Origin of the sequence: Mesorhizobium sp. ISC11, from assembly GCF_037162595.1 — a bacterium.
Taxonomy (GTDB): Bacteria; Pseudomonadota; Alphaproteobacteria; order Rhizobiales; family Rhizobiaceae; genus Mesorhizobium; species Mesorhizobium ciceri.
Window position 1 is genome coordinate 5,649,223 of record NZ_JAVSPW010000001.1, and the last position, 55,550, is coordinate 5,704,772.

56 protein-coding genes (2 of these 56 only partly in view) are annotated in these 55,550 nt (G+C 62.8%); 34 read left to right on the forward strand and 22 right to left on the reverse strand.

What is annotated here, in order from left to right; translation table 11 throughout:
- Nucleotides 1-277: the 3' end of a phosphate regulon transcriptional regulator PhoB gene (gene phoB / locus RPF88_RS27305; RefSeq protein ID WP_010911896.1), read on the forward strand. Its footprint begins 413 nt before the window's first position; 277 of the gene's 690 nt are visible here — the last part of the coding sequence; its start codon lies off the left edge, out of view; its stop codon occupies nt 275-277.
- 16 nt (nt 278-293) lie between these two features.
- Here phoB and RPF88_RS27310 read toward each other — a convergent pair whose 3' ends face one another.
- Nucleotides 294-1,541 carry an ROK family protein gene (locus RPF88_RS27310; RefSeq protein ID WP_024503006.1) on the reverse strand — a complete coding sequence of 416 codons (1,248 nt, stop codon included), beginning with the start codon at nt 1,539-1,541 and terminating at the stop codon, nt 294-296.
- Between the two features lie 270 nt (nt 1,542-1,811).
- Between RPF88_RS27310 and xylF the strand changes: the two genes are divergently transcribed.
- The 4 genes from xylF to RPF88_RS27330 all read left to right on the forward strand — a co-directional run bounded on the left by xylF (nt 1,812) and on the right by RPF88_RS27330 (nt 6,915).
- Entirely contained in the window at nt 1,812-2,852 is a 1,041-nt protein-coding gene (gene xylF / locus RPF88_RS27315) for a D-xylose ABC transporter substrate-binding protein (RefSeq protein WP_013529274.1), read from the forward strand.
- Between the two features lie 142 nt (nt 2,853-2,994).
- A complete protein-coding gene (locus RPF88_RS27320) occupies nt 2,995-4,347 on the forward strand; it encodes a sugar ABC transporter permease (RefSeq protein WP_013529275.1) in 1,353 nt (450 codons plus the stop codon).
- 11 nt (nt 4,348-4,358) lie between these two features.
- The gene (locus tag RPF88_RS27325; protein WP_337123516.1) at nt 4,359-5,159 is read left to right on the forward strand and encodes an ATP-binding cassette domain-containing protein; all 801 of its coding nucleotides are present in this window, start codon (nt 4,359-4,361) and stop codon (nt 5,157-5,159) included.
- Nucleotides 5,160-5,286: 127 nt separating this feature from the next.
- Nucleotides 5,287-6,915, forward strand: a complete 1,629-nt coding sequence (locus RPF88_RS27330; protein WP_337123517.1) for a CHASE domain-containing protein — start codon at nt 5,287-5,289, stop codon at nt 6,913-6,915.
- Nucleotides 6,916-7,010: 95 nt separating this feature from the next.
- Here the strand turns inward: RPF88_RS27330 and RPF88_RS27335 are convergent, their stop codons facing one another.
- The 6 genes from RPF88_RS27335 to RPF88_RS27360 form a co-directional block, all read right to left on the reverse strand.
- A complete protein-coding gene (locus RPF88_RS27335) occupies nt 7,011-7,256 on the reverse strand; it encodes a YMGG-like glycine zipper-containing protein (RefSeq protein ID WP_013529278.1) in 246 nt (81 codons plus the stop codon).
- 83 nt (nt 7,257-7,339) lie between these two features.
- Nucleotides 7,340-7,666, reverse strand: coding sequence for a hypothetical protein (locus RPF88_RS27340; RefSeq protein ID WP_013529279.1), 327 nt, complete (start codon nt 7,664-7,666; stop codon nt 7,340-7,342).
- A 121-nt stretch (nt 7,667-7,787) separates the two neighbouring features.
- Nucleotides 7,788-7,967 (reverse strand): hypothetical protein, encoded by a 180-nt coding sequence (locus RPF88_RS27345; protein ID WP_013529280.1) that lies wholly within the window; start codon nt 7,965-7,967, stop codon nt 7,788-7,790.
- A gap of 123 nt (nt 7,968-8,090) precedes the next feature.
- Nucleotides 8,091-9,122 carry a sensor histidine kinase gene (locus RPF88_RS27350; protein WP_063169141.1) on the reverse strand — a complete coding sequence of 344 codons (1,032 nt, stop codon included), beginning with the start codon at nt 9,120-9,122 and terminating at the stop codon, nt 8,091-8,093.
- 178 nt (nt 9,123-9,300) lie between these two features.
- Entirely contained in the window at nt 9,301-9,468 is a 168-nt protein-coding gene (locus RPF88_RS27355) for a DUF1328 domain-containing protein (protein WP_013529282.1), read from the reverse strand.
- 226 nt (nt 9,469-9,694) lie between these two features.
- Nucleotides 9,695-10,489, reverse strand: coding sequence for a response regulator (locus tag RPF88_RS27360; RefSeq protein WP_337123518.1), 795 nt, complete (start codon nt 10,487-10,489; stop codon nt 9,695-9,697).
- A gap of 213 nt (nt 10,490-10,702) precedes the next feature.
- Between RPF88_RS27360 and RPF88_RS27365 the strand changes: the two genes are divergently transcribed.
- Nucleotides 10,703-10,906: a NepR family anti-sigma factor gene (locus tag RPF88_RS27365; protein WP_032809255.1), complete on the forward strand. Its 204-nt coding sequence runs from the start codon at nt 10,703-10,705 to the stop codon at nt 10,904-10,906.
- A 3-nt stretch (nt 10,907-10,909) separates the two neighbouring features.
- Complete coding sequence (locus RPF88_RS27370; RefSeq protein ID WP_013529285.1) at nt 10,910-11,461, forward strand: RNA polymerase sigma factor; 552 nt, start codon at nt 10,910-10,912, stop codon at nt 11,459-11,461.
- Nucleotides 11,462-11,474: 13 nt separating this feature from the next.
- Here the strand turns inward: RPF88_RS27370 and RPF88_RS27375 are convergent, their stop codons facing one another.
- Nucleotides 11,475-11,786, reverse strand: coding sequence for a response regulator (locus RPF88_RS27375; RefSeq protein WP_050580453.1), 312 nt, complete (start codon nt 11,784-11,786; stop codon nt 11,475-11,477).
- 228 nt (nt 11,787-12,014) lie between these two features.
- Here RPF88_RS27375 and RPF88_RS27380 point away from each other — a divergent pair, with 228 nt between their 5' ends.
- The 3 genes from RPF88_RS27380 to RPF88_RS27390 all read left to right on the forward strand — a co-directional run bounded on the left by RPF88_RS27380 (nt 12,015) and on the right by RPF88_RS27390 (nt 13,701).
- Complete coding sequence (locus RPF88_RS27380; RefSeq protein WP_337123519.1) at nt 12,015-12,776, forward strand: Crp/Fnr family transcriptional regulator; 762 nt, start codon at nt 12,015-12,017, stop codon at nt 12,774-12,776.
- A gap of 128 nt (nt 12,777-12,904) precedes the next feature.
- Nucleotides 12,905-13,231, forward strand: coding sequence for a DUF883 family protein (locus RPF88_RS27385; protein ID WP_013529287.1), 327 nt, complete (start codon nt 12,905-12,907; stop codon nt 13,229-13,231).
- Between the two features lie 11 nt (nt 13,232-13,242).
- On the forward strand, nt 13,243-13,701 hold the full coding sequence (locus RPF88_RS27390; protein WP_337123520.1) for a hypothetical protein: 459 nt from the start codon (nt 13,243-13,245) through the stop codon (nt 13,699-13,701).
- A gap of 13 nt (nt 13,702-13,714) precedes the next feature.
- On the opposite strand, the gene RPF88_RS27395 is transcribed toward RPF88_RS27390, so the two are convergent.
- The gene (locus tag RPF88_RS27395) at nt 13,715-15,190 is read right to left on the reverse strand and encodes a sensor histidine kinase (protein ID WP_337123917.1); all 1,476 of its coding nucleotides are present in this window, start codon (nt 15,188-15,190) and stop codon (nt 13,715-13,717) included.
- 206 nt (nt 15,191-15,396) lie between these two features.
- On the opposite strand from RPF88_RS27395, the gene RPF88_RS27400 reads away from it, so the two are divergent.
- On the forward strand, nt 15,397-15,600 hold the full coding sequence (locus RPF88_RS27400; protein WP_013529290.1) for a hypothetical protein: 204 nt from the start codon (nt 15,397-15,399) through the stop codon (nt 15,598-15,600).
- 29 nt (nt 15,601-15,629) lie between these two features.
- On the opposite strand, the gene RPF88_RS27405 is transcribed toward RPF88_RS27400, so the two are convergent.
- Nucleotides 15,630-16,550 (reverse strand): diacylglycerol/lipid kinase family protein, encoded by a 921-nt coding sequence (locus RPF88_RS27405; RefSeq protein ID WP_013529291.1) that lies wholly within the window; start codon nt 16,548-16,550, stop codon nt 15,630-15,632.
- 251 nt (nt 16,551-16,801) lie between these two features.
- Here RPF88_RS27405 and RPF88_RS27410 point away from each other — a divergent pair, with 251 nt between their 5' ends.
- Nucleotides 16,802-18,121 (forward strand): PRC-barrel domain-containing protein, encoded by a 1,320-nt coding sequence (locus RPF88_RS27410; protein ID WP_063169140.1) that lies wholly within the window; start codon nt 16,802-16,804, stop codon nt 18,119-18,121.
- Nucleotides 18,122-18,172: 51 nt separating this feature from the next.
- Here the strand turns inward: RPF88_RS27410 and RPF88_RS27415 are convergent, their stop codons facing one another.
- A complete protein-coding gene (locus tag RPF88_RS27415; RefSeq protein WP_337123521.1) occupies nt 18,173-19,744 on the reverse strand; it encodes an alkaline phosphatase family protein in 1,572 nt (523 codons plus the stop codon).
- 226 nt (nt 19,745-19,970) lie between these two features.
- Here RPF88_RS27415 and RPF88_RS27420 point away from each other — a divergent pair, with 226 nt between their 5' ends.
- From RPF88_RS27420 to RPF88_RS27445, 6 genes are all read left to right on the forward strand, one after another.
- Entirely contained in the window at nt 19,971-20,903 is a 933-nt protein-coding gene (locus RPF88_RS27420; RefSeq protein ID WP_337123522.1) for a VOC family protein, read from the forward strand.
- Nucleotides 20,904-20,907: 4 nt separating this feature from the next.
- Nucleotides 20,908-21,528, forward strand: coding sequence for an alpha/beta hydrolase (locus tag RPF88_RS27425; protein ID WP_027163149.1), 621 nt, complete (start codon nt 20,908-20,910; stop codon nt 21,526-21,528).
- Between the two features lie 2 nt (nt 21,529-21,530).
- The gene (locus RPF88_RS27430) at nt 21,531-21,830 is read left to right on the forward strand and encodes a GNAT family N-acetyltransferase (RefSeq protein WP_013529296.1); all 300 of its coding nucleotides are present in this window, start codon (nt 21,531-21,533) and stop codon (nt 21,828-21,830) included.
- A gap of 140 nt (nt 21,831-21,970) precedes the next feature.
- Nucleotides 21,971-23,029, forward strand: a complete 1,059-nt coding sequence (locus RPF88_RS27435) for a dipeptidase (RefSeq protein ID WP_224620132.1) — start codon at nt 21,971-21,973, stop codon at nt 23,027-23,029.
- A gap of 98 nt (nt 23,030-23,127) precedes the next feature.
- The gene (locus RPF88_RS27440; RefSeq protein ID WP_337123523.1) at nt 23,128-24,438 is read left to right on the forward strand and encodes a flavin monoamine oxidase family protein; all 1,311 of its coding nucleotides are present in this window, start codon (nt 23,128-23,130) and stop codon (nt 24,436-24,438) included.
- Nucleotides 24,439-24,649: 211 nt separating this feature from the next.
- On the forward strand, nt 24,650-25,060 hold the full coding sequence (locus RPF88_RS27445; protein WP_337123524.1) for a hypothetical protein: 411 nt from the start codon (nt 24,650-24,652) through the stop codon (nt 25,058-25,060).
- Nucleotides 25,061-25,173: 113 nt separating this feature from the next.
- Here RPF88_RS27445 and RPF88_RS27450 read toward each other — a convergent pair whose 3' ends face one another.
- Together RPF88_RS27450 and RPF88_RS27455 are read right to left on the reverse strand one after the other, a co-directional pair.
- Nucleotides 25,174-27,261: a sensor histidine kinase gene (locus RPF88_RS27450; protein ID WP_063173187.1), complete on the reverse strand. Its 2,088-nt coding sequence runs from the start codon at nt 27,259-27,261 to the stop codon at nt 25,174-25,176.
- A gap of 67 nt (nt 27,262-27,328) precedes the next feature.
- Nucleotides 27,329-28,102, reverse strand: coding sequence for a response regulator (locus RPF88_RS27455; protein ID WP_174299078.1), 774 nt, complete (start codon nt 28,100-28,102; stop codon nt 27,329-27,331).
- A 46-nt stretch (nt 28,103-28,148) separates the two neighbouring features.
- On the opposite strand from RPF88_RS27455, the gene RPF88_RS27460 reads away from it, so the two are divergent.
- Nucleotides 28,149-28,850, forward strand: coding sequence for a response regulator transcription factor (locus RPF88_RS27460; protein ID WP_337123918.1), 702 nt, complete (start codon nt 28,149-28,151; stop codon nt 28,848-28,850).
- A 72-nt stretch (nt 28,851-28,922) separates the two neighbouring features.
- Here the strand turns inward: RPF88_RS27460 and RPF88_RS27465 are convergent, their stop codons facing one another.
- Nucleotides 28,923-29,090: a hypothetical protein gene (locus tag RPF88_RS27465; protein WP_013529303.1), complete on the reverse strand. Its 168-nt coding sequence runs from the start codon at nt 29,088-29,090 to the stop codon at nt 28,923-28,925.
- Nucleotides 29,087-29,461: a hypothetical protein gene (locus RPF88_RS27470; RefSeq protein WP_337123525.1), complete on the reverse strand. Its 375-nt coding sequence runs from the start codon at nt 29,459-29,461 to the stop codon at nt 29,087-29,089. Before RPF88_RS27470 ends, RPF88_RS27465 begins: the two co-directional genes overlap by 4 nt.
- A gap of 352 nt (nt 29,462-29,813) precedes the next feature.
- Between RPF88_RS27470 and RPF88_RS27475 the strand changes: the two genes are divergently transcribed.
- Nucleotides 29,814-30,269 (forward strand): L,D-transpeptidase, encoded by a 456-nt coding sequence (locus RPF88_RS27475; protein WP_013529305.1) that lies wholly within the window; start codon nt 29,814-29,816, stop codon nt 30,267-30,269.
- A 199-nt stretch (nt 30,270-30,468) separates the two neighbouring features.
- On the opposite strand, the gene RPF88_RS27480 is transcribed toward RPF88_RS27475, so the two are convergent.
- Both RPF88_RS27480 and RPF88_RS27485 read right to left on the reverse strand, forming a co-directional pair.
- The gene (locus RPF88_RS27480; protein ID WP_013529306.1) at nt 30,469-33,552 is read right to left on the reverse strand and encodes an efflux RND transporter permease subunit; all 3,084 of its coding nucleotides are present in this window, start codon (nt 33,550-33,552) and stop codon (nt 30,469-30,471) included.
- Entirely contained in the window at nt 33,549-34,880 is a 1,332-nt protein-coding gene (locus RPF88_RS27485) for an efflux RND transporter periplasmic adaptor subunit (RefSeq protein WP_013529307.1), read from the reverse strand. Before RPF88_RS27485 ends, RPF88_RS27480 begins: the two co-directional genes overlap by 4 nt.
- A gap of 145 nt (nt 34,881-35,025) precedes the next feature.
- Here RPF88_RS27485 and RPF88_RS27490 point away from each other — a divergent pair, with 145 nt between their 5' ends.
- Complete coding sequence (locus RPF88_RS27490) at nt 35,026-35,559, forward strand: TetR/AcrR family transcriptional regulator (RefSeq protein ID WP_013529308.1); 534 nt, start codon at nt 35,026-35,028, stop codon at nt 35,557-35,559.
- A gap of 124 nt (nt 35,560-35,683) precedes the next feature.
- Nucleotides 35,684-37,285, forward strand: coding sequence for an inorganic phosphate transporter (locus tag RPF88_RS27495; RefSeq protein ID WP_013529309.1), 1,602 nt, complete (start codon nt 35,684-35,686; stop codon nt 37,283-37,285).
- Between the two features lie 429 nt (nt 37,286-37,714).
- On the opposite strand, the gene RPF88_RS27500 is transcribed toward RPF88_RS27495, so the two are convergent.
- Both RPF88_RS27500 and RPF88_RS27505 read right to left on the reverse strand, forming a co-directional pair.
- The gene (locus RPF88_RS27500; RefSeq protein ID WP_024503027.1) at nt 37,715-38,875 is read right to left on the reverse strand and encodes a patatin-like phospholipase family protein; all 1,161 of its coding nucleotides are present in this window, start codon (nt 38,873-38,875) and stop codon (nt 37,715-37,717) included.
- 47 nt (nt 38,876-38,922) lie between these two features.
- Nucleotides 38,923-39,669, reverse strand: coding sequence for an acetoacetate decarboxylase (locus RPF88_RS27505; RefSeq protein WP_337123526.1), 747 nt, complete (start codon nt 39,667-39,669; stop codon nt 38,923-38,925).
- A 223-nt stretch (nt 39,670-39,892) separates the two neighbouring features.
- On the opposite strand from RPF88_RS27505, the gene RPF88_RS27510 reads away from it, so the two are divergent.
- The 6 genes from RPF88_RS27510 (at nt 39,893) to RPF88_RS27535 (ending at nt 46,377) form a co-directional block, all read left to right on the forward strand.
- Nucleotides 39,893-40,681 carry a 3-hydroxybutyrate dehydrogenase gene (locus tag RPF88_RS27510; protein WP_224674453.1) on the forward strand — a complete coding sequence of 263 codons (789 nt, stop codon included), beginning with the start codon at nt 39,893-39,895 and terminating at the stop codon, nt 40,679-40,681.
- Nucleotides 40,682-41,141: 460 nt separating this feature from the next.
- The gene (locus RPF88_RS27515; protein ID WP_024503031.1) at nt 41,142-42,470 is read left to right on the forward strand and encodes an NAD(P)H-dependent oxidoreductase; all 1,329 of its coding nucleotides are present in this window, start codon (nt 41,142-41,144) and stop codon (nt 42,468-42,470) included.
- 2 nt (nt 42,471-42,472) lie between these two features.
- On the forward strand, nt 42,473-43,501 hold the full coding sequence (locus RPF88_RS27520; protein ID WP_063169131.1) for a thiamine pyrophosphate-dependent dehydrogenase E1 component subunit alpha: 1,029 nt from the start codon (nt 42,473-42,475) through the stop codon (nt 43,499-43,501).
- Complete coding sequence (locus RPF88_RS27525) at nt 43,501-44,499, forward strand: alpha-ketoacid dehydrogenase subunit beta (protein ID WP_027163140.1); 999 nt, start codon at nt 43,501-43,503, stop codon at nt 44,497-44,499. Before RPF88_RS27520 ends, RPF88_RS27525 begins: the two co-directional genes overlap by 1 nt.
- Before the next feature lie 3 nt (nt 44,500-44,502).
- Nucleotides 44,503-45,894 (forward strand): pyruvate dehydrogenase complex dihydrolipoamide acetyltransferase, encoded by a 1,392-nt coding sequence (locus tag RPF88_RS27530; protein ID WP_337123527.1) that lies wholly within the window; start codon nt 44,503-44,505, stop codon nt 45,892-45,894.
- Between the two features lie 114 nt (nt 45,895-46,008).
- Nucleotides 46,009-46,377 (forward strand): hypothetical protein, encoded by a 369-nt coding sequence (locus RPF88_RS27535; RefSeq protein WP_013529317.1) that lies wholly within the window; start codon nt 46,009-46,011, stop codon nt 46,375-46,377.
- Here the strand turns inward: RPF88_RS27535 and RPF88_RS27540 are convergent.
- Nucleotides 46,374-47,345 carry a sugar-binding transcriptional regulator gene (locus RPF88_RS27540; protein ID WP_027162947.1) on the reverse strand — a complete coding sequence of 324 codons (972 nt, stop codon included), beginning with the start codon at nt 47,343-47,345 and terminating at the stop codon, nt 46,374-46,376. The two genes, RPF88_RS27535 and RPF88_RS27540, sit on opposite strands and share 4 nt — an antisense overlap.
- 258 nt (nt 47,346-47,603) lie before the next feature.
- Between RPF88_RS27540 and RPF88_RS27545 the strand changes: the two genes are divergently transcribed.
- The 6 genes from RPF88_RS27545 to RPF88_RS27570 all read left to right on the forward strand — a co-directional run bounded on the left by RPF88_RS27545 (nt 47,604) and on the right by RPF88_RS27570 (nt 54,646).
- Nucleotides 47,604-48,590: an ABC transporter substrate-binding protein gene (locus tag RPF88_RS27545; protein ID WP_024503709.1), complete on the forward strand. Its 987-nt coding sequence runs from the start codon at nt 47,604-47,606 to the stop codon at nt 48,588-48,590.
- Between the two features lie 92 nt (nt 48,591-48,682).
- Complete coding sequence (locus RPF88_RS27550; RefSeq protein ID WP_337123528.1) at nt 48,683-50,386, forward strand: ABC transporter permease; 1,704 nt, start codon at nt 48,683-48,685, stop codon at nt 50,384-50,386.
- Nucleotides 50,374-51,453, forward strand: a complete 1,080-nt coding sequence (locus RPF88_RS27555; RefSeq protein WP_337123529.1) for an ABC transporter ATP-binding protein — start codon at nt 50,374-50,376, stop codon at nt 51,451-51,453. The genes RPF88_RS27550 and RPF88_RS27555 overlap by 13 nt, the downstream gene beginning before the upstream one ends.
- Nucleotides 51,453-52,619 (forward strand): MBL fold metallo-hydrolase, encoded by a 1,167-nt coding sequence (locus RPF88_RS27560; RefSeq protein ID WP_337123919.1) that lies wholly within the window; start codon nt 51,453-51,455, stop codon nt 52,617-52,619. The genes RPF88_RS27555 and RPF88_RS27560 overlap by 1 nt, the downstream gene beginning before the upstream one ends.
- The gene (locus tag RPF88_RS27565) at nt 52,616-53,374 is read left to right on the forward strand and encodes a 5'/3'-nucleotidase SurE (protein ID WP_337123530.1); all 759 of its coding nucleotides are present in this window, start codon (nt 52,616-52,618) and stop codon (nt 53,372-53,374) included. Before RPF88_RS27560 ends, RPF88_RS27565 begins: the two co-directional genes overlap by 4 nt.
- A gap of 108 nt (nt 53,375-53,482) precedes the next feature.
- A complete protein-coding gene (locus tag RPF88_RS27570; protein WP_337123531.1) occupies nt 53,483-54,646 on the forward strand; it encodes a DUF930 domain-containing protein in 1,164 nt (387 codons plus the stop codon).
- Here the strand turns inward: RPF88_RS27570 and RPF88_RS27575 are convergent.
- Nucleotides 54,643-55,317, reverse strand: a complete 675-nt coding sequence (locus RPF88_RS27575) for an HAD family hydrolase (RefSeq protein WP_013529325.1) — start codon at nt 55,315-55,317, stop codon at nt 54,643-54,645. The two genes, RPF88_RS27570 and RPF88_RS27575, sit on opposite strands and share 4 nt — an antisense overlap.
- A 94-nt stretch (nt 55,318-55,411) precedes the next feature.
- On the reverse strand, nt 55,412-55,550 hold the end of the coding sequence (locus tag RPF88_RS27580) for a hypothetical protein (RefSeq protein ID WP_127369600.1). Its footprint extends 503 nt past the window's final position; the window shows 139 of its 642 coding nt (coding positions 504-642); the start codon falls outside the window, past its right edge — the gene reads right to left on this strand; it ends in the stop codon at nt 55,412-55,414.

Below are 55,550 nucleotides of genomic sequence, written 5' to 3' on the forward strand. Positions count from 1 at the left end.
CGTGCTCGATCGCGAGTCGCACCGCGTCTATCGCAAGAAGAGCGAAATCCGGCTCGGGCCGACGGAATTCCGCCTGCTTGAATTCATGATGCGCCATCCAGGCCGCGTGTTCTCGCGCAGCCAACTGCTCGACAATGTCTGGGGCGAGACGATCTACATCGACGAACGCACGGTCGATGTGCATGTCGGCCGGCTGCGCAAGGCGGTCAACAACGGCCGCATGCCCGATGTCATTCGCACCATCCGTGGGGCGGGTTACGCCATTCGCGAGGACTGAACTCCCTCGTTTGAACTCACGCCACGTTCTTGCCGCCGAGACCGGATCTCGCCTGCACGCCCGGCGCAAAAATCTCCTGATCGACGAAGATCAGCGCCCGCATGGCGCAGCCTTCGCGGATCAGCGGCAGTTCGTTCGGCTCGGTGTCGAAGGAAATCGACTTGGAATGCTGACCGCCGGCGGTCTGGGCAATCGCTTGCCGCAATGCCGGCTCGATCAGGTCGAAGGCGGCGGCGCTGACGCCGACCATGGCGACCGGCGCCGGATCGATCAGCGCAAACAGGCTGCCGAGGCCGTAGCCGAGCGCTTCGCCGGCCTTGCGATAGGCTTCCCGTTCGGGCCCGTCCCTTTCGCGGGCGGCGGCAGCCAGGGCGCGCATGTCGGCGTCGCTGACATCGGCGACGGGCTCTGCATCCTCGCCCATCTGCCGCGCGTTGCGCCAGATGGCATAATTGCCGGCATAGGCTTCGACGCAGCCGCGCCGTCCGCAGCGACACAGCGCGCCGTTCGGCCGATGGATCATGTGGCCGAATTCGCCGCCCGAGGAATGGGTGCCGGTGAACAATTCGCCCTTCAGCACCAGCCCCATGCCGATGCCGTGCGACAGGAGGATGGCGATGAAATCGTCGCGGTAACGATCGGGGTCGCGCCAGCGCAGCGCCACCGCCATCATGTTGCAGTCGTTCTCCATAATGGCGGGGATGCCGAACTCCTCTTCGAATATGTCGGCGAAGGCGATGTCGGTGTGCGGCGTGATCGGCGACCACAGCATGGCGCGGGCACGGGTGTCGGTGATGCCCTGGACGGCCAGCGCGATACGAGCGATGCTGCGCACGTCCAGGTCGGGATCTTCCAGGCGGCGCCGCACGATTGCCGTGCACTCACCGATCAGCGAGTCGCGCGACATCGTCAGCGTGTCGAGCCGACGCTGTTCCTCGGATATTACCTGGCCGGCATAGTCGATGACGGCGACCGAGAGGAAGTTCAGCGACAGCACCACGGTCATTACCGCGGCCGCTTCCGGATTGAGGCTGAGGCCGACCTGCGGACGGCCGCGTTTGAGCGAGCCGGCCTCGCTCGGCTTGCTTTCGGTCAGGATGCCTTCGACGATCAGGTCGGATGAGATCGCCGAGATCGTCGAATGGCTGAGGCTTGTGGTTGCGGCGATCTCGGTGCGCGACGGCTGTCCGGCGCGGCGCACCGCGGCGATCACCATCGCGCGGTTGCGGCGGCGCAAATCGTCGTGGCGGATTCCGACCGACATGCTCTTTCATATCCTCCCGGTCGCCGCGGTTCTTCCTGCCCTGGAACGCTGTCGGTGACGCGGTCAAATACTGGCAGAAGCCGCGCGCCGTGTCATTTATTTATTCCGAGGCCCGAAAAAAAATTCGAGACGACATCAAAATCCATCAGAATCGATGTTGACAGCGTTCGGGCGTTGGCCCAGTATTTTTTCGAGGCTCGAAAAAATAGGGCCTCTGTGCCGGCCCTCGGGCCAGTTTGGTCGCGCCATACGCGGCGCAGGGAGGATAATATGAAAAGATTCACAGCCGCCATCCTGGCGGGTGCCGCCATGTCGCTGACGCTCGCGTCTGTCGCGCAGGCGAAGGACAAGGTCGTCGGCGTTTCGTGGTCCAACTTCCAGGAGGAACGCTGGAAGACCGACGAGGCCGCCATGAAGACGGCGATCGAGGCCGCCGGCGACAAGTACATCTCCGCCGATGCGCAGTCCAATCCCGGCAAGCAGCTTACCGACGTCGAAAGCCTGATCTCGCAGGGCGCCAATTCCCTGATCATCCTGGCGCAGGATGCTTCGGCCATCGGCCCGGCCGTGCAGAAGGCGCTGGACGAAGGCATTCCGGTCGTCGGCTATGACCGGTTGATCGAGAACAAGGACGTTTTCTACCTCACCTTCGACAACAAGGAAGTCGGCCGTATGCAGGCCCGCGAAGTGTTCAAGGTCAAGCCGGAAGGCAACTACGTCTTCATCAAGGGCTCCGGTGCCGATCCCAATGCCGACTTCCTGTTCTCGGGCTCGATGGAAGTGCTCAAGGAAGCCATCGACAGCGGCAAGATCAAGAATGTCGGCGAAGCCTACACGGATGGCTGGCTGCCCGCCAATGCCCAGAAGAACATGGAACAGTTCCTGACCGCCAACGACAACAAGGTCGACGCGGTGGTCGCGGCCAATGACGGCACTGCCGGTGGCGTCGTCGCGGCGCTGACGGCTCAAGGCTTGGCCGGCACCGTGCCGGTCTCGGGGCAGGACGGCGACCACGCCGCGCTGAACCGCATCGCCCTCGGCACGCAAACCGTGTCGGTGTGGAAGGACGCGCGCGAGCTCGGCAAGAATGCCGCCGAGATCGCCTCGCAACTGGCCGACGGCAAGAAGACAAGCGACATCGCCGGCGCCAAGGACTTCACGACGCCGGGCGGCAACACCGTCAAGTCGCTGTTCCTGACCCCGGTTGCCATCACCAAGGACAATCTCAACGTCGTCATCGACGCTGGCTGGATCAAGAAGGACGAAGTCTGCGCGGGTGTCGCTGCCGGCACCGTCGCGGCCTGTAACTGATCCGGACCACTTCGAAATATCTGAACGCCGCGGCCCAAAAGCCGCGGCGTTTTCTCAAAGAATTGTGTTTCCGCATCATGCGGATAGCTTCTAGGCTGGGCTCCGGCATGCGCGTCAGACGGTCAGCCGGTGGGAGGAAATCATGACCGACACGACGTCCAACCCGCAGGCCGATACGGCGCGCGCGTCGGAACTCGGCGCCGTCGCCCGGTTCCTGAAGGCGACCGAGATCGACACCCGGATGCTCGGCATGATCGGCGCGCTGCTGGTCATCTGGATTGGGCTGCATGTCATTTCCAGCCTGCGCCTCGGCGTCAACCCGCTCGATTTCGACAGCCGCACCTTTCTCACGCCGCGCAATCTGTGGAACCTGTCGGTGCAGACATCCGCGGTCGCCATCATGGCCTGCGGCATGGTGCTGGTCATCGTCATGCGCAACATCGACCTGTCGGTCGGTTCCGCCGAGGGCCTGATCGGCATGGTGATGGGATTTGCCCAGGTGCATTTCCTGGTGCGTTTTGTCGGGCTCGAACTCGGCAATCCGTGGATCTGGGTCCTGGCGCTGGTCATCGGCCTGGCGCTCGGCCTGTTGATCGGCGCCTTTCAAGGCTTCGTCATCGCCTATCTCGAAGTGCCCGCCTTTATCGTGACGCTGGGCGGCCTGCTGGTCTGGCGCGGTGCTGCCTGGTGGGTCACATCAGGCCAGACCGTGGCGCCGCTTAACGCCACCTTTCAGCTGATGGGCGGCGGGCCGGCGGGATCGATCGGCGCAACCTGGAGCTGGGTTGTCGGGATCGTCGCCTGCCTCGCCGTGGTGTTTGGGCTCTTCAACGGGCGGGTGCAGCGCAAGCGTTTCCGTTTTCCGCTACGTCCGATCTGGGCCGAGGCGCTGCTCGGTGTCGTCACCTGCGGCGCCATCATGGGTGCGGTCTGGCTCGCCAACTCCTACCCCTGGCCGATCGGCATCGTGAACAGATATGCGGCCGCCAACAACATCACCGTTCCCGAAGGCGGCCTGTTCATCGCCCACGGTATCGCCATACCGGTGCTGATGGCGGTCGCCGTCGGGCTGGTCATGACCTTCATCACCAACCGCACCCGTTTCGGCCGCTATGTCTTCGCCATCGGCGGCAATCCCGAGGCGGCCAATCTCGCCGGCATCAACACGCGCTGGATCACCATGAAGGTGTTCATGATCATGGGCGTGCTGGCCACGATTGCCGCGGCGATCTCCTCGGCCCGGCAGAATTCGGCCACCAACGTGCTTGGAACGCTCGACGAGCTGCTCGTCATTGCAGCCGCCGTGATCGGTGGCACGTCGCTAGCCGGCGGGTCGGGAACGATCATCGGCGCCATGCTCGGCGCCCTGCTGATGCAATCGCTGCAGTCCGGCATGGTGCTGCTTGGTGTCGACTCGCCGCTGCAGAGCATCGTCGTCGGCGCCGTACTGGTGATCGCCGTGTGGCTCGACACCGTCTATCGCAAGCGCGTCTAGGAGGGCATGCCATGACTGACAAGACTGCTCCTGCAGCCACCGCGCTGATCGACATGAGGAACATCTCGATCGCGTTTGGCGGCATCCGCGCCGTCGACGACACCTCGATCGATCTTTTCCCCGGCGAGGTCGTGGCGCTGCTCGGCCATAATGGCGCCGGCAAGTCGACATTGATCAAGATCCTGTCCGGCGCCTACAAGCGCGATTCGGGCCAGATCTTCGTCAACGGCGAGGAGGCATCGATCTCCAACCCGCGCGACGCCAAGAAATACGGCATCGAGACGATCTACCAGACGCTGGCGTTGGCCGACAATGTCGACGCCGCCGCCAATCTGTTCCTCGGCCGCGAGTTGATGACCGCCTGGGGCACGCTCGACGACGTTGCCATGGAGGCCGAGGCGCGCAAGGTGATGGGTCGGCTCAATCCCCGGTTCCAGCGTTTCAAGGAGCCGGTGATCAAGCTGTCGGGCGGCCAGCGGCAATCGGTGGCGATCGCGCGTGCGATCCTGTTCAACGCCCGCATCCTGATCATGGACGAGCCGACGGCCGCACTTGGTCCGCAGGAAACGACGCAGGTCGGCGAACTGGTCAAGCAGCTGAAGTCCGACGGCATCGGCATCTTCCTGATCAGCCACGACATCCACGATGTGTTCGAGCTTGCCGACCGGGTCTGCGTCATGAAGAACGGCCAGGTGGTCGGCACCGCCCGCACCACTGATGTCACCCAGGACGAGGTGCTGGGCATGATCATTCTGGGCAAATGCCCGCCAGGCGCCATTCCCGGACCGGGCGCGCTGAAGATCGCGGCCTGAGATCAAGCCAGATCGCGGTTGCCGGACACGTGATATGCCAGCCGTAGGGATGGCTTGGCCTTGGCATTGTGTTGGCAGGGCGACTTGCGCATAAAGGTCCGACATTGCTCAGGGACCGCACGATCCGTTGAAGAAGCTTTTCCCGATCATCGCCTTTATCGCCGTCGCGCTGATCAGCATGGTGATGGCAGGTTTTGCCTACTTCGCCACGCAGGAAGCCGCGCGCATCAAGTTCGAGGCGACTGCCGACGATGCGCTCAACCGGATCGAGAGCCGCATCGACCTGCATCTGTCGCTGCTGCGCTCGACGCAGGCCCTGTTCGACGCCCGCAATGGCGATATTTCTCGCAATGAGTTCAAGGCCTTCTTCACCGCGCTCGATGTCGACAAGAATTTCGCCGGCTTGCGCGGTATCGGCTTCCTCAGGCTGGCAAAGACGGGCGACGAGGCGACGGTCGAACGCGACATGCTGCACGATTATGGCGTCAGTCATCCAATCTACCCGGACACCACGCAACCCTGGCGCACCCCTATCGTGCTGTTCGAACCGCTGGATCCATCCAATCAAGCCGGCATCGGCTACGACATGTTCAGCGAACCGGTGCGGCGTGCGGCGATCGAAAAGGCGATGTCCGACGACCAGCAGCATGCCAGCGGGCTGGTGCAGCTGGGCCAGGACACGGGCGCCGCGCAGACGTTCACCGGCTTCTTCGTTTTCGTGCGGCTCAATGTCGAAACCGCTCCCGACGTCATCAATGCTTCGAGATCCTCGACATCAGGTTTTCTCTATGCGGCCTTTCGGGCTCGCGATCTGTTCCAGACCGCGCTCAGCCGGTCGCCGCTTTTGCCGGTCAACACCGAAATCTATGATGGCGATGGTGCCGTGAACGGCGACAATCTGTTGTTCCGGTCGGAGACGCCGCCGGCTTCCACTTTCGGGAACAGGTTGCTGGTCACGCGAAAGATCATCGTCGCCGGACAGCCATGGACTGTCCTGTTCCGGCCGACAAGCGCCTTCTTGCAGCCGTCGTCGCGCGCCATTCCGGTGATGCTGGGGCTGTTCGGCCTGCTGTTGGCGGGCGCAATCGCGCTTGTGGCGCGCTATCAGGAGCGGGCCTATGAGGCAGCGTCGCGATTGCACGAAACGACGGAAAAGAGCCTGATCGAAAAAGACCTGATGCTGCAGGAGATGAAGCATCGCATCAAGAATTCGATCACCAGGGTGCTGGCGATCGCGCGTCAGACGGCATCGCGGGCGACCGACGTCAACGAGTTTTCAGCGTCCTTCTCGGCTAGGCTGCAGGCGATGGCGGCCTCCCAGGACATGCTGACGCGCTCACGCTGGCAGAAGGCCGATCTTGGCGATCTCCTGCGCATCGAGCTGGGTCAGGTGTTCGGCAAGGAGCTGCCCGATGAGCTGTTGTCGGGACCACAGGTGCTGCTCGACGAAACCACGACGCAAGCGCTCGGCCTGACCTTCCACGAACTGGCGACGAATGCGCTGAAATACGGCGAGGCCGGCAATTCCGTTGGGGCGCTGAAGGTGGACTGGTCGCTCGAAGGCCGAGGGCGCGACAGGGTGCTGGCTCTCAACTGGCGCGAAAACGGGCAGAAGAAACTTGAAGCGCCCGCCGAGACCGGATTCGGCACCAAGCTGATCGACCTCAACGTGACGCGCGAATTGCGCGGTACGATCAAACGGGATTACCAAGCCAATGGGCTGAACGTGGAAATCAAAATTCCACTCGCCAATTGAGCGCGACCCTTGCCGACAAGGGGGAAGCATCCAGACATCAAAAACCCGGAAGCCGGCGGACCGGCCTCCGGATCGACGTTTCGATTATCGCCGAATTAGTTGCAGCGAGCCGTGTAGATCCGGCCGCGATGATCGCGATATTGGCAATAGCCGTTGCGCAGGTTGCGCACCAGCAGGCCGGAACCGGCACCCACGGCCGCGCCGATCAGCGCGCCCTTACCGCCGCCGACCAAGCCGCCGACACCGGCGCCGATCAAGCCGCCGCCAACCACGTCCTTCTCAGTCGAGGTGCAGCCGCTGACCGCGACCACCGCAACCAGGGCAATAATCATCTTCCGCATAGAGTCACTCCTCACTTTGTGTCCTCACTTTAGTAAGCTCCAGCCGCCATTTAGCATGAAATGACGGCCTTTGCTGCTGCAATCTATTGTTGGTGAAGATAGTCTTTTTCTGGGCGTATCGTGTTCGATGCCATTACCAGGCTGGAAATTGCCAAAGACGCGTCAAGCGTACCATCGGCGCGCACATTCCAGACGATCTGATCATAGTCGTCCTCAAGCGCCGGATCGACCGCAAGGCATTTGGCGACGATGTGGTCAGCCTGCCCTTGCACGTCGCCCAAGACGAATGGGCGTTCGGCCACGCATTGCTCGGCCGTTGCGAAAACGCTTACGGGCACCTGGAGTTCACGGCAGTCGGCCATCGTGTTCGAGCAACCGATGACCAGCAACAATGCAGCGATATGTTCCATGGCGAGAAGTCCTCTCGCCATAGTAACGGTCTACATTCGCCAAAGTTCCTGGCTGGCTTGATCGGCCGGGGAAATAAGATGGCGCTACAGCCGATTCGGCCACCGGCCGAAACGACGTGGCCTAGTAGACCAGTTGGTGCAGGGCGACCGCCATGATCACCGCCACCAAGGCCAGCGCAACAAGGCGCAAAGCTCCGTTGGGAACAGGAGCCAGCGGTGGCGCGGAAGCCTCGGAGTCCTCAAACTCGCCCATGGAAATCCGGGCGGCCTGCTCCAGTCTGTTCATGTCGGCAACCGTCAAGGCATTCCTCCCACCACGCTGCAAATCCTGCTGCGGAAATGTTCGGTGATGCAACAAGTTCCAGCGGTATCTGGGAAAAACAGCATCTGCTTTTATGGTGAACGGCGGGTTAAGGAAGGTCGCTCAATCCGTCTCGAAATTGCCGTGCGGAACGACAAGGCGGTATTCAAGGCGGCCAGCCGCGATTTCGAGCGTCGCCGTTCCGTTCAGTGACGCCGGCACGACCCGTTCGAGTGCGACGCTGCCGAAGCGCTTCTCGCTACGCCTGACATCACTGGCGCCGATTGCCTCCGCCCATGTTAGGGACAGGGAGGTTCCCGTGTCGTCGGCGGTCAGGTTGGCTGTAACATTGACGTACCCGCCGGGCCGCGACAGGGCGCCGTAGCTCACCGAATTGACGGCGAGTTCATGCATCGCAAGGCCGATATGCAAGGCAGCGTTGGGATTGAGATAGGGGTTTGCCCCCTGAAACCTCAGGCTGCGAACCGGATCGCCGCCATAGCGGCCAACCTGGCCCGACACGAGTTCGCGAAGTGCTGCACCCCGCCAGTTGGAAGAGGTCACGAGATCCTGGGACGAGGCCAGCGATTGCAGCCGGCCGCGAAAGCGTGTCAGGAAATCGCCGATGCTGTCGGAGTAGCGGCCGGTCTGGGTGGCTATGCTCTGGATGATCGCCAGCAGGTTTTTCGAGCGATGGCTCACCTCTCGCAACAGCGTCGTCAGGGTCTGCTCGCGGCGCTTCTGCTCCGTCGTCTCGACCATCGTGGTGACGACGCCCTGCACGGTGCCACCATCGCCGTGATCGGCATCGATCCACACCTCGAACCAGCGGCTGCCATCCTCGACGGGAACGCTGATCTCGAGACGTTGGGGGTTGCCGGATGCAATGACGTCGCGCTTGGCCGCGCCGATGCGGTCGGCCTGCGCCTCCGGCAGGATGCCGATGCTGTCGGCGGTGTCCGAAACCCAGGGCGCACGCATGTTGCGCGCCCATACGGTTTTCATCTCGCGATCCTGGTAGAGAACGGAAATGCCGGCATTGTGCAACGCGTGAAGAAGAGCACGACCGAGCTGCATGCCGCTGTCGGCGGGATGGAGGGCGATGACTTCATCGCTTTGCACGGCGTCTTTCCTGTTTCCGGTCCTGGAACCCATCGGCCAATCTGTCCACCCAATTCAGGCTGAACGGCTCATCGTTGAATGGGTTCCAAACAGGTTCCGGAAAACCCGCCGCCAAAAACGGTCCGCCGGACGGCGTCCTTTGAGGGACACCGCCCGGCGGTGGCTGGAAACCGTTTGAGGGGTGCGGCTTCCAGTGTTCGGCTGTCCGTCCTCACGAAGCCCGTTTGAACAGGCCCGCAAGAAGCGAAATGACCAGGAAGGCGAGGAAGATGAAAAACAATATCTGCGCTATGCCGGCGGAGGTACCGGCGATGCCGCCGAAACCAAGCGCGCCGGCGATGATGGCAACGACGAGAAATACGAGCGCCCAGTAAAGCATGATCCATCTCCTTCGAATGGTGCGATGAAAACGTGGGTGGTTGCGGTTTGTTCCCACCCTTTGCCGAAAAAGACCGTGCTTGCAAATCGTTCGAGCGGAACCGCAGGAATTCACCTCGCCGCCCGGGTGCATCAGGCGGCACGAAGTGACGAATTGATCATCTGGAGAGATTCGGGAGCGAGGCTATCGCCTTGGGTTCGTCAATTCCTCCACTCCCAATTCCCGACTATGCGGCGGCTTTCGCCTGCCGGTCAAAGAACAGTGCCTGGCTGATCAGCGCCTTGACCATGTCGGGATTGAACGGCTTGGTGACCAGGAAGGCCGGTTCCGGTCGTTCACCAGTCAACAGGCGCTCGGGGAAGGCGGTGATGAAGATGACCGGCACCGACGTCGATGACAGGATTTCGTTCACGGCCTCGATGCCGGAACTGCCGTCGGCAAGCTGGATGTCGGCCAGCACCATCTTCGGCCGCGTCTTGCCGAACATCATCACTGCCTCGGCATGGGTGCGCGCCGTTCCAACGACGCGGTGCCCGAGGCTCTCGACCATTTCTTCGATATCCATGGCGATCAGCGGTTCATCCTCGATGATCAGAACGTCGGTTGCCACCTGACGGGATATCTCGTTGCTCGCCTGGGCAAGCAACTCTGAAAACTCCTGGTCACCGACGTCAAGGATCTCAGCCGCTTCCTCCTCGCTGAAGCCTTCGACCGCCACGAGCAGGAAGGCCTGACGGGGCCGTGGTGCAATCGCATTCAGATTGGCGGCGGTGCGCTGTTCCCACGCCGATTGCGCCTGTTCCTGTGGAACGCGGATGGCGACCGATGTGAAAAGCTTGGCGAAAACCTTGTACAACGCGATGCGGTCGTTCGATGCTTCGGGAAATATCTCGATATCGGCGATGATGGCTTCAAGCATCGCAGCGACCAGCGCGTCACCACTCTCTTGCGACCCGGAAACAGCCCGCGAGAAGCGGCGCAGGAAGGGCAGATGTGGTGCGATGGTGGCGGATAAGCTCATGGTAAGACGTCTCCCTCAGAATGACGCGATTGCGTAGCAGGTCAAGCTGACTGCAAGCCCTGATAACGCGGATTTTTTGAAAAAGTTCCACCTCGACGGAACAAAAGCCGGGGAGTGGCGTTTGTGGTGGGGATGGGCAACCAGACGAGGGCGCCGCTTGCGTTGTGTTGAGTACGGTAAGAGCGGCTTGAGCGCTGGGAATACAAGGGCAAAATGAAGGATATGACGAAAGATATTCTGACTGGCGCCGAGAGCAGGCGCCGGAACGGTTCTGGTGACGCTCTTGGGCCGAACTCCGAAATCGGACGCAAACTCAAACAATATTACGACGCGCTGGTCTCCGACGATGTGCCGGATCGCTTTTCGCAGTTGCTTAGCCAACTGGAACAGGCTGAACCCGCACAGAAGAAGGACTGAGGCATGGCCGCGGTCTCACAAGGCTTCAAGACTGATCTGCTTGGGGCAATCCCAAGTCTGCGCGCGTTTGCCGTGTCGCTGACGCAAAATGCCGATAAAGCCGACGACCTCGTCCAGGAAACACTCGTCAAGGCTTGGGACAAGCATGAGAGCTTCCAGCCCGGCACCAATCTCAAAGCCTGGCTTTTCACCATCCTGCGCAACGAGTTCTATTCGCAAATGCGCAAGCGCGGGCGCGAAGTGCAGGACAGCGACGGTATCATGACGGCCAGGCTTGCCGTTCATCCGGCCCAGCACGGTCAACTCGACCTGAAGGACTTTCGCGGGGCGCTGGAGCAGTTGCCGGAGGACCAACGCGAAGCCATCATCCTCATCGGCGCATCTGGTTTCTCCTACGAGGAGGCCGCGGAGATCTGCGGCTGCGCGGTGGGGACGATCAAGAGCCGCGTCAGCCGAGCCCGTACCCGCTTGCAGGAGATCCTGAAAATATCAGGTGAGGACGAGTATGGTCCGGACGCGATTTCGGCTCAGGTAACGAGTTCGCCGGCGAGCTGACCGCGATCGCGTCTCAAGCGCGTCCGCAGGCCGCCGCGACCGCTTGCACCAGGTCTTCGCCTGAATAGGGTTTGCCAACCAGCCTGACGCCCGGAAACGATGCCTTGATTTCATCGGCATCCGAATAGCCGGACGCAAACACGAAAGGTATGCCTGCCGCGCGCAGCCCGGAAGCGAAATCGATCGTCGAGGCGCCGCCCAGCATCAAGTCGACAATGGCTGCATCGAATCGCGTGGCGACTTCCCGGCCATCGACCTCGGTCAGGTCACGGGCGATCACCACCTCATCGGCGCCATGATCGCGGCAAAGTTGCTCGACATCCATGGCGATGAGAAATTCGTCCTCCAAAACGAGAATCCGCAATCCGTCAAGCAATGTGGGCACAGGCAAAGACTCCTTGAAACGCCGGAGTCATGATCGCTAATTGGCTTGCTGTCATTTAAAAAAGACATGTGGCCAGCGGGCGGAACCTCAATCCTTGCAACGCGTTGAAACGCGGCTCTCCAAGAGCGGCTTTCGAAGGGGGTCGAACGGGCTTTCGAAGGGGGCGAAATGTCAGTCCAGAACAATAACGCTTTCTCCAGCCGCCAATATCCTTGCGAGAACTGCCCATTGCGGCCGTTGCCGGTTTTCCGCGACTTCGAAAAACAGGAGCTGGCCTTCATCAGCAAATTCAAGAAGGGCGAACTCGCGGTCGACAAGGGCGACCCGGTGCTGGTGGAGGGAAGCCATAGCGCCCATCTCTACACCGTGCTCTCCGGCTGGGCGTTTCGCTACAAGCTGCTGCGGGACGGCCGTCGCCAGATCCTCAATTATCTCATGCCCGGGGATCTGATCGGCCTGCAAGGCAGTGTGATGGGCGAGATGCAGCATTCCGTCGAGGCACTCTCACCGATGCTGCTGTGTGTTTTCGAACGCGAATATCTGCACGAGCTGTACCGCAATCATCCCGGGCTGGCCTACGACATCACCTGGATCGCATCGCGCGAGGAGCGGATGCTGGACGAGAATCTGCTCAGCCTCGGGCGCCGCAGTGCGATCGAGCGCGCCGCCTATCTCATCGCCTTCATCGGTAGCCGGGCCAAGGTCGTCGGACTGAATGGCAGCCAATCCGTCCAGATACCGATCACGCAGCAGCACATTGCCGATACGCTCGGCCTGTCGCTGGTTCACACCAACAAGACGATCCGCAAGCTGATGGATCGCAAGCTGATCGTCTGGCGCGACGGCGGCTGCGCGGTCTCCGACAATGAAGGGCTCAAGCGGCTCGCCGGCTGGGAAGGGCTGGGCGAGGCGCGCCGGCCACTAATCTGAGGAAGCGTCTTTTTGCGAAGCCGGCGGATCGGGTGCGCGCTGATGCGTTTTCGGCTACTTTGTCCGCAGTGCCGGAACCATGAGGCGCGCAGCGCGTTTGAAACCGAGCAATCACAAGGAGTTAAGCCATGGCCACTGCCGCAGGAAAGACCGCAACCGACGCCCGTGCAAATGCGGACCTGGAAGCCGACATCAGGCAGTTGAAGGCCGACATCGACAAGCTCACCAAACAACTGGCCAAGACCGGCGAGCATGGCTATGGCACCGCGCGCCGTGCAGCGACAGAAGGGGTCGAGCAGTTGCGCGCGCAGGGCGAAGCCGCCTTTGACAGCTTGCGCAGCAATGCCAAGGACATCGAAGCGCAGATGATGGCAAGCGTGCGTGAAAAGCCGGTGACGTCACTGGCAATCGCCGCCGGCGTCGGCTTCCTTTTCGCGCTCATCGCGCGTCGCTAGTCGCGCTACAGATGGGAATGCTGGCAACCCTGATCTCGGGCCTCGCCTCGGGGGAAACCGTGGCCGCCGTTCACCGGGCGCGCACGGCGGCAATCGTCTATGTGATCGCCATTGCCGCTGCGCTTTGCGGTCTCGGCTTTCTGGTCGGGGCCGCCTATATCTGGACGGCGATGCGCTACGGCTCGCTTGCCGCCGCGCTCGGGTTTGGCGCCGGTTTCCTGGTGCTCGCCGGACTTATCCTGCTGATCTACCGGATATCCGCAGGTTCGCGCGCCCGGCGCCGGGCGCAGCGCCGCAATGCCGACATGAAGGCGATCGGCGTCACCGCCGCACTCGCCGTGCTGCCGAGCCTGCTCAAGGGAAAAGGCGGTCTCGGCGCCATTCTGGGGCCGGCCGTGGCGCTCGCGGCCTACGCCATCTACCGCGAGAATGTGAAATCCGACGATCCGGATGAGAGCGGGCGGACATAGAGCTGTTGGGAGATCACTTCGACAGCTCTTCCAGGGGCATCGATATTTCGGCAAACACGCCTTCCGGCCGGAATTCATGGGTCACTTCGCTGGAAATGACCTTGGCCAGGCTGCGGCGAATGAGGATAGAGCCGAAGCCTTGCCGATCGGGCGGAGCGACTTGAGGCCCGCCGCTTTCGCGCCAGGTCAGCACAAGACGCCGGGCATCCTTCCTGCCTTGCGTCCTCCAGCCGAGGTCGACCCTGCCTGACGGCACCGACAGCGAGCCATATTTCAGCGCGTTGCTGGCGAGTTCATGGAGGATCAGGCCAAGCCCGACGGCCTGGTCGGGCGACAGCAGCAGGTCGTCGCCGGAGATCGTCATGCGCGGCTGCTCGGCCGTTTCGAAAGGTTTGACCTCGATCTGGACGAGTTCACTGATGCCGATGCCACGCCACTCGCGGTCCGACAACAGATTGTGGGCGATGCCCAAGGCCTGAAGCCTGGCGCCGAAGGCCTCGAGGAACTGGCTTGGCTGGCGGGCATGGCGCACGGTCTGGGTTGCCAGCGCCTGGACGGTCGCCAAAGTGTTCTTGACGCGATGGTTGAGTTCACGCAGCAGCAGCCGTTGCCGTTCGTCGCCGAGCTTGCGCTCGGAGATGTCGTAATTGACGCCGAAGATCAATGTCGGCTTGCCGTCGCCGTCACGCTCGATGACACGGCCGCGCGTGGCGAGCCAGCGCGGCGGGTGAAAGCCCTTCACCCGGTATTCGCCGAAATAGTCGTCGCTGCCGGTCAAGGCGTCGCGAAAGCGGGTTTCGGTCTGGTAGACGTCGCGCGGATCGATGGCGGTGAGGATGTCGCGTGCGCGCAGCCGGTTGGAGCGCGGCAGGTTGAACAGCTCCGACATCAATGTGTCGCATTCGATGACATCGGTGCGGATATCCCATGCCCAGCTGGCGAGCGAGGCCGCATCGAGTGCGATGGCGCGTCGTTTTTCCTCGCGCGCAAGTGCGGCCTCGGCGATCGCGCCGCTGCGGGTTGCGTCCTTTAGGGTGAACAGGCTGGCGGCGAGGCCGGCGAGCGCCTTCAACTGGTCGAGCTCGGCTCGGGATGGAAAACCATGCGGCTCGCGGTCGAGCACGCACAGCGTGCCGATGCGGGCACCTGCCACGATCATCGGCGCGCCGGCATAGAAGCGGACATGGTGCTTTCCGGTGACCAGCGGGTTGGTCTTGAAACGGGGGTCCGCCGTTGCATCCACGACCACCATCGGCTCGTCGCCGGCGGCAATCGCATGGGCGCAGAAGGAGACGTTGGTCGCGGTTTCGGTCTCGTCCAGGCCGAAGCAGGATTTGAACCAATGCCGTTCAAGGTCGACGAGTGTGACCAGGGCCATCGGCACCTGCATCACCGCTGCGGCAAGGCTGCTGACGCGGTCGAAATCGGGGTCGGCCGCCGTATCCAGCATCTCCAATCCGTGCAGCACGGCCAGCCGGTCGATATCCATGACTGCTAGCGCAACTTCGGCCGGCAGATCGGGTGCTGTTTGCGTCTTGCCAATCACCCCAATTGCCTCGTCCCGGTCTTCGTCGCCGCATGCTTGCGCTGGTGCAAGGCCAGCACGCTTTTCCGGAACCATCCTAGCGAGGAACCGTTACCCGACCATGATTTGCCGGGCGCGCCAGTTGGTGCAGAATGAGACAGGGATCGAGCATGGCCAAGATCATTCCAGAAAACAAGGCGCGGCAGGGGCGATGGGGCTGGCATGGATTTCGGATCCTGATCGCCGCACTGCTTCTGGTGTTTGCTGCATGGGGCATTGCCGAGATCTATGGTGTGTTGATCAAGGCGCCTAACAGCGATGAACAGCATGTCCCCACACCGCCCAACACCACCGAGCAGGCTCCTGCCGGGTAAAGCCGGTCTGTCCGTTGCGTCGCACCTCATCAGGCGGCTCTCGACTGGGCCGCGCTCGCCGGAACCAATACATTCAGTGCGCCAGGCTGGATCTCGATTACCGTTTCACGGTCAAGCCTGACCAGTTCGCCGTCCATGACGGCGCGAAATTTGCGGCTGCCCGAATGGATTTTCAGCACCGTTCTGTTTGTCTGGTGGATTTCGACATGTTCGTTGTCGCGCCATTTGCCGCGCGCCATGTTGAAGAAGAACTTGACCAGTTCGGCGCGCTGCTTCGCCACCGTGACATAGACACCGAGCACGCCGCCCGCAGGATTGTCGGCATAAGGCAGATGGCCTTCACCGAATAAGTTGTTGGTGATGCCGATGCCGGTGATGCGTGCCGCCATTTCGGCATCGCCGATGCTGAGCGTCACATTCATCGCAGGTGGATTGTTGATTGTTGCCCAAGCCGCCTTGGCCGAGGCGCGGATCTTTCCCAACCGCGAACCGAACTCCATCTTCTGGCGCAGTTGCACCATCTTCGCGTGCATGCCGATCGAGAACTGGTGCACGAAAGGTTGGCCATTGGCCGTCGCCACATCGACAGCAATGATTTCGCCGTCGGCGAAGGATTTCAGCGCCCCGTCGAGCGACTGCGGAATGCCCAACCCGCGTGCGAACAGGTTCATGGTGCCGGCTGGCAATATGGCAAGCGCCTTCTTCGTGCCCATCAGTCGGGCGGCCGCGGCGGAAATGGTCCCGTCGCCGCCACCTGCCAGCACGATGTCGACCGAGCGACGCGAAGCGGCGTTGTCCAGCGTCTCCACCACATCCTTGCCGGCGACAATTTCGATGCTGAGCGAGTGGCCTGCCGTTTCCAACGTCTGATGCATCCTGTCGGAGAAAGCGGCGAGGTCGGTGGTGCGCAAAGTGCCGCCGTCCCGGTTCAGCACCGCTGCAAATCTCATGCCCCGCTCCACCAGGTCAGCCAAAAAGCGGCCGGGATATACCCAGCCAACGGCTGAAACGCGGCGTCGACAGAAAGGTTCCTCTTGCCACGGGGTGACTACCCCAGCGGCTCAATAATTTCCGTGGTTTCGTTCCCGGACCGCAGCGCTTTGTCGGAACAACTGACCCGGTCACGACGTTGTGAACCTGTAGATGCCGCGTTCCCCAAGGAAGACGCGGCGCATGAGATCAGGCACGAGGAGAGACTACCATGATCCGCAATCTTTTAGCCACGACGGCGCTCGCAACCTTTGTCGCGACCGGCGCCTATGCGCAGAACGCAACAAATACGGCGCCTGCCACGCCCGCCGTCCAGGAGCCCGCCGCCGCTCCTGTGGCACGCGCAGAGGGCAGCATCGTCACCAACATCATCGGTGAGTCCGTCTACAATGGCACCGGCGACGATGCCGAGAACATCGGCAAGGTCAGCGACGTCGTGTTCGACAAGGATGGGCAGGCGAAATCCGTTGTCATCGACGTCGGCGGTTTTCTGGGTGTCGGCGCCAAAAGCGTTGCTTTCGATTACGGCAAGCTGCAGTGGGCCGAAAAGAATGGCGACCGCTGGTTGGTGGCCCAGACGACCAAGGACGAACTGACGGCGCAGGCAGAATTCGATAAAAAGCCTTACAGCCCGACCCCAGCACCTGCGGCATCGACCGACGCAACAGCGCCGGCAGCACCCGCGACGACGGACACAGCGCAAAAGCCTGTCGACATGAACGCCGCTTCGGCAGAACCAGTCAAGCGCGCCGATGGCAATCTCGCCACCAACATCATCGGGGAAAACGTCTACAACGGCACCGGCGATGACGCCCAGAACATCGGCGACGTCAACGACATTGTGCTGACCAAGGATGGCAAGGCGCAGTACTTGGTCATCGGCGTCGGCGGTTTCCTAGGCCTTGGCGCCAAGAACGTCACCTATGACTTCTCGAAGGCGCAGTGGGCCGAGAAGAATGGCGACCGCTGGCTGGTCGCCCAGACCACCAAGGAAGAATTGCAGGCGCAGCCGGATTTCAACCGCAAGGCCTATGACCCGGCGCCGGCAACGACGGCTTCGAATGCGCCGGCAGCAGTCGCGCCCGCCGCAGCCCCTGCCGTCGCTCCGTCCGACAAGACGGCACAGGCTCCGGCGCCCACGACCCCCGATGCCTCGGCTCCGGACCAGACAAAGACCGCAGCCATCGACAAGTCGACGCTGACCGAGATGCCGGTTGGCGAGATTCGCGCCGATGACCTCAAGGGCACGACTGTCTATGGCGCCAACGACGCCAAGGTCGGCGAGATCGGCGATGTCGTGCTTGCGCCCGACAAGAAGGCCGATGCGGTGATCGTCGATGTCGGTGGCTTCCTCGGCATTGGCGAGAAGGAAGTCGCGGTCGGCATGGATAATCTCAAATTCATGACCGACAAGGCGGGCAACAAATACCTGTACACGACCTTCACCAAGGAACAGCTCGAGGCACAAACCGCCTATGACAAGGGCAGCTATGCCGAGAAGCGCGATCAGCAGCGCATGATCGTCAGGTAGTTTCCACCCAGTCGGATACAGGCCCGCGCCGGCAACGATGCGGGCCTGTGTTCATGTGTGGCATGGAGGCAGGCCAGCGGCATGGCCGACGAGGCCGTTCTCGGTCAATTCGGCCAGTGCCAGCGATTGGTCGAGATGTTCGGCTCGCCAGGCGAGCAGCCGTTCGGCGAATTCCAGCCGCGCGGCGAGATGGCTGGGGTCGGGCGCGAGGTTGTCCAATTCATCCGGATCGTTTTCCAGATCGAACAGCAGCGGCGGCAGGTTGCCGCCGAAATGCACATATTTGAAACGCTCCGTGCGGATAACGGCGAGATTACATTGGCGTGAGGCGATGCCGAAATGGCGTTCGGCCTCGCCCGCGGCAACCGAGCGGAAATCGAACTCCCAATGCGCGGCATCGCGCCACGCCGCAGGAGTTTCCCCGCTCAGGAACGGCTTCAGCGACCTGCCGTCGAGATGCGGCGCGGGCTCTTCGCCGAGCAGGTCGAGAAACGTCGGCAAAATGTCGACCGCTTCCGTGAAGTTGTCTACCTTGCCGCCGGCCGCCTTGCCGTGGCGCGGATCGCGGATGATCAGCGGAATGTGGTAGCTGCCGTCGAAATAGCCGCCCTTGCCCAGCATGAAATGGTCGCCCATCATCTCGGCATGGTCCGAGGTCAGCACGATGATGGTGTCGTCCCACGCGCCGGCCGCCTTGACCGCTTGCCAGATGCGGCCGAGCTGGGCGTCGACCTCGGAAATCATGCCGTAATAGATCGCGCGGAGGACGCGAAAATCGTCTTCGCTCCAGTCGTGCACCTTGCCTCTGGCTTCGGGGCGAAATTTCATCTGTTTCTGCCGGCCGAGATCATAGGCTAGATAGGGATGGTTTTCCGCCTCCTCCTGCCAACTTGCCGCGCGCCGAAAGGCGGGGCCGTCAGCCGGATCGTACATTGTGTTGTAGGGCTCCGGCACTATGAAGGGCGGGTGCGGGCTGATGAAGGAAAGATGCGCGAACCACGGCGCGGCGTGCTCCTGTTCGCCAAGCCAACGCGCGAATTCGCCGGTCAGGAAGGCCGCCGGGGTTTGCTGCCCGGAGTAGACGGGCGGTGTGTTGCTGACGGTGGTTCCGACTGCGCGGTCCGCCACCGGGCGATGGATGTCGGGGGATCCGGCGCTGGCGTCGATGCCTTGCAGCTCCAGCCAGGATAGCCATTGCTTCTGATGCTCGGGCAGCAGCTGGCGCACCGTAAAGCCCGGCAGCACGCCTTCATAGCTTTGCAGCCGCGGATCGCCCGGCGCCAGCAGGCGCGGATCGAGCGACACATCGGTGTAGCCGAACAGCGTCGGATCATAGCCCAGGGCGCGAGCCGAAAACGCAATGTTGCCGTGGCGAGCGTCGAGCGGCGTGCCATTGCGGCAGACGCGGTTGTTCATCTGGTAGAGGCCGGTGTAGAGGCAGGCGCGGGCGGGCGAGCAGGGCGCCGCGCCGCCATAATGCCGCTTGAACAGCACGCCCTCCGCGGCCAAAGCGTCGGCATTCGGCGTTCGCACGACCGGATGACCGGCGGCGGACAGACAATCGCCGCGCCACTGGTCGCATGTGATCAGGAGAATGTTAGGCCGCCTGGCTTTTCCAGTCACTCACGATACCTTTGTCCCGGGATGTCGAACGCCGTTTATGGAACCGAATTCTGGCCATGGCGCAAGTCTGACCTGCGAGCCAATTGGTGAACGAACCTTGTTCCATCGTTCACTTTTATGACACAGTCCATTCTGTGTTTGCCGCCTTTGCGGAAACTGCCCTGGTCCTCATATTGGCGTGGACAGCGGCGAGGGCCGCACATGTACCAAGGGAAGGAGCAAGACAATGCTCGACCAGATCAAGGGCCTGCATCACGTCACGTCGATGGCCAGGGATGCCCGCCAGAACAACGATTTCTTCACCAGGAAACTCGGTCAGCGCCGGGTCAAGAAGACCGTCAATTTCGACGCGCCCGATGTTTACCACCTTTATTACGGTGACGAGGCCGGTACGCCGGGTTCGGTGATGACCTATTTCCCCTTCCCCGACATCGGCAAGGGCCGGCATGGGGTCGGGGAAGTCGGAACCACCGTCTACTCGGTGCCGGAAGGCACGCTTGGCTATTGGGAAAAACGCTTTGCCGATGAGGGCGTCACCGGCCTCTCGCGCGAAGAAACCTTCGGTGAGAAGCGCCTGGCTTTTGCCGGACCGGATGGTGACGGCTTCGCGCTGGTCGAGTGCAAGAGCGACAGCAGAGCACCCTGGGCGAAAGGCGGCGTTCCCACGGATGAGGCGATCCGAGGCTTTCATTCCGTGTCGCTCAGGCTGAAGGATGGCGGCGCCACGGAAGAGCTGCTGAAGTTCATGGGCTACGAGGAAATCGAGAAGTCCGGCAATCTCAGGCGGCTGGCGGTGAAGAACGGCAATGGCGCCGATGTCATCGACATCGAATCGCTGCCGAGCACTGCCTTCGCCGATCTCGGCGCCGGCTCCGTCCATCACGTCGCCTTCGCGGTCGAGAACCGCGCCAGGCAGCTGGAAGTACGCAAGGCGTTGATGGACACCGGCTATGGGGTGACGCCGGTGATCGACCGCGACTACTTCTGGGCGATCTATTTCCGCACACCGGGTGGCGTGCTGTTCGAAGTCGCCACCAACGAGCCGGGTTTCGATCGCGACGAGGATACCGCTCATCTGGGCGAGGCGCTGAAGCTGCCGACGCAGCACCAGCACCTGCGGCCCTATCTCGAACAGCATCTGCAGAAGTTGGAAGGCTGAGGCCATGAGCAAGGACGCTTACATCCACAAGGTGCTGCCCGGTTCGCCGGGCGGTCCATTGCTGTTCGTCTTCCATGGCACGGGAGGCGATGAGAATCAGCTTCTGTCGCTGGGGCGCGATCTCGCGCCCCAGGCAACCATCGTCTCGCCGCGCGGTGATGTGTCGGAACAAGGTGCCGCGCGCTTCTTTCGCCGCGCCGCCGAGGGCATCTACGATATGGACGACCTGGCGCGGGCGACGACCAAGATGGCGGGCTTCGTCAAGGCCCATGTTGAAGCAGCGAAGCCATCGGCCGTGCTGGGTCTCGGCTATTCCAACGGCGCCAATGTCCTGGCCTCGGTGGTGTTCGCGGTTCCAGCGCTGTTCGACGCGTCGGTGCTGATGCATCCGCTGATCCCGTTCGAACCTGAGGTCAAGGGCAGCCTCGCCGGCCGCCATATCCTGGTGACCGCCGGCAAGCGCGATCCGATCTGCCCACCGAACCTGACCACGCGGCTCGAGGCCTATTTGCGTGCCGACGGCGCCGATGTCACAGTGGAATGGCACGATGGCGGGCACGAGGTGCGGCCAAACGAGATCGAGGCGGCACGGCGGTTCTTTGCCGATACTGCCCAAGGAGCATAGCAATGCCTGACCAACTGCCTGAGATCGAACTTGAGGATCGCGGTTCCAAGGGCCGCTACGTCCTGCGTGGACCCGATGGCGCCGAGGCCGAGATGACTTTCACCAAGATCGGTGAGCACCAGATCATCATCGACCACACCGAAGTGCCGGACGTCTTTCGCGGCCAGGGTGCCGGGCTTCGGCTTGTCACCCGCGCCGTCGAGGATGCGCGTGCGGCGGGCAAGAAGATCATCCCGCTCTGCCCGTTCGCCAACGCCCAGTTCCGCCGCCATCAGGAATGGGCCGACGTGCTGAAGCGGTAGGGATTCGTTGCTTGGAAACGGCGCGGTAAGCGGCTGCCATCCCACCGGGGCGGCTTTGGCATTTGCGCGGGTGGCGCATCCTGCCTAAGTAGATAGGATATATCTTAGCCGCGCCGACAAACGAACCGAATGATCCCCCAATGACCGAAACAGATCTCGTTCCCGTCTTCGACGGCCACAACGATACGTTGCTCAGACTCCATCAGTCGAAAGACACGGACGTCGAAAAACTGTTCATCGAGGGGAAATCGGGCGGCCATATCGACCTGCCACGCGCGAAAGCCGGCGGCTTCGCCGGGGGCATGTTCGCCATCTTTCCGCCGCCTGTCGAGAAATCCAGGCGCGGCGCCGTACCCCTGGCGCCGGGCGCCGCAGAACCGCTGCCGCCCGAGGTTCCGCGCGATGAGGCGCTGACCTCGACCATCGCGATGGCCTCGATCCTGTTCAGGCTGGAACGGGCCGGAGCGCTCACCGTCTGCCGCAGCGCCGGCGATGTGCGCAATGCCATGGCGCAAGGGTCGATCGCCGCGGTGTTCCACATCGAAGGGGTCGAGGCGATCGATCCCGAGCTCACCATGCTCGACGTGCTGCATGAAGCCGGCCTGCGCTCGCTCGGCATCGTCTGGAGCCGTCCGAACGCCTTTGGCCACGGCGTGCCGTTCCGCTTCCCGTCTTCGCCCGACACCGGCCCTGGCCTGACCGATGCCGGCAAGGCGCTGGTCAAGGCCTGCAACCAGTTGAAGATCATGATCGACCTGTCGCATCTCAACGAGAAGGGCTTTCGCGATGTAGCCGCACTCAGCGATGCGCCGCTGGTGGCGACCCATTCCAACGTGCACGCGATCTGCGGCCATTCGCGTAACTTGACCGACTGGCAGCTCGGCGCGATCCGCGAAACCGGCGGCATGGTCGGGCTGAACTTCGCAACCGGCTTCCTGCGCGAGGACGGTCGCATGAATGCCGACACCAGCCTCGATATCATGGTGCGCCATATCGATTCGCTGCTGCAGGCGCTGGGTGAGGATGGCGTTGGTCTTGGCTCCGATTTCGACGGCGCCATGATCCCGGCCGTCATCGGCGATGTCGCCGGCCTCCCGAAGCTGATCGATGCATTGGCGGCACGCGGTTTCGGCCGCGCGCTGATCGAAAAAATCGCCTATCGCAACTGGCTCAATATGCTCGAGAAAACGATAGGTTAGAGACAGCCTGCGGCATGGTGTGTGCGGCCCGCCGGCATATGTCGACAAGGACATAGTTCGTCGGTGGAAGCCGAATGCGATTGGGTGGATAGCCGGCAATGCTGAAGACCTTCACGGATGAGGGCGGCGAATTCGAGCGAACCGATGTCGTCATCGTCGGTGCGGGTTTCACCGGCCTGTCGGCGGCGCTTGAGATGAAGAAGGCCGGCATCGATTTCATCCTGCTCGAAGCACGCGACCGCGTCGGCGGACGCGTCGAGTCCCGACTGAACGGACTTGGCGAACGCATCGATAGTGGTGGCCAGTTCCTGTGCGAAGACATGCCGGAATTGATGGCCATGGTCGAGGCGCGCGGCAAGACGCTGGTTGAAACCTATGTCGATGGCGACTTCATCACCCAGCCGACGATGTCCGCACAACGAGCAGAGCGGACCTATCATGCCGCGATGGCGATCCGCGAGCGCATGAACGGGATCGATCCGGACGATGCCTCGATTGCCGGACTGACCGTCGCCGACTGGCTTGCTTGCCAGCACGATTCGGCCGATGCAAGGGTGGCGTTCCGTTCGATGATCGAAGGTCTCTGGTGCATGGCGCTGGACCAGATTCCTCTCTGGTATTTGATCGACAATGACCGGCGGGTCACCAACGAGGTGACGGAACTGCAATATTCTGTGCGCGAAACCATGCATTCGCTGGCCGACGATCTGGCCCGCGACCTTGGCGATCGGTTGCGGCTAAGCGAGCCGGTCACGCGCATCGAGCACAGTTCGCAAGGTGTTCTTGTCGTTTCGGCCGGGGGTGCCGTCGAGGCGCGCACGGTTCTGGTTGCCGTCCCGCCGGCGACGGTGACGGAGCTCGCCTTTGCCCCCGCTTTGCCGGCCGGACTGGGGCGGGCACTCGGCGCCTGGGAAAGCGGCGCGGCTATCAAGATCCTGGTGCGCTATGCCAAACCGTTTTGGCGGGCGCGGGGTTTGAGCGGCATGATGATGTGGCTCGAGCCGCCGGGGCTGTTTGCCTGCGACGCCGGCAAGGATGCGGAGCATGCGGCGCTCGTCGTGTTCGCCGGCGGCTCGCTCGCGCTGCGTTGGCGCGACCTCGGCGAGGCGGAACTGCGTGCGGAGGTGACCGGCCGGCTGGAGGCAGCCCTTGGTCCGGACGCCGGTGACGTCATCGATTTCAGTTTGCGTGACTGGATAGGAGATCGCTGGAGCGGCGGCGCGTACAGCGATCTTATTGTCGATGTTACAGCGACAGACGCCGAGCGAACGATCCTTGCCGGCGCACCGCCGGTGTATCTCGCCTCTTCAGAACTCTCGCCATCGTTCCCGGGGTATGTCGAGGGCGCCATCATTGCCGGGCGCATCGCCGCGCACAAGATCATTGCCGAGCTTCAAGCTCCGGGCTGAGCCTGATCTTTTCGAAAGACTGTTTGGCAAGATCGGTCAAGTTGCGCCTCGAGCCCTCGGCGCCGTCAAAGCCATGCCCGATTTTGCCCGACTTCGCCCGAAATGCTGTTTCGAATTCGTTACAGTGCCAACCCTTCGCCACCCCATCACCGTTACAAAGCGCGGATAAGTTCATTTCACCGCCAAAAGAAACTCAGCGAAGGGGAAGGTAATGCATGCGAAAATCCAGACGATCCGCGGCGAGAGCCGCCTTCAGGCTCCAGAGCGCAATGACCGCCGTCCGAAACTGGCGCTGCGCCAGCGGGCCAGCGACCACCCCATGGCGATGTTCATGGTGCTGGCTGCTTGCGCCTTCGTCGGCATGGCGTTCACGCCGACAATCGGGCCGGCCTTCGCTTCGTTGAATCCGCCGGCCAATCTCATCGACGGCGCGCAGACGACGACCAGGACCGCGCGTCTGCCGGTGCCGGTGACCGACTTCGCCTGCAAGGGCCAGGCCTGGGGTACCGAGAGCATGGATTGCCTGCGCGCCATCGCCGAACGGTCCGGAACACACAAAAGCCGCGCGATCCGCATGATCGCCAATGCCGCGCTGTTGACCGGCACGCCGAATATTTTCTGATTTCCGTCGAAGCATGGTCCCGAAAACCGTTCCCGTTTTGTGGACCATGCTCTGACCTCCCCGAGCGCCCTCCAGTGCGCTCCTTTTGGCTCCCGCCCCCGGGAGCCTCTTTTTTATCCTTTCAAGGCCGCCTGTTCGGCGATGGCGGAGAGCACGCTGCGCACATCCAGCGTGCTGAACGGCTTTTCCAGAATCTGCGGTCGCTGGTGCGCCGGCAAGGCTTCGATTTCGGCTTTGGCACCGATCAGGTCTCCGGTGACCAGCACGAAACGCCGCGCCAAATCGGGCTTTTCGGCGAGCAGCTCACGATAGATCGATATGCCGCTGACGCCGGGCATGCGCAGGTCCGAAAAAACGATGTCCGGCGGCATGTGGCCGCTCAAGGTGGCGGCGCCCGATTCCCAGACCGGCACGATCCGCGACTTGATGCCCATCAGTTCGAGGATGTCGGAGAGCGAGCCGGCGACATCCGGCTCGTCGTCGATGATCAAGGCATGGCGCAGGCCGCTCGATCGCGGCTGGTTGTCGCCGGCGGTGGCGAGGCCGGCCACGATGGCCGGCAGCTGGACGACGAAACGCGCGCCTCTCGGGAGCACTTCCTCGAACCAGACATTGCCATTGTGCCGCTCGATGATCGATTTCGAGATCGACAGGCCGATGCCGGTGCCGACGCCGACCGGCTTGGTGGTGAAATAGGATTCGAAGATGCGGCCGCGGATCGCTTCCGGCACGCCGGGCCCATTGTCCTCGACCGAGAAGCAGGGATGATCCCGGTCGCTGCGGAACGTCCGCACCTTGATCAGCCGGTCGCCGGCAATGCCAGCCAAAGCGTGCTGGCTGTTGATGAGGAAATTGGCCGCCACCTGCGTCACATGGTCGGCGTCGGCCATGGCCAGCAGCGGGCCTGCGGCGAAATCGGTGTCGATGATGATACCGCTTGAGCGCGCGCCATAGGCGGTCACTTCAAGTGCCGCCCGGATCACCTGGTTGAGGTCGGTCTCGGCTTGTGCCGCGGGATGGAGGCGGACCATCGACAGGAAGCTCTTGACGATGCGGCCGCAGCGCTCGGCGGCCGCGCGGACCTTTTCGGCGCGCACCTTGGTTTGCGGATCGGAGGCGAATTCGTGCAGCAGCGTCGATTGCGCCACAACCACGGCCAGCGGGTTGTTGAGCTCGTGCGACACACCGGCCAGCAACGAACCCATGGCCGCCATCTTCTCGTTCTGGTGCAGCTTCTCGCGTTGCCGGCCGATTTCCTCCTCGGCGCGCAATTTGTCGCGCAGGTCGCGGATGGAGCCGAAGATCAGGCGGCGGTCGGCAACCCGCATCTCGGTGGCCGTCAGCTCGATCGGGAACACTTCGCCGGCGGCATTCTGGGTCACCGTCTCGAGCCGCTGGCCGACCATCGGCGCGCCGCGGCCGGACATGTATTCGGCTCCTGAGGCATAGCCCTTGCGGTAGTAGATCGGCACGATCGTATCGAGCAGGTCCTTGCCGAGGATGTCGCTGCGCTGGAAGCCGAACATCTTCTCGGCGGCCGGATTGAATTCGATGATCGAGCCGGTCTCGTCGATGACGACAATGGCGTCGAGCGAGGCCTGCAGCATGGTGCGGCGAATGACCTCGCTGGCGTGGGCGTCGGAGGGCGAGCGCTCTATGGCGTCGCCGATGGCCAGCGCGATGATGTGCAGCGTCGCCTCTTCCTCGTCGGTCCATGCACGCTCGTTGATGCAGTCATTGACCGCCAGCGTGCCCCAGAGATGGCCGTGCGCGAAGACTGAGACCGAGAGGAACGATTTGATGTTCTGCTTCTCGAAATCGGTCCTCAGGAAGCCTTCGAGGTCGCGCGTATGGCCGGCGAAGATCTTGCCTTGCCTCTCGTCCTCGGCAAGCCGCTCCAGCAGCGGGTCGGAATTGACGATCGATTGCATGATGACGGTCGGTGATGCCAGTTCGCCGCCGAAAAGAGGGTCGATCCAGTAGGCGGCGACGGATTGGGCGAAGCCCTGGCCGGGCAGTTCGCGCAAGCGAAACAGGATGCCGCGCTGGCAATCCATGGCCCGGCAGAGCGTTTCCAGTATGCCGTCCATCTCGCGCTGCCAGTCGCCGGCCTCGCGCAGCCGGCGAACGACGCGCACGGCCGCCATCGCCGCGCCCTGCCGGAACCCTTGCATATCGGTGCTTGCTGCTTCAGCGATCATCTTGTGCTGTCATTCCGGAGTCGCGCCAATCCGACCGGCGAGCAACCACATCCTTCTGGCCCGGTGCTCAGTTGCCGTCGCCGGCCGGCAGCGAGAAGATATAGCCCTCGCCGCGCACCGTGCGCAGGAATTTCGGATTGGCGGGATCGGCCTCGATCTTTTTGCGCAGCCGCATGATGCGAATGTCGACCGCGCGTGACGATTCCGGATCTTCGGTGAAACCGATCGCCTCGGAGATAGCGGCGCGGGTCAGCAGCCGGTTGGCGCGGGTGAGGAAAATCTCCAGCACGTCGAACTCGCTCTTGGCCATGTCGATCACCACGCCATTGGCGCCGGTGACCAGCCTGCCGTCGAGATCGGCCTGGAAGGGGCCGAAGGCAACGGAACGGCGATCCGCCCCGGCCCTCTTGTCCTGCAGCTCCTTCGGCTGGGGAACCCGGCGCAACACGCTGCGCACCCTGGCCAGCACTTCGCGCAATTCGTAAGGCTTGACGATGTAGTCGTCGGCACCGAGTTCCAGCCCGACAATGCGGTCGAGCGCGGTGCCGGCCGCGGTCGCATAGATGATGCCGATCGGCAGTTTCGAACGCAGCCAGCGGCCAAGCGAGAGGCCGTCCTCGCCGGGCATGGCGATGTCGAGAATGGCAAGATGAAACGACTGCGTTTCAACGAGGCTGCGCGCGGCGGCCGCACTTTCAGCGGTGGCCACGTCATATCCGGCGGCGCCAAGGTATTCGGCGACAGCGTCCCTCAGGTCGGGCTCATCCTCGACGATGACAATTCTTGCCCGCACGATGCTTTCGCTCCCACTTTCAGTGGAAAGTAGATTGGGTATAAACATCATGTCCAGCACTCATATCGGGGTTGCCAGGGAACGGTTGGAAAACATGGCCGCACGATCCGTCATTGCGCTCGTTTCGGTAGCCGAAGTGGTCGCGACCGAACTCGCCGACCATCTTGAACGGCGCGGCCATGACGTGCATCAGGCACGCCAGCCCTGGGAAGCCGAATCTCTGCTGTCGGGAAAGGGCATCGACGTCGTCGTCGTCGGCGACAGCCTCAGCCAGGCGGAGGGGCGGGACCTGCTCAGACGTTACGGCGGCCAAGGAGGAGGCGGTGAGGGCGGACCGGATTTCATCCTGATCTGCCGCCCGGCCGATCTTGTCGACAAGGTGCTGGCGCTGGAGCTTGGTGCGGCCGACGTCATCGAGAGCCCGCTCAATGTCCGTGAACTGGCCGCCCGTGTCGGCGGCCTGCTTTCGCGCCGCGGCAGGGGCACCCAGGAACTGATCGTGCTGGAGAACGCGACCGTCGATCTGAGATCGGCGATGGTCATGCATCGCTCCGGCACGGAGGAACAGCTTTCGCCCGGTCAGGTGGCGCTGCTCAGGCTGTTCCTGGCCAGTCCGCGCAAGGTTTTGACGCGCGACGACATCATCGCCGCGGCGCCGGCCGAAAACGCCGATGCCTTCGATCGCTCGATCGATTCGCGCATCGTGCGGCTGCGCCGCAAACTCGACACCGAAACCATCACCACCATACGCGGCGCCGGCTACCGGTTCGATCCGCCGCGGCAATTCGCGGGCTGATTGCCGGGCACTGACGCAGTCTCTGGTTTCGGGCATCGGATTTTCCATCTCCGGCCCCGACGCTCTTGGCGCTCAGCGTACCAGCAGAAGCGATGGACCCACCGGCATGTCACTGCCCATGGTCAGCTCGCCAGCGTGGGCGCGGTCCCTGAGCAGCACGGTGGCAAGGCCGGCAAAGCCGAGCAGGCCCTGGGCGTAAAGCAGTGCGGAAAGCACCGAAGCGGCAAATTTCGTTTTCATCGTACCAATTCCCCAAAATGGTTTGTTGCGGGTCGCTTCAGGATACCCCCCGAAGCGCCCGCGCCGCCCACGGAACCCCCCGTCTCGGCGCGGGCCTTCGGTCCTCTCGGCAGCAAGTTGCCGGAGGCGCCGCGCAAACCCGTCAGCCTAAGGCCGACCCGCCAGAGGGCCTTTAGCCGGGCGATGCGCAGGCTGGAAACAATCCAGACCGTGGCGAAAAACAGTGCGGCGTGCAGGGTCGAAATCTCGCCTGAAGTCATCGCGCCGAGGCTTGTCAGCGGGGTGCCGGCAACCGTGCCGACGCCGCCGATGGCCGCTGCCGCGATGCTGATCCTGAAAAGCCAGGACAGCGCGTTCGATTTCGTTCCCATGTTCGTTGCCGGCTGTTTTCGTTGCGTCAACTTTGCTTGCGGCCCGTATCCGGATCATGCCGCTTGAAACCTCGCTTTGTTGCAGTTCGGTTTCGAGATCTAGGGCGGTCCTTTCGAATACTGCTAATTCGCACTTTCGTTTAGCGACGGATACCCATGTTCCTGACCTTGGTCTTGCTAGGGGTCTCGCTGGCGGCCACCGACGGCTCTACGGGGTTGGCGTTTGTTAACCAGTGGAAACAGATTCGAAACACAAATGATCATTTTGCGAAATCTCTCCGAAACATGACGTTGGGATAAGCAGCCATCGAATTGGAGCCGGCTGGACCGGCAGAGAGAGGGGATTTTCTTCATGCATACCGCCATTTCCGCCAAGCTCATCAACATCGCCGCCGCCGCTCTGACCGGTGCCGCACTGCTGTTCGGCTCGGGCGCCGCGCATGCCGCCAACAAGATCGTGGCGCGCGTTTCGCTTTCGCAGCAGATCATGGAAGTCTCCGTCGACGGCCGGCCGACCTTCGCCTGGAAAGTCTCCACCGGCGACCGGGCCCATGTGACGCCGACCGGCTCGTTCAAGCCGACCCGCATGCATGAAATGTGGTATTCGAAGAAATACGACAACGCCCCGATGCCGCACTCGGTCTTCTTCAGCGGCGGCTATGCGGTGCACGCGACCTATGCGATCAAGCGCCTCGGCCAGCCGGCTTCGCATGGCTGCGTGCGGCTGCACCCCGACAACGCCGCCGATTTCTACCAGCTCGTCGAAACCTTCGGGGCGACCAACACCAGCATCGTCATCGTCAAGTAGCAGGCTGGAAACGGTGGCGTGGCAGCATGCTGCCACGCCTCAAAGCTCCCTCCGGAAAACGCTGCGGTATTGCGTACAGTTCAAACCGGCGGTATCGAGCCCAGCCAAAAAGAAAAGAGGCCGGGAATTTCCCGGCCTCTTTTCTTTTGTTCCCATCAATCTGCCCCGTGCATTTCTGGGCGGGACTCCCTCGACCGTCCTAGCTCGGCAGTGCCGGCATCAGCTTGGGGTCCGGCTTCTCCGCCAGATGAGGCAGGTCCTTGCTGGCGATGAAGGTGTAGAACATGGGCACGACGAAGAGCGTGAACATGGTGCCGACCAGGATGCCGGTGAAGATGACCAGGCCCATCGAATAGCGGGCCGCGGCACCAGCGCCGCTGGACGTGATCAGCGGCACAACGCCGAGCGCCATCGCCGCCGTCGTCATCAGGATCGGCCGCAGGCGCACCTTGGCCGAGGCGATGATGGCATCGCGCCGCCGCATGCCATGCTTTTCACGCTGCTGGTTGGCGAACTCGACCAGCAGGATGCCGTGCTTGGTTATCAGACCGATCAGTGTGATCAGGCCGACCTGCGTGTAGATGTTGAGCGTGCCGAGGCCCAGATTGAGCGGCACGATCGCGCCGAAGATCGATAACGGCACCGCCATCATGATGATCAGCGGGTCACGGAAACTTTCAAACTGCGCCGCCAGCACCAGATAGATGACGACAACTGCGGCCGCAAAAGCGATCAGGATGGTGTTGCCCTGTTCCTTTTCCTGTCGCGATTGACCGGAATAATCGATGAAGAACGTGTCGGGCAGGCTCTCCTTGGCGATGTCCTCCAGCGCCTTCAGCCCGTCGCCAGTGGTGACGCCGGGCAACGGTAGCGCCGAAATCGTCGACGAATTCAGCTGGTTGAACTGCTCGATCGCCGCCGGCGCCGCATTGGTCGAAATCTTGACCACCGCCGATAGCGGCACCATCTCGCCGGTCACGCTGCGTACGAAATATTCGCCGAGCTTGTCGGGGTCGTCGCGGAACTCCTGCGGCACCTGCGGGATGATGTCGTAGCTGTTGGAATCGCGGTCGAACTGCGCCACTTCGGCGCCGCCGACCAGCAAGGTCAGCGTGCGGCCGATATCGGCGATCGGCAGGTTCAGCGCGGCGGCGCGGTCGCGGTCGATGGTCACCGTCACCTCCGGTGCGTCATAAGCCATCGAATTCTGCACGACGATAAAGCGGCCGGAGGCCTGCGCCTTGTTCTTGATCTGCTCGGCCACCTCGTACACTTCCGAGGAAGCGCCGGTTGATCGCACCACCATGGAAATGGGCAGGCCGCCGCCGGAGCCCGGCAGCGTCGGCGGTGCGAAGACGAAGGCCTCGACACCGGCCACTTTGGCGATACGGGCCGTAATGTCAGCCTGCAGTTCCTTCGAATTGCGCTTGCGTTCCGCCCAGTCCTTGAAGGCATAGCCGACGAAGGCGCTGTTTGTCGTGCCGCCGAAGGCGACGGCAGAGAACTGCGCCCGTGTTTCGGGAATATCCTTCACCAGGCCGAGGATCTGGTTGACGTATGTCTCGGTGTAATCGGACGTCGCATAACGCGGCGCCGTCACAATCGAGAGCAGAAAGCCCTGGTCCTCTTCCGGCGCAAGTTCGCTCGAGGTCTTGGTAAACATGAAGCCGGTGACACCGACAAGCGCAAGCACGATGATCAGCGTCAACGGGCGATAGTTCAGCGATCCGGTGACGGCGCGTTCATAGACATGCTCGACGCGCGCGAAGGTGCCGTCGACAATGCGCTGGAAACGGCCCGGCGTGCCGGACTTCAAGAGGCGTGCCGACATCATCGGGGTGATGGTGATGGCGATGACACCCGACAGCACCACCGAGCCGGCGAGCGTGACCGCGAATTCACGGAACAGCGCGCCGGTCAGGCCGCCGGTAAATGCCAGCGGTGCGAACACGGCGGCCAGCGTCATGGTCATGGCAACGATGGCTGATGCGATTTCGCGCATACCGCTGAACGCAGCCTGCATCGGCGACATGTGATCTTCTTCCATGTGGCGATGGATGTTCTCCACCACCACGATGGCGTCGTCGACGACCAGGCCGATCGCCAGCACCATGGCCAGCAGCGACAGAAGGTTGATCGAGTAGCCAACCGCGAACAAAAGGAAGCAGACGCCGATCAGCGACAATGGGATGGTGATGATCGGCATCATCACCGACCGGAAGGAGCCAAGGAACAGAAGGATGACGACGACGACGATGGCAACCGCCTCGCCGATGGTCTTGAACACCTCTTCAATCGAGGCGCTGATCTGCCCGGTCGCGTCGTAGACGACCTCGATCGTCATGCCTTTCGGCAGTGTCTCCTGAATCTGCGGCACCAGCTTGGTGAGCGCAGCCGCCGTGGTCAGCGGATTGGCCGCCGGCGTCGGGAAGATGGCGAGGAAGGTGCCTGGCTTACCGTTGAACGAGACCCTGGTGTCGGTGTTCTCGGCAGCGAGTTCGACGCGAGCCACGTCGCGCAACCGCACTACATTGCCGTCGGTCGAGCGCAGCGGCAGCTCGGCGAATGCCTCCGGCGTCTGCAATGTCGAGCGCACGGTGATCGAGGAGACGACATACTCGTTCTGGGTGTTGCCGGGCGCCGACAGGAAGTTGGAATTGTTGATCGCCGTCAGCAGTTCGGAGGCGGTCACGCCGCGCGCTGCAAGTTTGACCGGATCGATCCAGACGCGCATCGAGTATTCCTGGGCGCCGAAAATCTGCACGTCGGCGACGCCTTCGACCGTCGACATGCGCGGTCTGATGACGCGCTCGATATACTCCGTCAGCTGCTCCTTCGTCATGTTCGGATTCTGCATCGAGATGTACATCATCGCGAACTGCTGGCCGGTGCCCTTGACGATGACAGGGTCCTTCGACGCGTCCGGCAAAGTGCCGCGCACGCCCTGGACCTTGGACAGAACTTCGGTCAGCGCGACGTCGGGGTTCGAGCCGAGCTTCATCTGCACCGTCACGGTGCTGGAGGACGGGCGGCTGGACGAGGTGACGTAGTCGATGTTTTCGGTCGACGCGACGGCGCGGGCGATCGGGGCGGAAATGAAGCCCTGGATCAGATCGGCGCTGGCGCCTGGATAGGCCGTGGTGATCGTGATGGCCGTTTCATCGACCTTCGGATACTGCCGGATCGACAGGTTGAAGATGCCCTGGAAACCCAGGAGCAGGATCATGCAAGCAAGGACCGTCGAAAGAACAGGCCGGCGAATGAAGAGATCTGAAAAGCTCATTGCTGGTCGGCCTGCTTGTTCGCCGATTTGGTCGGGTCGATGGTGTTGTCCACAACGACGGACATGCCGTTGAAGAGGCGGTTCTGACCGGCGGTGACGACCTCGTCGCCGGCCTTCAGCCCCTCGACGATCTCGACCATGCCTTGATTGCGGCGGCCGGGCTTGACGAACACCTGCGACAGCACGAGCGCGGGCTTGTCACCTTCCGCCGCCGGCTTGGCCCCATCGGCAGCCTTGTCAGTTGGCTTTGCCGCATCGGCGGCAGGCTTGGCTGCATCAGCCGCCGGCTTCATGGCATCGGCCGGCTTGGTGTCCGCAGGCTTGGCGTCAGCCGATTTGTCGGCTGCCGGCGCAGCGGGTTTTTCCTCCGGCTTGGCAGCTGGCGCTGTCTCGGCGGGCTTGGCTGGCTGCACCACGAAGATGTAGTCGCCATAGAGACTTGTCGTCAGCGCCGTCTGCGGCAGGGTCAGCACGTTCTGCTCTTCGGGCAGTTCGACACGCACCTGCACGAACTGGCCGGGGGTCAGCTTGCCATCGGGATTGGCGACTTCCGCCCGGATGTTCACCAGCCGGCTGGACGAGTCGATCTTCGGGTCTATGCCACGAATGGCGCCTGCGAATGGCCTGTCCTCGCCGCCAAAGCCCAATCGAATCGTCTGGCCGATCTTGAGCAAGGCGAGTTGCTGTTCGGGAACCGTGAAATCGACCCGCATCGTGTCGAGGTCCTGCAATGTCACCACGGCGGTGCCGGGCGCCAGATACTGGCCGACATCGATCTTCGGGATACCCACCGTGCCGCCGAAAGGCGCCGTCAGCTGCTTCTGGTCGAGCACGGCCTGCAGTTTGGTGACTTGGGATGCCGAGGCCGAGGCCGCCGCACGCGCCGTGTCCAGCGTCGAGTCGGAGCCAACGCCACGCCTGGTCAGTTCGATGGCGCGGGCAAGTGAGGTCTGGTCTAGCGCGGCTTGCGCCTTCTGTGCATCGAGGTCGGCGCGCTCGACGGCGTCATCGAGTTGCAGCAGAACCGCATTGTCCGCCACCTTCTGGTTGGCATGGAAAAGGATGTCCTTGACGATACCGGTAGTCTCGACCGTCAGGTCGACACCGCGCACCGCCTTGACCGTGCCGATCGCCTCGACGCCTGGCGTCCAGGCCGAAGGCTTGGCGATGGTCGTCGAAACGGTTGCCGCCGGCGGCTTCATCGATGCGAAGTACTGCTTGATGCCGTTGTCGCGCAGGAAGTTGAAGCCGACGATGCCGCCGACCACGACGACGAGCAGGGCCAGAACCAGAACAATGATAAAGATACGGAGTATGCGCTTGAACAAGGAAGTCCCCTCAGTCGAAATCCGGCGCGAAGCGCGGATATCGGGACACATACCGACTGCGGGTCCCGATTTCAAATAATGGCGGTCTTCCTGTACCGTCTGGACGGTCTTGTCAATTGGGCCTAAGCTTGCGATGGGAGGCACCATGAGAGCCCAAAGACCGAATTCGCGCGAGAAGATTCTCGCCGCGGCGGCTGATGTTGCCCGGGAATCCGGACCAGGCAGCCTGTCGCTGGATGCCGTCGCCAGCCGTGCCGGCGTGTCGAAGGGAGGGCTCCTCTACAATTTCCCGACCAAGGCCAAATTGATGCAAGGTTTGGTCGAAGGCTATCTGCGCGAGTTCGAGCACGCGCTGGAAGCCGCCCGCACAAATGACAAGGACGAAAATCCCCTGGCCGTCTACATCAGGCTGTCGGCCAATGATTGCGAGGAAAAGCAGCCGTCGGCGTCCTGGATCTTCTCGGCTATCGCCGAGGATCCCGATTTCATGATGCCGATAAAGACCTTCAAGCGGCAGCTTTTCGAGCGGCTGAAGGGCGAGACGCCGGATCTCAAATCGCTGTTGATCTGCTATCTCGCCATCGAGGGATTGCGCAGCATGAACCTCTTCGATTCGGATGTCCTGTCGAAAGACGAGCGCCAGTTGTTGGTATCGTCCCTGCTCGAGATTGCCAAATAGGCGCCGCCCACCCGCTTTTCGGCGGGCCTGTTCGTGAACGCGGCGTTCGCCGGCGTCACACAGGGTTCATCGTGCGGACATAGCGTCTTCCCAGTTCTTTGCTGCAATGCATCTGGAGTGGGACATGGTGGACATAGTTTCTAGCGAGGCGGGCATTCCGAGACCGGATCATCCGCTGGATCAATCGGGCAGCGCGAAGTGGTTCCTGCCGGCCTTCGGCGTGCTGGTGCTCGTCGGCATCGCCTATGTCGGCTACGCGCTCAGCCAGGATCTTGCGGTGGCCAAGACCGTGCCGTGGATCCTGCTTGGCATCGCCTTGCTGATCGCGCTCGGCTTCGAGTTCGTCAACGGCTTCCATGACACCGCCAATGCGGTGGCGACGGTCATCTACACGCGCTCGATGCCGGCCGAATTCGCCGTCATGTGGTCGGGCGCCTTCAATTTCCTCGGGGTTCTCACCTCCAGCGGCGCGGTCGCCTTCGGCATCCTGTCGCTGCTGCCGGTCGAGTTGATCCTGCAGGTCGGCTCGTCCTCGGGCTTCGCCATGGTGTTCGCGCTGCTTGTGGCGGCGATCCTGTGGAATCTCGGCACCTGGTTCCTCGGACTGCCGGCGTCGAGCTCGCACACGATGGTCGGTTCGATCATCGGCGTCGGCCTTGCCAACCAGTTCATGGCGCCCGCCGGCAGCGCCACCAGCGGCGTCGACTGGTCGCAGGCGACCAATGTCGGCGTCACCCTGCTGGTGTCGCCGATCATCGGCTTCTTCGCCGCGGCGATCCTGCTCTATGTAATGAAGCTGCTGGTGCGCAATCCGGCGCTCTACGAGGCGCCGAAGGGCAACACGCCGCCGCCATGGTGGATCCGTGGCCTGCTCATCTTCACCTGCACCGGCGTCAGCTTTGCGCATGGCTCCAATGACGGACAGAAGGGCATGGGCCTGATCATGCTGATCCTGATCGGCGTCGTGCCGACGGCCTATGCGCTGAACCGCACCCCCGACATCAACTATCTCGAAGCCTACAAGTCTGCCTCGGTCAGCGTCGAAACGGCGCTGGGCAAATATGCCAAGCCCGGGGTCACCGTCACCGATGCCAAGGCCGCCGTCCAGGATGCCGTGCGCACCAGGACCTGGAACGACCAGACGACGGTTGCGCTGCAGACCTACATCCACAACACGACGGCTGGCCTGCAGCCCTATGCCTCGGTCGAGACGGTGCCGACCGATCTGGTCAGCAACGCCCGCAACGACATCTATTTGATCGGCGAAGCGCTCAAGCTAATCGACAAGAAGCAGCTGCTGCCGATGGAGGCGGCCGATCTGAAAGCGGTCACCGACTATCACAAGGCCGTCGACAACGCGACGAAGTTCATCCCGATCTGGGTGAAGGTCGCCGTCGCGCTGGCGCTCGGCCTCGGCACCATGGTCGGCTGGAAACGCATCGTCGTCACGGTCGGCGAGAAGATCGGCAAGAGCCATCTGACCTACGGCCAGGGTGCGGCGGCCGAACTCGTGGCGATGGTGACCATCGGCATGGCCGATCGGCTGGGACTGCCGGTGTCGACGACGCATGTGCTGTCGTCGGGCGTTGCCGGAACGATGGCGGCGAACGGTTCGGGGCTGCAATGGGCGACGGTGCGCAATCTGCTGCTTGCCTGGGTGCTGACGCTGCCGTGCTCGATCACGCTGGCCTTCGTGCTGTTCATCATCTTCCGCCAGGTGTTCTGAGCCGAGCGTATAAGCGTCCAAAGAAAAGGCAGCGCCGGGTGACCGGCGCTGCCTTTTTTCTTTAAGTGAGCACTGCGTTCAAGGGGCGAAGACGTATTCGTTTCTGTTGACGTGGAACATGCCTAGGAAATTGGCCGAAACGCCTTTCGCTTCGTCATCCTGTGGCGGAGCAGGGAGCGAAGCGACGCGGCGCAGACCATAGGATCCATGCCGCGACTCCTGAGCGTTGCCGCGGTGCAGAATTCTGCTCCGCTGCACTCCGTGGCAAAGGTCACGGCCTGGATCCCAGGGTCTCCGCGACGGAGCTTCGCTCCTGCTTCGCCCAGGGATGACGAAGTTTGGAGGCGTCGGCCAATCTCGAGCGTTGGCGATGGCCGTTCAAACGAATCCTGGCCAACAACGCTGAACCGTTGAGCATAACCGGCCTGGCTACGTCGGGTCTTCGCGATGCAGGTCATGGATGGCGACACCGTCGACATTGGTCGGCATCGTCAGCCACTCACGATGGCGCAAGGTGCGCTGCGTGTCCTCCAACCCTGTCTCCCAATGCTCGCGCATCGAGGTGCCTGAGAACTCATAGTCCTTGGCGTGACCCTCATAGCCTTTGTGCTGATAGATCAGGTGCACGATGTTGACGGTGCCGGCGTCCGAATAGTCCTCGATCAGCGCTTCCTCGGCCGGCGTCCGCAACTCCTTCGGCACCCGTTTCAGTGCATCGAGCAGGCGCATCTTGAGACCGTGGATGCGTTTGAAATTGTCAGTGTTTTGCCGTGTGCGGCTCGAATACATGATGTCCTTATGGCGCGACAGCACGTCCGGCATGCTGCGCGGCAGGACGCCTCGCGCGCTGAACAGGTCGACCTGGAAAACCAGCGAGGAACGGTCCTCTTCCTGGTCGAGCAGATATTGCAGCGGCGTGTTGGAGACGATGCCGCCGTCCCAGTAATATTCGCCTTCGATGCGGATCGACGGGAACGCCGGCGGCAGCGCGCCGCTGGCCATGATGTGCTCCGGTTCGATGCGGACCTTGTCGGTGTCGAAATAGACGAAGTTGCCGGTCCGGACGTTGACCGCGCCGACGCTCAACCGCTTCTTGCCGTCGTTGAGGATGTCGAAGTCGATCAGGCTTTGCAGCGTCTCCTTCAGCTCGGCCGTGTCGTAGAAGCTGGTGGCGCCCTCGGCGCCGGGCTGCTCCATCCAGGGGTTAGGATTGCGCGGCTTGAAGAAGCCCGGCTGCCCCATGACCATGGTCATCCACGAACTGGTGCGATTGCGGATATCACGGTAGATGTCGCCTTCCGGCGTATAGGCCCAGATCTTGCGACCCGAAATCGTCTGCCAGAATTGCTCGAGGCGCTGCAGCCGGCGGCTCGATTCATTGCCGGCGATGATCGCCGCATTGATGGCGCCGATCGACACGCCGGAAAGCCAGCTCGGCTCGCAGCCGGCCTCTGCCAATGCCTGGTACACCCCAGCCTGGTAGGCGCCGAGCGCGCCGCCTCCCTGAAACACCAGCGCGACGCGGTCATACTGCGCCGAGATCTCCGCGATGGTGGCGGTGGCCTCCTTGTTGCGATTGCGTTCGAGCACGGCTTTGGTCTCCGACTTCTGTTTGGGCTCTGAAAGGCTTGTGCAGCTCAGGTGCGGTCGGCGAGATAATCGTGAACCACTTCGCCCAGCCCAAGCGTCAGGTCGGCGGTGAAGTGGACAGCGGACACGATGTCGAGCACCGGCAGCCGCGCCACGTCGGCCATGACGTGCGGCCGCAAATCGAGTGCGGCGGGCGCGGTCCAGGCTTCCTTCAGCGTGATGTCGGTGAGGTGGTAGCGGACCAGTTCGCAGATGCGCGGCGTGCCGTCGACATGCGGGACGATCTTGATCAGGAAATTGGGCGCGGCCAGCGAAGCGAGGACAGAGCCATGATCGGCTTCCTTGTGCTTGTAGCCCATCGTGCCGGTGGCGCACAGAACGCTGCCATAGTGCAGCGTGCCGACGATGACCTCGCCTTCATGCACGATCTTGGGGTCGGCAAGCTTCTTGGGAAAGCCCCACAGTTCGCGGCCGCCGGCGATCGGCGCGTCGTCGTCGAGATACATCGAATGGACGTAGGCGCCGTGCTGGCCCTTGTAGCGCACCGGGATGACCTGGCCGGTCTCGGTGTAGTCGCCGAAACCGGTCGAGTCAGGCATGCGGATGAATTCGTATTTGACCAGCGGCTCGTCGATTTCCAGCGGCTCCGGCACCACCGCCTGAAGCGCCTCAAGCGTCGTGCGGTAGGTGATGATGACGTATTCGCGGTTGAAGAAACGGTACGGCCCGGGCGGAAAGGAGGGGTTGGTCAGCGGCATCGCATAGGCGCGCTTCACGACATCGGCGATCTGCAAGGCTGTAGCCCCATTTTGGTTCAGGAATGACTGCGCGAATGCGCTCCGGATTATGTTGCACGGCACCATGACAGTGCCGTGTCAGCCGCCTGACAGCCGCCCAAGAGGCCTGTCGACGGCCGTCTCAACCCTGTAATCGCACCGACATATGGCTATGGCACTGTCATGGTGCGGCGCACAAAGGCGGCCCCGTTCGTTCCCTCCCACCTCTTGCGAGATCATCATGGGTTTCCTGTCTTCGAAGAACGCCCTCGTCACCGGCTCGACCAGCGGCATCGGCCTGGCCATCGCCCGCGCCTTTGCCGCCGAAGGCGCCAATGTCACCATCAACGGCCTTGGCGATGCGGCTGCCATCGAGCAGGAGCGCACCGGCATCGAGAGGGATTTCGGCGTCAAGTGCCGCTATTCCGGTGCCAACATGATGGATGGCGCGGCGGTCAGCGCCATGGTGCATGAGGCCGAGGCTGCCTTCGGCAGTCTCGATATCCTGGTCAACAATGCCGGCATCCAGCATGTCGCGCCGATCGAGGAGTTTCCCGATGACAAGTGGGAAGCCATCATCCGCATCAACCTGCTCGCCGCGTTCTACGCCATCAAGGCGGCACTGCCGGGCATGAAGGCGCGCAAATGGGGCCGTATCATCAACACCGCCTCGGCGCATGCGCTGGTCGCCTCGCCGTTCAAGTCGGCCTATGTGTCGGCCAAGCACGGCATTGCGGGCCTCACCAAGACGGTAGCGCTCGAAGCAGCGCTCGACGGCGTCACCGTCAATGCGATCGCGCCGGGCTATGTCTGGACGCCGCTGGTCGAAAGGCAGATTCCCGACACGATGAAGGCGCGCGGCATGACGGAGGAACAGGTCAAGCACGATGTGCTGCTCGCCGCCCAGCCGACCAAGGAATTCGTCACCGTCGACGAGCTCGCCGCGCTGACGCTGTTCCTGTGTTCGGACGCGGCCAGGCAGGTCACCGGCACCACCTTGCCGATGGATGGCGGCTGGACGGCACAGTAGAGGGTAATCCAAGCGTTCCGTTTGCCTGCTGGTGCCGCTGGGCGCTGGCAGAAAAGCACCCGGCTATGCCGTGATCTTAATCGATGCGGATGGCGTGGTCGTGCATTTCCATGATTTTGCGATCGACGCGGCGGGTTGCCCGCCTCCGGCAGGCTTCGCGGGACACTGAGCAGGACTTCCCGCGAGGGCCAAGATGCCGCCAGTCGCATGTGCCGGCCTATTGCACGGCAGCGCAACAGGCTGCGCCGTTGGCTGAGCTGAACGATCCCAACCGATGCCCATCCGCGCACTGACGGCGACTGCGCGGCATCGAGTTTCCCAGCTTCTTTCTCGTCCCGCTGGACTACGGTGAAAGTGTCCAAAAAGCATGGGAATATGGACATTAGTCTTGACAGAAATACAGATGTTCAATACCCGTCAGGCAATCGAACAAGCCTGCATTATGGGAGGAACGAGCGGTATGGCTTCCAATGTTTCGTTGACGGGTCTTGCCCGCGATCTCGAGGAACGCGCAAAGTCGGGCAAGCCTATCCGCATCGGCCTGATCGGCTCGGGCGAGATGGGAACCGACATCGTCACTCGTGTCGCCCATATGTCGGGCATCGAGATCGGCGCCATTTCCGAACTGAACCTGCCGGCTGCCAGCAAGGCCGTCGATATCGCTTTCCAGGAAACCGGGCATGCGCGCGAAGTGTCGAATGCTTCGGCTATGACGTCGGCGATGGAAGCCGGCAAGGTCGCGGTCACCAACGACGCCGACCTTGTCATCAACAATGATCTGATCGACGTCGTCATCGATGCCACCGGGGTTCCCGCCGTTGGCGCCGAGATCGGGCTGCGCGCCATGGAGCATGGCAAGCATCTGGTGATGATGAATGTCGAGGCCGACGTCACCATCGGCGCCTATCTGAAAAGCGAGGCCGACCGGCTCGGCGTCACCTATTCACTGGGCGCCGGCGATGAGCCGTCCTCCTGCATGGAGCTGATCGAGTTCGTCTCGGCCATGGGTCACCCGATCGTTGCCGCCGGCAAGGGCAAGAACAATCCGCTCAACATCGACGCTATTCCCCCGGACTATGAGGAGGAAGCCAAGCGCCGGCACATGAATGTGCGCATGCTGGTCGAATTCGTCGACGGCTCCAAGACCATGGTCGAGATGGCGGCAATCGCCAATGCCACGGGCCTGGTTCCAGACAAGGCCGGCATGCATGGCCCGGCGGCGACGCTTGGCGAACTGTCCAAGGTGCTGGTGCCGCAGAAGGATGGCGGCGTGCTGTCGAAGGTCGGCGTCGTCGACTATTCGATCGGCAAGGGTGTCGCGCCCGGCGTCTTTGTCGTTGCCGACATGTCGCATCCGCGCATCTCCGAGCGCATGGAAGATTTGAAGATGGGCAAAGGCCCGTATTTCACCTTCCATCGTCCCTATCACCTGACCTCGCTCGAAGTGCCGCTGACCTGCGCGCGCGTCGTGCTCTACGGCAAGGCCGACATGGTGCCGCTGGCCAAGCCGGTGGCCGAAGTCGCCGCCGTGGCCAAGAAGGACATGAAGCCCGGCGAGAAGCTCGATGCGATCGGCGAATATTGCTACCGCGCCTGGATCATGACGACGCCCGAGGCGCGCGCCGCCAAGGCCATTCCCTGCGGCCTGCTGCAGGGCGGCTCGGTCACCGCGCCGATCAAGAAGGGCGAACTCATAACCTACGCGAATGCAGCGCCCGCGGCCGGCTCCAAGATCGCCGAACTGCGCGCTCGCCAGGACAAGCTCGTCTATGGGACCGTGGGAGCGTGATCATGGCCACAGCCAGCAAAGCCGTCACTGACAGTCGCGCCAATCTGCCCTTCGTCTACCGCCAGTACAGCGCCGAGCAGCTCAAGCAGGTGCTCCACAAGATGTACCTGATCCGCCGCTTCGAAGAGGGCGCGGAGGAGTGCTACACGCGCGGCCTCATCCATGGCACCATGCATTTGTCGATCGGCCAGGAAGCCAGCGCCATGGGCATCTGCATGCCGCTTGCCGAGGATGACCAGATCACCTCGACGCATCGCGGTCACGGCCACTGCATTGCCAAGGGCGCCGAGGTCAAGCGCATGTTCGCCGAGTTCTTCGGCAAGACCACAGGCTATTGCAAGGGCCGTGGCGGCTCGATGCACATCGCCGATGTCGGCAAGGGCAATCTCGGCGCCAATGGCATCGTCGGTGGCGGTATTCCGATCGCCGTCGGGGCGGCATTGTCCTCCAAGATGATGAAGACCGGCAAGGTCGTGGTCTCCTTCTTCGGCGATGGCGCCAACAATGAAGGCGCTTTCCACGAGGCGCTCAACATGGCGGCGGTCTGGAAGCTGCCTGTCATTTTCGTCTGCGAGAACAATGGCTACGGCATGTCGACATCGACAGCCCGCTCGACCGCGGTCAAGAACATCGCCGAGCGCGCCGCCGCCTATTCGATGCCGGGCGTCATCGTCAACGGCAACATCTTCTCCGAGGTCGCCGAGGCGTCTCATCAGGCTGTTGCCCGAGCCCGCGCCGGCGAGGGGCCGACGCTGATCGAGTCCAAGACCTACCGCCATCGCGGCCATTCCAAGAGCGACCGCAACCGCTATCGCACCAAGGAAGAGATCGAGGACTGGATGTCGAACCGCGATCCGATCACCCTGTTCGAAAGCGAGCTCAGGGAATTCGGCTTCATCGACGACAAGGGCATCGAGGCCATTCGCGATGCCGTGGCGCAAGAGATCGCCGAGGGCATCGAGTTCGCCAAGGCGAGCCCTTCGCCCGATATCAGCGAGACGGGAAATTACGTGTATACGGAGCAGGCGTGATGGACGCGATGGTGCGTGAACTGAGCTACGCCCAGGCGATCCAGGAAGCCATGGCGATCGCCATGGACATGGACGAACGCGTTTTCCTGATGGGCGAGGATATCGGCGTCTATGGCGGCGCCTTCCAGGTCACCGGCGACCTGGTCGAACGTTACGGCGCTGACCGCGTCATCGACACGCCGATTTCGGAACTGGGCGGCGCGGGCGTTGCGGTGGGGGCTGCGCTCACCGGCATGCGGCCGATCTTCGAGTTCCAGTTTTCCGATTTCGCCACGCTTGCCATGGAGCAGATTGTCAACCAGGCGGCCAAGATGCGCTTCATGCTGGGCGGCGAGGTTTCTGTTCCCGTGGTGATGCGCTTTCCCGCCGGTTCCGGCACCGGTGCGGCGGCTCAGCACAGCCAGAGCCTCGAAGCCTGGCTCGGCCATGTGCCGGGTCTGAAAGTCATCCAGCCGGCGACCCCCTATGATGCCAAGGGCATGCTTTTGGCGGCGGTCGCCGATCCCGATCCGGTCATGATCTTCGAGCACAAGCTGCTCTACAAGATGAAGGGCCCGGTGCCCGAAGGCTATTACACCGTGCCGATCGGCAAGGCCGATATCCGCCGCGAAGGCCGGGATCTCACCATCGTCGCCACCTCGATCATGGTGCAGAAGGCGCTCGACGCGGCAGCCGTGCTGGAGAGCGAAGGCATCGACGTCGAAGTCGTCGATCTCCGGACCATCCGGCCGATGGACAAGCAGACCGTCATCGACAGCGTCAAGAAGACGTCGCGGCTGCTATGCGTCTACGAAGCGGTCAAGACGCTGGGCATCGGCGCCGAGGTCAGCGCCATGATCGCCGAGAGCGAAGCGTTCGACTATCTCGACGCGCCGATCGTGCGGCTGGGCGGCGCCGAAACGCCGATCCCCTACAATCCGGAACTCGAGAAGGCGACGGTGCCGCAAATTCCGGACATCATCACCGCCGCGCGCGACCTCGTGAAAGGGGTTCGCTGAGATATGCCGACCGAAGTCATTCTTCCCAAGGTCGACATGGACATGGCGACTGGACAGATCTCGCGCTGGTTTGCCGAGGAGGGCGCGCACGTCAAGAAGGGCGATGTGCTGTTCGAGATCGAGACCGACAAGGCGGCGATGGAAATCGATGCGCCGGCCAGCGGCGTCCTGCGCGATGTCACCGGCAAAGAGGGTGTCGATATTGCGGTCGGCGCTGCCGTGGCGTGGATCTATGCCGACGGTGAGGCCTATGGGGCTGATGCTGCTGCGGCCAAGCAGGACAAGGCGCCAATCTCCCCACCCGTGGGGGAGATGTCGACGAAGTCGACAGAGGGGGGCGCTGTCGCGCCAACGTCTCATTCTGTCACGCACCCCTCTGCCCTGCCCTCTTTGCCGCCACTTGGCATCTCCCCCACAAGGGGGGAGATCGGCCAATCGCCATCGGCCGGCCGTGCAACACCGCTTGCCCGGCGCCTGGCCCGTGAGGCCGGCCTGAACCTCTCGACCGTATCTGGGACCGGTCCGCATGGCCGGGTGGTGAAGGCGGATGTCGACGCGGCCATTGCCGGTGGCGGCGCCCAGGCGGCGCCTGCCGCCAAGGCTCCGGCTGGCGTGCCCGCTGCTGCTGCCGCGCCGGTAAAGGCGATGTCGGACGATCAGGTGCTGAAACTGTTCGAACAGGGCTCCTACGACCTCGTCCCGCATGACAATATGCGCAAGACCATTGCGCGCCGCCTGGTCGAGGCCAAGACCACCATTCCGCATTTCTACCTGACGCTCGACTGCGAGCTCGATGCGCTGCTGGCGCTGCGCACGCAGATCAATGCGGCAGCCCCGGTGAAGAAGACCGACAAGGGTGATGCTCCGGCCTATAAGCTGTCGGTCAACGATATGGTGATCAAGGCGATGGCGATGGCGCTGAAGGCGGTGCCCGATGCCAATGCCTCGTGGACCGAAAGCGCCATGGTCAAGCACAGGCACGCCGATGTCGGCGTTGCCGTGTCGATCCCCGGCGGCCTGATCACACCGATCATCCGCAAAGCCGACGAAAAGACGCTGTCCACCATCTCCAACGAGATGAAGGACCTCGCCAGTCGCGCCCGCAGCCGCAAGCTGAAGCCGGAAGAGTATCAGGGTGGCACCACGGCGGTGTCCAATCTCGGCATGTTCGGCATCAAGGATTTTGCCGCTGTCATCAACCCGCCGCACGCGACCATCCTGGCGGTCGGCGCCGGCGAGGAGCGGGCGGTGGTCAAGAACGGCGAGATCAGAATAGTCACCGTGATGTCGGTGACGCTGTCGACCGACCACCGCGCCGTGGACGGTGCGCTGGGTGCCGAACTGCTGGTCGCCTTCAAGAACCTCCTTGAAAATCCGATGGGCCTGCTGGTCTGATCCACCAAGCAGAAGCCGGCGCCGACTGATGCGCCGGCTTGCGACAGAAACGACTTGTCAGGCGCTGACCCTTGACCCATGTTCTATCTGGATTGCGATCCAGGGAGGCCAAATATGCCTGCATTCGACCCATCTGACGTCAAAACCCTGTTCGGCAAGGTCATGGGTGCGTCGCCATCCGACATCAAGCTGGTGGCGCAGCGCCTGCACGACCACGCCTTCGAGCCTCGCATGTCGGCGGAGGAGACCAGGCAGCTCGTCGCCAGCCTCGGCTATGACAGTCTGGACGCGTTCTGCGCCGACATCGGTCTGCCCACGCATATCGCCGAGCGGTGGAGCCGTTTTGGTGTTTCCGGCGAGATGAAGCAGGTGTTCACACTGTTGGCGGCGCAGCGCAAGCGGGTGGCCGAGGCGATCGCCGAATTCGAATCCATGACCCATGTCGGCGTCGAGGATTTTTTGCGCGAGCGCGGGCTGATCTAACCGCCCTTGGCAAGCAGCGCCGTGGCGGTATCGCTGTCAGTGATCAGCACATTGGTGTCGACGGCTTTCAGTGCGGCGAGGATCGCCGCGACCTTGCGCTTGCCGCCCGCGGCGAGAACCACATTCGGCACCTTGCCGACCACATCGAGATCGATGGCCATGACACGCCCGTTTACCTCGTGGTCCACCAAACGGCCATTGGCATCGACGAAATAGCACAGCATGTTGGCGACCGCGCCCTTCGCTTTCAACGGAGCGATCAGCGATGACGGAACGATGCCATGCCGGAAGATGGTGGCGTCCGGCGACATGTCGCCGACGGTGAGCAGCGCGATGTCGGCGGCGGCCGCGCGTTGGCGTACATCCTGCAGGGTCGGCTGTGCCCAGAGGAGATCGCGCAGCGAGGAATTGTCGACCGTGACCGGCGCGGTGATCTGGTAGCTGTCGACCTCGAAGACATCGGCTACCTTGGCGGCAACGATGGACGGATTGATCCATTGCGAGTGCGGCAGGCTGCCGACGAGCGCCACCACACAGGCACGCTTCAACTGCCGGCGGGCAAGGAAGCCGAGGCTGGCATGCAGGGTCGCGCCGCCACCGATGGCGAGCGTCATGCCGTCCTGCATCTGCTCGCCGAGATAGGCCGCGACGGCATGGCCGATGGCTTTCTCCAGATGGTCATGCGCCGAAGGCGTCGGGATGACGACGGCGGCATTCAGACCCCAGCGCTTTTCCAGTCCCCGCTCGAGCGCCACCTGCCCGGCGGTCGGCGCGTTGATCATGGTGACGACAATGCCCTCGGCGGTGCAGGAGGCCAGCGTACGCATGACCTTCACCCTGGAGACATCGAGCTTTTCGGCAATCTGTTCCTGGGTGAAACCTTCGACATAGTAGAGCCATGCCGTCTTGACGGTAAGGTCCGACGAGACCATCGGCAGGCGAGCCTGTCTGGGTTTTTCTGTGGTCATCGGTTCCTGTCCCTCATGAGCCGTGGCCTGACCGGTGCTCATCAAGGAAATACCGGCCGGATGTCAACTGATGCCGGATCTGCGGCGTGTCGATTGTCGCACATTTCTGTTCATTTGTAATTGACATCGTACATATGAACATATTTTGTGGGTTTCACGCGCTGTGTCATCCACCAGTCATATGCGCCGTGCAGGGAGGAAGAGACGGGGAGCCGGCCAGAGCCGGACCGGTCATGCACAGAAAGACAGGAGGTCTCATTGAAGACGCACTTCATCAAGCTGCTGGCCAGCCAGCTGGCACTCGCGGCAACTTTGTTTGCCGGCGTGGCAAACGCCGAAACACTGACGCTCTACACGTCCCAGCCGGAAGCCGACGCGGCCAAGACCGTGGATGCCTTCAAGAAGGCGCAGCCGGGTATCGATGTGAATATCTATCGCTCCGGAACGAGCGACATCCTGACCAAGATGGCGGCCGAGTTTGCCGCCGGCAGCCCGCAGCCCGACGTGCTTCTGATCGCCGATGCGGTCTCGATGGAGCTGTTGAAGAAGGACGACCGGCTACTGCCCTATCCCGAGGCAAAGCTCGATGGCATCGAGGCGGATGCCTATGACGCCGACAAGACCTATTTCGGCAGCAAGCTGATCACCACCGGCATCGTTTACAACACCGCTGCGACCGAGAAGCCGCAGCATTGGGCCGATCTTGCCAAGCCCGCCTATGCCGATGGCCTGGTCATGCCGAGCCCGCTCTATTCGGGTGCCGCCGCCTACCTGCTTTCGGGCTTCGTCGGCGACGCCAATTATGGCTGGGATTTCTTCCAGAAGCTGAAGACCAACAACACCGTCAGCGTGCGCGGCAATGGTGCGGTGCTGAAGTCGGTGGCATCGGGCGAAAAGCCCTATGGCATCCTGGTCGACTTCATGGCGATGAACGCCAAGAAGAAGGGTTCCCCGGTCGAGTTCGTGTTCCCCTCGGAAGGTGTGCCGGCAGTGACCGAACCGGTCGCCATCATGAAGACCGCCAGGAATGTCGACGGCGCCAAGAAGTTCGTCGACTTCATTCTTTCCGATGACGGCCAGAAGCTTGCGCTTTCGATGGGCTATCTGCCGGCGCGCGCCTCGGTCGGCCGCCCCGAATGGCTGCCGGAAGGCGTCAAGGTCAAGGTGATGCCGTTCGACACCAAGGCAATCGTCGCCAAAACCGACGCCGACAAGGCGAAGTTCTCGGAATTGTTCGGCGGCTGAGCCGGCAATCCAGTCAGGGGTGCCGTCCCAGCGGTATCCCTGACGGGCAAAACCCCGATCGCCTCGGCTGATCGACCCCAGGAAACGCAATCATGTCAACACGGATCAGGGAAAGCCGGGGCCAGGAAATGGTCCTGACGGCGGCGGTAGCCATCGTCATCGTCCTGCTTTCCCTGCTGCCGATGCTGCGCCTGATCAAGGAGATCGTGGCGCCCGGCGGCACGCTGTCGACCGTCGCGATAAAGGCGGGGCTCGCCAGTCCGGCGACCTGGATCGCCACCTGGCACACACTGGTCGTCGGTATCGGCGGCACCCTGCTTGCGGTGCTGTCTGGAACGCTGGTGGCCGTCCTCGTCACCCTGACCGATATCCGCGCTCGCAGCGCCATGGTGCTCTGTTACGTCATGCCCTTGCTGATCGCGCCGCAGGTGACGGCGCTGGCCTGGCTGCAATTGTTCGGCCCGGCAAGCCCGTTCCTCAAGCTGTTCGGGGCGGCACCGCCGCTCGGTACCAGGAACCCGCTCTATTCGACATCGGGCATCATCCTGCTGCTCGGCGTGCAGTATGGCCCGCTGGTTTTCCTGTTGGTGCGCGCCGGGCTGCGCAAGCTGCCGCGCGAGCTGGTCGAAGCCGCGCGGGCGGGCGGTGCCGGCTGGTTCACCGTGCTGGTCACCATCGTGCTGCCCTTGATGACGCCGTCGATCATGGCGGCCGCTGCTCTTGCCTTCGTCTCATGCGTCGGCAATTTCGGCATTCCGGCCTTTCTCGGCATTCCCGCCAACTATCTCGTGCTGCCGACGCTGATCTATCAGAAGCTGGCCGGCGGCGGCCCCGCCGTGCTCGGCGAAACCGCATTCCTATCGGTGCTGATCGGCATCATCGCCATGGCGGGCATCCTTGCCCAGGAGATCATGAGCCGCCGCCGCGACTATCGCATCAGCTCCACGTCGCTTCCGGCCGAGCCCTATGAGCTCGGCCGCTGGCGGCCCGCCGTGCAGGCCGGCATGTGGCTGCTGATCATCGTGGTGCTGGTCCTGCCGCTGTTCGGGCTGGTTCTGACATCGCTGGTGCCGGGCTACGGCATTGCGCTCACCGCCAAGACGGCGACGCTCGACAATTATCGCTTCGTGCTGTTCGAGCATGACGCGGCCAGCCGCGCCTTCTTCAACAGCTTCTGGCTGTCGATCGCGGCCGCCTTCTTCGCGGTTCTTGTCGCCGTGCCGATCGGCTATCTGATCGCCTGGGGCAAGCAGCGCTGGGTGCGGCTGCTCAATCTGTCGGTCGAACTGCCCTATGCCTTGCCCGGCGTGGTGCTGGCGATCGCCTCGCTGCTCATGTTCCTGCGGCCGATCCCGCTGACCGGCATCCAGCTCTACAACACCGCCTGGATCATCCTCTACGCCTATCTCGCCCGCTTCCTGGTGCTGGCATTGCGGCCGACCATCAGCGGCTATCACCAGATCGACCGGGCGCTGGAGGAGGCGGCGCAAGTGGCCGGCGCCGGGCTGTTCACGCGCATGCGCACGATCATCTTTCCGCTGGTGGCACCGGCGGCGATCGCCGGCGGGCTACTGATCTTCATGACGGCGCTCAGCGAACTCACCGTCTCGGCGCTGCTGTGGTCGTCCGGGTCGGAGACGATCGGTGTCGTGATGTTTTCCTTCGAGCAGGGCGGCGATTCCAACTATGCGGCGGCGATGTCCGTCATCACTGTGGCGGTCACTTTCCTGTTGATGCTGGTGACCAATCTGCTTGCCCCCTACCTTCCGACCGGAGTGCTGCCATGGCGCGATTGAGCCTGGACAATGTGACCAAGAGCTTCGCCAATTTCGATGCCGTCAAGGACGTATCGATCGATGTCGGCGACGGCGAGTTCCTGGCAGTGCTCGGGCCGTCCGGCTGCGGCAAGACCACGCTGCTGCGGCTCGTTGCCGGATTCGAGAAGGTGACGTCAGGCGAGATCCGTATCGGCAGCGAGGTCGTGTCGGGCAAGGGCGGCAGCGTCGCGCCGGAAAAGCGGCGCGTCGGCATCGTCTTCCAGAACTACGCGCTGTGGCCGCACATGACGGTCGCCGAAAACATCGGCTATTCGCTGAAGGTGGCGAAGCTCGACAAGGCCGTCGCCCGCCAGAAGGTTGAAGACGCACTCGCCCTGGTCAATCTGCAAGGGCTGGGCGAGCGTCGGCCGGCCAATCTGTCCGGCGGCCAACGCCAGCGCGTGGCATTGGCGCGCTGCCTTGTCGCGGCGCCCTCGTTGGTTCTGTTCGACGAGCCGCTGGCCAATCTCGACGTGCATCTGAGGGCCTCGATGGAGGACGAGTTCGCCTCCTTCCACAAGCGCACCGGCACGACGATCGTCTACATCACCCATGACCAAGCCGAGGCGATGGCGCTGGCCGATCGGATCGCGGTGATGGATGGCGGGCGTCTTGCCCAGCTGGCGACGCCACGCGAACTCTATCATGAGCCGGCAAATGAAATGGTGGCTTCCTTCATTTCGCAGGGCATTTTGCTGCCTGCGGATGTGTTGAGCGCGGAAGAAAGAGGGCACTGCAAGGTCCGCGTTCTCGGCGCTGAACTGATTGTCCGCTGCCGGCCAGGCGAGCGGCCGCGAACCGGGGCAAAGGTCTGCTGCCGGTCGGCCGATCTCGACGTGTCGCCGGACGGTCCCGGCTTCGATGGTCTGGTCAAGCGGGTGATCTACCAGGGTGGCTCGGCGCGCATCGAATTCACGCCTTCGACCAATCCCGACCTCACCTTGCATTTCGAACAGCCCGATCCAGTCGCGCTGGAGAGCGGAGCCCAGGCACGCCTGCGGATACGCTCCGGCTGGCTGATCCCGGCGGCGGGGGCGGCATCGTGATGATGCTCGACCTGCTCGGCGGCTTTGGCGAAAAGGGCCGCACCAGCCTTGCTGTCAGCAGCGGCAAGGATCGCATCCTGCTCGACGTCGGCATCAAGGTCGGCGCCTCGGGGGCGGACTACTATCCGGCGCTGAACGGCTCGGTCGCCGACATCGATGCGCTGTTCGTCTCGCATGCGCATGAGGATCATATCGGCGCGCTGAGCTGGCTGCTGTCGCGCGGTTATGCCGGTCCGATCTTCATGACCGCCGAGACCCGCGACGAGGCGCCTGCCACGCTCGCCGGCTATGCTGAGCCCGAGGATTTCAGGCGGTTCCCTTTTCCCGAAGATCGCCTCGAATTGTTCGAACCCGGCGACACGTTGAACAGCGGCAATCTTACGATCTGGACGGGACGCTCCGGACATGTCGTGGGCGGCGTGTGGTTTGCCGTCGACAATGGCGAGAGCCGCGTCGCCTATTCCGCCGATGTGGTGCCGGACAGCAATGTCTTCGTCATGGACACGATCCCGCACTGCGACCTGCTTGTCCTCGATGCTTCCTATGGCGCCGATCCGGTGCCGGGGGCGGCGCGGGCGCTCGAAATCTCGCAATGGGTTGCGAGGCATTCGGACGGGTGTCTTTTGCCGACGCCGCTCTCTGGTCGCTCGCTGGAGCTGATCGCGGCCTTGCCAGGGCCGTTCGCCATCCATGCCGGCATGCGCTCGTCCCTGGAAGCGCAGATCGGCGCCACGGCAGCCCTGTTGCCGGGCGTTTCAACGTTGCTGCGCCGCCGCTTGCAAGACGCAGCCGACTGGACCGATGCCGATCCCCTGCCGTCCATGCCGCTGCTGGCGGATGACGGCATGGGTGAAGCCGGCCCATCGTCGCGCCTCTTGCCGCGTGCCGACCATTCCGGTTTTCCGGTGCTGCTTACCGGGCATCTGCCGTCAGGTTCGCCGGGCGATCTGTTGCACAAGGCCGGCCGGGCGGACTGGGTACGCATGCCGACCCATCCGACGCTGTCGGGCAATGTCGATATCTGGGAGAAGGCCGGCCGTCCCGCGGCACTCGGCCATTCCTGCACGCCGGATCTTCTCGGCGACCTGCAAACCCACATCCCCTCGCTGCGCACGCAATGCCGCACCGGCCAGCGCATAGTGGTGTCGGAGGCAAGAAAACGATGAGAATTCTGATCTGCAACGATGACGGCATCGAAGCGCCGGGGCTTGCCCGTCTGGTCAATGCGGCAAGCGCGTTGTGCGACGATGTCTGGGTGGTCGCGCCCGACGGCAAGCGCACCGCCGCCGGCTCGTCATTGACGATTGCCAGGCCGTTGACCATGCGGCGCGTCAAACCGAACTGGTACGCCTGTTCCGGCACCCCGGCCGATTGCGTGGTAAGCGCCATGACCTGGTTGTTCGCCAATTCCGAGAAACCGGGCCTTGTGCTGTCGGGCGTCAACGATGGCCGCAACGTTGCCGAGGACCTTGCCTATTCCGGCACGCTCGGCATTGCGCGAGAGGCGACTTTCTGGGGCGTTCCGGCCATTGGCTTCTCACGCGTGAAAAATCCTGATTTCACCGATGGCGACGACCAATGGCTTGGCGCGCTGATCGTGTCCCTGTGGCAATCGCGCGCCGACTGGGCCGCTGAGGGTCATTGGCTGAGCATCAACCTGCCGACCTCGCTGCCGGCCGAAATCCGCCAGCCGCGCATCGGTCGCGACAAGATCGCCCGCAAGGCCGAGATCGTGGAGAGCGACGGCGACCGCACGGTCATCACCGTGCCGCGCGGGCGGGCTCACGACAGCCAGCCGGGCGACGAGAACGACGCGATCGATGCCGGCTTCATCAGCATCAACCGGCTGAACTGGCTTGGCGAGACGCGGCTGGACGAACGGTTTCTGGACGGGATCCCGCGCCAGCGGCAAACTGGCTGACCTGAGGTCTGCGCGTCGTCATCCGATCACCAACCTGTCAGCGGTTAAATCAAGCCAATCCACTACCTATGCTTGAAGCCGCCGCTATTTCATTCCACATCGGTGCGGATGAAGGGCGAAACAGAAGAACGGCGGCGGCATTTGCTGTGGGCTTTGCCCGCATCGCTGATCCTGCATGCGCTCATCGCAGCGTTTCTGATCTATGGCCTGCCGAGACCCGAGCAGCAGCCGGTTCAGCAGGAACAGCCCGTCAATGTCGCGATCGTGCCGCCGCCCGAGAAGCCCAAGCCGAAACCTGCTCCAAAGCCGCCGGAACCGACACCTGAAAAGAAGGCTGAAAGGCCGCCTGAACAAAAGCCGCCGCCGCCGAAACCGCCAGACGACCAGGTTCTGAAGCGCGTTTTCCAGTACGGCCAGAAAGATACCGGGCCGGAGAAATCGCTCGACGGAAGCAGCGCTAAACCCAACACGCCGTCGCCGGCCAAGGATGAGGCTGCAAAGCCGCCTGTCGCGCCGACACCCGCGCCGACGGAGCCCGCCCCGGCTGCAACGCCACAGCAGAAGGCAGACCCCAGCAAGCCTGACGAGAAGCCGGCCACCGTTGCGCCGGACGAAAAGCCCGCGCAAAGCGAGGAAAAGCAGGCGACCGAGGACACCGACAAACAGCAGCCGGACAAACAAGAACTCGCACCGCAACCTGACGAAAAGCAAGCCGTCGTGACGCCAAAGCCATTGACGGCTGAGACCGGTGACAAGCCGGCGCCTCCAGCTTCGACTGGAAAGGCAAAGTCCAAACCTGCCAAGACAATGACGTTCAAACCCGCAAGAGCTTTCAAAGCGCCGATCGGGAATGCTGGAAGGTCAAATCCCACCAACGACGACGTTGCAGGATCACCAATCTATTCCGGCCTTCCGGGCGTCAGAAAGCTTTACTCGCAAGGGGCAACCGGCAATGCGTTCGCTACAAGCTCCATGGAGAATGTGCCGCGCGGTCAGCGGGTGGCCACCCTTTGCGGCAACGTTCTGAGCCGGGAACTGCAAAGTGCCGACTATACGGTCAAATGGGTGCCAACCATTACGCTGGACAAAGGCAATGTTCTCAATCCTCCGCAGGCCGCCTTCAGCACCAGAAACGCTTGGTACAACCTAAATTTCCGATGCGAAGTCGACGCCGATGCGACGAGGGTCCTGTCCTTCAACTTCCGTGTGGGCTCACTCGTGCCGCCTGGCGAATGGGCCAGCCGTGGATTCACAAAGTATCGTCTAAACTAGGCCGGCACACCAAACCTAGCCAATTGCCGGCTAACTTCTTGCCAGTCGGCGCAGACGAAATCGGCACCGGCAGCCGTCAGCCGCGCGGCGTGCTCGGCATAGGTATGGCCGCCACCGGTGTAGCCGATCGCCGTCATGCCGGCGGCGATCGCGCCCTGGATGCCGAAGGGCGAGTCCTCGATGACGATGCAGTCAACGGGATTGGCGCCGATCTTGTCCGCCGCGAAGAGGAAGATGTCCGGCGCGGGTTTGCCGTTCTTGACCATCGAGGAACTGTAGATCGCATCGCCGAAGAAACGCGCCAGCCCGGTCACCGCAAGGCTGTGGTTTATGCGCTCGACGGAGGAGGACGAGGCGACACAGCGGTCGCCTGCAAGCGCCTCCAGAAAGGCAGTGATTCCCGGTGTCGGCTTCAATTCCTGCGAGAACAGCACCTTGGTCTCGGCCCAGATGTCGCCGTCCGCCGCCGCCGGAAACTGGTGGCCGGTCAAATCTTTGATCCTGGCGATGATATCGGACTGCTTCATGCCGATGCATTGGGCGATGATGCTGGTGTTGACGCCGGGCATGCCGTGCTTTTCGTAGACGCGCTCATAGGCGCGGGCGGCCAGAGGCTCGCTGTCGACAAGAACGCCGTCGCAATCGAAAATAATAGGCCTTGGTCGCGCCACGCGTTTCCCTCTCGAGTCAATTTTCGCACATCGCTATCGGCAAAAAGTCAAATGTTCAATAGCACGTGCGGTTTTGGGGATGCGAAGAGCGGGCTCAAAGCTGGCGCAACGCATCGCTCGCACGGGAAGACCCGAGCGCCCGTTGCATGGCTTGCCGGGACTGCGCGCGATCCGGGGTGATCCAGTTCGGTTCGGCGCCGAGAAAGCGGTCGAGGAAAGCCACCGCATAGGCC

Excerpts from the sequence above, each read along its gene's own strand:
- RPF88_RS27385 (WP_013529287.1), top strand. The coding sequence starts at position 12,905 with ATGGCCACTGCCGCAGGAAAGACCGCAACCGACGCCCGTGCAAATGCG.
- RPF88_RS27405 (WP_013529291.1), bottom strand. The coding sequence starts at position 16,550 with ATGAGATTTGCAGCGGTGCTGAACCGGGACGGCGGCACTTTGCGCACC.
- RPF88_RS27400 (WP_013529290.1), top strand. The coding sequence starts at position 15,397 with ATGGCCAAGATCATTCCAGAAAACAAGGCGCGGCAGGGGCGATGGGGC.
- RPF88_RS27435 (WP_224620132.1), top strand. The coding sequence starts at position 21,971 with ATGACCGAAACAGATCTCGTTCCCGTCTTCGACGGCCACAACGATACG.
- RPF88_RS27525 (WP_027163140.1), top strand. The coding sequence starts at position 43,501 with ATGGACGCGATGGTGCGTGAACTGAGCTACGCCCAGGCGATCCAGGAA.
- RPF88_RS27490 (WP_013529308.1), top strand. The coding sequence starts at position 35,026 with ATGAGAGCCCAAAGACCGAATTCGCGCGAGAAGATTCTCGCCGCGGCG.
- RPF88_RS27410 (WP_063169140.1), top strand. The coding sequence starts at position 16,802 with ATGATCCGCAATCTTTTAGCCACGACGGCGCTCGCAACCTTTGTCGCG.
- RPF88_RS27420 (WP_337123522.1), top strand. The coding sequence starts at position 19,971 with ATGCTCGACCAGATCAAGGGCCTGCATCACGTCACGTCGATGGCCAGG.
- RPF88_RS27380 (WP_337123519.1), top strand. The coding sequence starts at position 12,015 with ATGTCAGTCCAGAACAATAACGCTTTCTCCAGCCGCCAATATCCTTGC.
- RPF88_RS27475 (WP_013529305.1), top strand. The coding sequence starts at position 29,814 with ATGCATACCGCCATTTCCGCCAAGCTCATCAACATCGCCGCCGCCGCT.
- RPF88_RS27440 (WP_337123523.1), top strand. The coding sequence starts at position 23,128 with ATGCTGAAGACCTTCACGGATGAGGGCGGCGAATTCGAGCGAACCGAT.
- RPF88_RS27570 (WP_337123531.1), top strand. The coding sequence starts at position 53,483 with ATGAAGGGCGAAACAGAAGAACGGCGGCGGCATTTGCTGTGGGCTTTG.
- RPF88_RS27390 (WP_337123520.1), top strand. The coding sequence starts at position 13,243 with ATGGGAATGCTGGCAACCCTGATCTCGGGCCTCGCCTCGGGGGAAACC.
- RPF88_RS27350 (WP_063169141.1), bottom strand. The coding sequence starts at position 9,122 with ATGGGTTCCAGGACCGGAAACAGGAAAGACGCCGTGCAAAGCGATGAA.
- RPF88_RS27395 (WP_337123917.1), bottom strand. The coding sequence starts at position 15,190 with ATGGATATCGACCGGCTGGCCGTGCTGCACGGATTGGAGATGCTGGAT.
- RPF88_RS27540 (WP_027162947.1), bottom strand. The coding sequence starts at position 47,345 with ATGACCACAGAAAAACCCAGACAGGCTCGCCTGCCGATGGTCTCGTCG.
- RPF88_RS27550 (WP_337123528.1), top strand. The coding sequence starts at position 48,683 with ATGTCAACACGGATCAGGGAAAGCCGGGGCCAGGAAATGGTCCTGACG.
- RPF88_RS27460 (WP_337123918.1), top strand. The coding sequence starts at position 28,149 with ATGGCCGCACGATCCGTCATTGCGCTCGTTTCGGTAGCCGAAGTGGTC.
- RPF88_RS27470 (WP_337123525.1), bottom strand. The coding sequence starts at position 29,461 with ATGGGAACGAAATCGAACGCGCTGTCCTGGCTTTTCAGGATCAGCATC.
- RPF88_RS27325 (WP_337123516.1), top strand. The coding sequence starts at position 4,359 with ATGACTGACAAGACTGCTCCTGCAGCCACCGCGCTGATCGACATGAGG.
- RPF88_RS27445 (WP_337123524.1), top strand. The coding sequence starts at position 24,650 with ATGCATGCGAAAATCCAGACGATCCGCGGCGAGAGCCGCCTTCAGGCT.
- RPF88_RS27340 (WP_013529279.1), bottom strand. The coding sequence starts at position 7,666 with ATGGAACATATCGCTGCATTGTTGCTGGTCATCGGTTGCTCGAACACG.
- RPF88_RS27310 (WP_024503006.1), bottom strand. The coding sequence starts at position 1,541 with ATGTCGGTCGGAATCCGCCACGACGATTTGCGCCGCCGCAACCGCGCG.
- RPF88_RS27355 (WP_013529282.1), bottom strand. The coding sequence starts at position 9,468 with ATGCTTTACTGGGCGCTCGTATTTCTCGTCGTTGCCATCATCGCCGGC.
- RPF88_RS27530 (WP_337123527.1), top strand. The coding sequence starts at position 44,503 with ATGCCGACCGAAGTCATTCTTCCCAAGGTCGACATGGACATGGCGACT.
- RPF88_RS27520 (WP_063169131.1), top strand. The coding sequence starts at position 42,473 with ATGGCCACAGCCAGCAAAGCCGTCACTGACAGTCGCGCCAATCTGCCC.
- RPF88_RS27480 (WP_013529306.1), bottom strand. The coding sequence starts at position 33,552 with ATGAGCTTTTCAGATCTCTTCATTCGCCGGCCTGTTCTTTCGACGGTC.
- RPF88_RS27560 (WP_337123919.1), top strand. The coding sequence starts at position 51,453 with ATGATGCTCGACCTGCTCGGCGGCTTTGGCGAAAAGGGCCGCACCAGC.
- RPF88_RS27320 (WP_013529275.1), top strand. The coding sequence starts at position 2,995 with ATGACCGACACGACGTCCAACCCGCAGGCCGATACGGCGCGCGCGTCG.
- RPF88_RS27335 (WP_013529278.1), bottom strand. The coding sequence starts at position 7,256 with ATGCGGAAGATGATTATTGCCCTGGTTGCGGTGGTCGCGGTCAGCGGC.
- xylF (WP_013529274.1), top strand. The coding sequence starts at position 1,812 with ATGAAAAGATTCACAGCCGCCATCCTGGCGGGTGCCGCCATGTCGCTG.
- RPF88_RS27535 (WP_013529317.1), top strand. The coding sequence starts at position 46,009 with ATGCCTGCATTCGACCCATCTGACGTCAAAACCCTGTTCGGCAAGGTC.
- RPF88_RS27450 (WP_063173187.1), bottom strand. The coding sequence starts at position 27,261 with ATGATCGCTGAAGCAGCAAGCACCGATATGCAAGGGTTCCGGCAGGGC.
- RPF88_RS27360 (WP_337123518.1), bottom strand. The coding sequence starts at position 10,489 with ATGAGCTTATCCGCCACCATCGCACCACATCTGCCCTTCCTGCGCCGC.
- RPF88_RS27515 (WP_024503031.1), top strand. The coding sequence starts at position 41,142 with ATGGCTTCCAATGTTTCGTTGACGGGTCTTGCCCGCGATCTCGAGGAA.
- RPF88_RS27365 (WP_032809255.1), top strand. The coding sequence starts at position 10,703 with ATGAAGGATATGACGAAAGATATTCTGACTGGCGCCGAGAGCAGGCGC.
- RPF88_RS27495 (WP_013529309.1), top strand. The coding sequence starts at position 35,684 with ATGGTGGACATAGTTTCTAGCGAGGCGGGCATTCCGAGACCGGATCAT.
- RPF88_RS27370 (WP_013529285.1), top strand. The coding sequence starts at position 10,910 with ATGGCCGCGGTCTCACAAGGCTTCAAGACTGATCTGCTTGGGGCAATC.
- RPF88_RS27510 (WP_224674453.1), top strand. The coding sequence starts at position 39,893 with ATGGGTTTCCTGTCTTCGAAGAACGCCCTCGTCACCGGCTCGACCAGC.
- RPF88_RS27455 (WP_174299078.1), bottom strand. The coding sequence starts at position 28,102 with ATGTTTATACCCAATCTACTTTCCACTGAAAGTGGGAGCGAAAGCATC.
- RPF88_RS27565 (WP_337123530.1), top strand. The coding sequence starts at position 52,616 with ATGAGAATTCTGATCTGCAACGATGACGGCATCGAAGCGCCGGGGCTT.
- RPF88_RS27430 (WP_013529296.1), top strand. The coding sequence starts at position 21,531 with ATGCCTGACCAACTGCCTGAGATCGAACTTGAGGATCGCGGTTCCAAG.
- RPF88_RS27465 (WP_013529303.1), bottom strand. The coding sequence starts at position 29,090 with ATGAAAACGAAATTTGCCGCTTCGGTGCTTTCCGCACTGCTTTACGCC.
- RPF88_RS27555 (WP_337123529.1), top strand. The coding sequence starts at position 50,374 with ATGGCGCGATTGAGCCTGGACAATGTGACCAAGAGCTTCGCCAATTTC.
- RPF88_RS27375 (WP_050580453.1), bottom strand. The coding sequence starts at position 11,786 with ATGGATGTCGAGCAACTTTGCCGCGATCATGGCGCCGATGAGGTGGTG.
- RPF88_RS27425 (WP_027163149.1), top strand. The coding sequence starts at position 20,908 with ATGAGCAAGGACGCTTACATCCACAAGGTGCTGCCCGGTTCGCCGGGC.